Annotated in this window: 57 protein-coding genes and 1 tRNA gene (1 of these 58 only partly in view); 12 read left to right on the top strand and 46 right to left on the bottom strand. The window is 55.9% G+C overall.

All coding sequences use genetic code 11. The annotated features are described in order from the left end of the window. Positions 1-185: 185 nt before the first annotated feature. From H9646_RS17000 to cysS, 6 genes are all read right to left on the bottom strand, one after another. A tRNA-Ser gene (locus H9646_RS17000) sits at positions 186-278 on the bottom strand. A gap of 54 nt (positions 279-332) precedes the next feature. Further along, positions 333-1,598, bottom strand: a complete 1,266-nt coding sequence (locus tag H9646_RS17005; protein ID WP_191724588.1) for an aspartate kinase — start codon at positions 1,596-1,598, stop codon at positions 333-335. Between the two features lie 99 nt (positions 1,599-1,697). Then, on the bottom strand, positions 1,698-2,645 hold the full coding sequence (tilS, locus tag H9646_RS17010) for a tRNA lysidine(34) synthetase TilS (RefSeq protein ID WP_191724589.1): 948 nt from the start codon (positions 2,643-2,645) through the stop codon (positions 1,698-1,700). A 195-nt stretch (positions 2,646-2,840) separates the two neighbouring features. Further along, on the bottom strand, positions 2,841-3,812 hold the full coding sequence (locus H9646_RS17015) for an acetyl-CoA carboxylase carboxyltransferase subunit alpha (protein ID WP_191724590.1): 972 nt from the start codon (positions 3,810-3,812) through the stop codon (positions 2,841-2,843). A 49-nt stretch (positions 3,813-3,861) separates the two neighbouring features. Then, positions 3,862-4,515: a DNA-3-methyladenine glycosylase family protein gene (locus H9646_RS17020; protein WP_191724591.1), complete on the bottom strand. Its 654-nt coding sequence runs from the start codon at positions 4,513-4,515 to the stop codon at positions 3,862-3,864. 22 nt (positions 4,516-4,537) lie between these two features. Then, the gene (cysS, locus tag H9646_RS17025; RefSeq protein WP_191724592.1) at positions 4,538-5,917 is read right to left on the bottom strand and encodes a cysteine--tRNA ligase; all 1,380 of its coding nucleotides are present in this window, start codon (positions 5,915-5,917) and stop codon (positions 4,538-4,540) included. 193 nt (positions 5,918-6,110) lie between these two features. On the opposite strand from cysS, the gene H9646_RS17030 reads away from it, so the two are divergent. The 5 genes from H9646_RS17030 (at position 6,111) to H9646_RS17050 (ending at position 9,556) form a co-directional block, all read left to right on the top strand. Next, complete coding sequence (locus tag H9646_RS17030) at positions 6,111-6,638, top strand: tetratricopeptide repeat protein (RefSeq protein WP_191724593.1); 528 nt, start codon at positions 6,111-6,113, stop codon at positions 6,636-6,638. Positions 6,639-6,739: 101 nt separating this feature from the next. After that, positions 6,740-7,324, top strand: coding sequence for a peptidylprolyl isomerase (locus H9646_RS17035; RefSeq protein WP_191724594.1), 585 nt, complete (start codon positions 6,740-6,742; stop codon positions 7,322-7,324). Between the two features lie 43 nt (positions 7,325-7,367). Beyond that, positions 7,368-7,895 carry a peptidylprolyl isomerase gene (locus tag H9646_RS17040; protein ID WP_191724595.1) on the top strand — a complete coding sequence of 176 codons (528 nt, stop codon included), beginning with the start codon at positions 7,368-7,370 and terminating at the stop codon, positions 7,893-7,895. Positions 7,896-7,913: 18 nt separating this feature from the next. Further along, positions 7,914-8,711, top strand: a complete 798-nt coding sequence (locus H9646_RS17045; protein WP_191724596.1) for a UDP-2,3-diacylglucosamine diphosphatase — start codon at positions 7,914-7,916, stop codon at positions 8,709-8,711. A gap of 5 nt (positions 8,712-8,716) precedes the next feature. After that, complete coding sequence (locus H9646_RS17050; protein WP_225214292.1) at positions 8,717-9,556, top strand: M90 family metallopeptidase; 840 nt, start codon at positions 8,717-8,719, stop codon at positions 9,554-9,556. A 57-nt stretch (positions 9,557-9,613) separates the two neighbouring features. On the opposite strand, the gene H9646_RS17055 is transcribed toward H9646_RS17050, so the two are convergent. The 7 genes from H9646_RS17055 to H9646_RS17085 form a co-directional block, all read right to left on the bottom strand. Continuing rightward, on the bottom strand, positions 9,614-9,919 hold the full coding sequence (locus tag H9646_RS17055; protein WP_191724598.1) for a YdcH family protein: 306 nt from the start codon (positions 9,917-9,919) through the stop codon (positions 9,614-9,616). A gap of 147 nt (positions 9,920-10,066) precedes the next feature. Then, complete coding sequence (locus H9646_RS17060) at positions 10,067-10,726, bottom strand: alpha/beta hydrolase (protein WP_191724599.1); 660 nt, start codon at positions 10,724-10,726, stop codon at positions 10,067-10,069. Positions 10,727-10,825: 99 nt separating this feature from the next. Further along, on the bottom strand, positions 10,826-11,662 hold the full coding sequence (locus H9646_RS17065) for a dioxygenase family protein (RefSeq protein WP_191724600.1): 837 nt from the start codon (positions 11,660-11,662) through the stop codon (positions 10,826-10,828). 76 nt (positions 11,663-11,738) lie between these two features. After that, on the bottom strand, positions 11,739-12,137 hold the full coding sequence (gene arfB / locus H9646_RS17070) for an alternative ribosome rescue aminoacyl-tRNA hydrolase ArfB (protein ID WP_191724601.1): 399 nt from the start codon (positions 12,135-12,137) through the stop codon (positions 11,739-11,741). Between the two features lie 7 nt (positions 12,138-12,144). Continuing rightward, positions 12,145-13,077 (bottom strand): alpha/beta fold hydrolase, encoded by a 933-nt coding sequence (locus H9646_RS17075; RefSeq protein ID WP_318244941.1) that lies wholly within the window; start codon positions 13,075-13,077, stop codon positions 12,145-12,147. A gap of 16 nt (positions 13,078-13,093) precedes the next feature. Continuing rightward, positions 13,094-13,540 (bottom strand): type II 3-dehydroquinate dehydratase, encoded by a 447-nt coding sequence (gene aroQ / locus H9646_RS17080; protein ID WP_191724602.1) that lies wholly within the window; start codon positions 13,538-13,540, stop codon positions 13,094-13,096. Between the two features lie 69 nt (positions 13,541-13,609). Then, entirely contained in the window at positions 13,610-13,948 is a 339-nt protein-coding gene (locus H9646_RS17085) for a hypothetical protein (protein ID WP_225214293.1), read from the bottom strand. A gap of 155 nt (positions 13,949-14,103) precedes the next feature. Between H9646_RS17085 and H9646_RS17090 the strand changes: the two genes are divergently transcribed. Together H9646_RS17090 and H9646_RS17095 are read left to right on the top strand one after the other, a co-directional pair. Continuing rightward, positions 14,104-15,915 (top strand): glutamine--tRNA ligase/YqeY domain fusion protein, encoded by a 1,812-nt coding sequence (locus H9646_RS17090; protein WP_191724603.1) that lies wholly within the window; start codon positions 14,104-14,106, stop codon positions 15,913-15,915. Between the two features lie 410 nt (positions 15,916-16,325). Further along, positions 16,326-17,690, top strand: a complete 1,365-nt coding sequence (locus H9646_RS17095; protein WP_191724604.1) for a YdgA family protein — start codon at positions 16,326-16,328, stop codon at positions 17,688-17,690. A gap of 105 nt (positions 17,691-17,795) precedes the next feature. Here the strand turns inward: H9646_RS17095 and H9646_RS17100 are convergent, their stop codons facing one another. Further along, complete coding sequence (locus tag H9646_RS17100) at positions 17,796-18,173, bottom strand: oxidoreductase (RefSeq protein ID WP_191724605.1); 378 nt, start codon at positions 18,171-18,173, stop codon at positions 17,796-17,798. Between the two features lie 176 nt (positions 18,174-18,349). Here H9646_RS17100 and H9646_RS17105 point away from each other — a divergent pair, with 176 nt between their 5' ends. Next, a complete protein-coding gene (locus H9646_RS17105) occupies positions 18,350-19,216 on the top strand; it encodes a peptidoglycan DD-metalloendopeptidase family protein (RefSeq protein ID WP_191724606.1) in 867 nt (288 codons plus the stop codon). A gap of 52 nt (positions 19,217-19,268) precedes the next feature. Here the strand turns inward: H9646_RS17105 and H9646_RS17110 are convergent, their stop codons facing one another. Then, positions 19,269-19,868, bottom strand: coding sequence for a DUF2242 domain-containing protein (locus H9646_RS17110; protein WP_191724607.1), 600 nt, complete (start codon positions 19,866-19,868; stop codon positions 19,269-19,271). Between the two features lie 252 nt (positions 19,869-20,120). On the opposite strand from H9646_RS17110, the gene H9646_RS17115 reads away from it, so the two are divergent. Continuing rightward, positions 20,121-20,924 carry an META and DUF4377 domain-containing protein gene (locus H9646_RS17115; RefSeq protein WP_191724608.1) on the top strand — a complete coding sequence of 268 codons (804 nt, stop codon included), beginning with the start codon at positions 20,121-20,123 and terminating at the stop codon, positions 20,922-20,924. Between the two features lie 194 nt (positions 20,925-21,118). On the opposite strand, the gene H9646_RS17120 is transcribed toward H9646_RS17115, so the two are convergent. From H9646_RS17120 to surE, 30 genes are all read right to left on the bottom strand, one after another. Then, entirely contained in the window at positions 21,119-21,457 is a 339-nt protein-coding gene (locus H9646_RS17120; RefSeq protein WP_191724609.1) for a MoaF-related domain-containing protein, read from the bottom strand. 173 nt (positions 21,458-21,630) lie between these two features. Next, positions 21,631-22,494 carry a hypothetical protein gene (locus tag H9646_RS17125; protein WP_191724610.1) on the bottom strand — a complete coding sequence of 288 codons (864 nt, stop codon included), beginning with the start codon at positions 22,492-22,494 and terminating at the stop codon, positions 21,631-21,633. Positions 22,495-22,702: 208 nt separating this feature from the next. Further along, positions 22,703-24,250 carry a nitrogen regulation protein NR(I) gene (gene ntrC, locus H9646_RS17130; RefSeq protein WP_191724611.1) on the bottom strand — a complete coding sequence of 516 codons (1,548 nt, stop codon included), beginning with the start codon at positions 24,248-24,250 and terminating at the stop codon, positions 22,703-22,705. 44 nt (positions 24,251-24,294) lie between these two features. Continuing rightward, positions 24,295-25,368: a nitrogen regulation protein NR(II) gene (glnL, locus tag H9646_RS17135; RefSeq protein WP_191724612.1), complete on the bottom strand. Its 1,074-nt coding sequence runs from the start codon at positions 25,366-25,368 to the stop codon at positions 24,295-24,297. A 23-nt stretch (positions 25,369-25,391) separates the two neighbouring features. Next, positions 25,392-25,889, bottom strand: a complete 498-nt coding sequence (locus tag H9646_RS17140) for a hypothetical protein (RefSeq protein WP_191724613.1) — start codon at positions 25,887-25,889, stop codon at positions 25,392-25,394. Positions 25,890-26,086: 197 nt separating this feature from the next. Further along, positions 26,087-27,502 carry a type I glutamate--ammonia ligase gene (gene glnA, locus H9646_RS17145; protein ID WP_191724614.1) on the bottom strand — a complete coding sequence of 472 codons (1,416 nt, stop codon included), beginning with the start codon at positions 27,500-27,502 and terminating at the stop codon, positions 26,087-26,089. Between the two features lie 281 nt (positions 27,503-27,783). Continuing rightward, complete coding sequence (locus H9646_RS17150) at positions 27,784-28,623, bottom strand: EI24 domain-containing protein (protein WP_191724615.1); 840 nt, start codon at positions 28,621-28,623, stop codon at positions 27,784-27,786. A 221-nt stretch (positions 28,624-28,844) separates the two neighbouring features. Next, positions 28,845-29,369 (bottom strand): phosphoribosyltransferase, encoded by a 525-nt coding sequence (locus H9646_RS17155; RefSeq protein ID WP_191724616.1) that lies wholly within the window; start codon positions 29,367-29,369, stop codon positions 28,845-28,847. A gap of 53 nt (positions 29,370-29,422) precedes the next feature. Beyond that, positions 29,423-30,799 (bottom strand): adenylosuccinate synthase, encoded by a 1,377-nt coding sequence (locus H9646_RS17160; RefSeq protein ID WP_191724617.1) that lies wholly within the window; start codon positions 30,797-30,799, stop codon positions 29,423-29,425. Between the two features lie 30 nt (positions 30,800-30,829). Beyond that, on the bottom strand, positions 30,830-31,978 hold the full coding sequence (locus H9646_RS17165) for an ATP phosphoribosyltransferase regulatory subunit (protein WP_191724618.1): 1,149 nt from the start codon (positions 31,976-31,978) through the stop codon (positions 30,830-30,832). Positions 31,979-32,067: 89 nt separating this feature from the next. Next, positions 32,068-32,259, bottom strand: coding sequence for a DUF2065 domain-containing protein (locus H9646_RS17170; RefSeq protein WP_191724619.1), 192 nt, complete (start codon positions 32,257-32,259; stop codon positions 32,068-32,070). A gap of 54 nt (positions 32,260-32,313) precedes the next feature. Beyond that, positions 32,314-33,204, bottom strand: coding sequence for a protease modulator HflC (gene hflC, locus H9646_RS17175; RefSeq protein ID WP_191724620.1), 891 nt, complete (start codon positions 33,202-33,204; stop codon positions 32,314-32,316). An 11-nt stretch (positions 33,205-33,215) separates the two neighbouring features. Then, a complete protein-coding gene (gene hflK / locus H9646_RS17180; protein WP_191724621.1) occupies positions 33,216-34,583 on the bottom strand; it encodes an FtsH protease activity modulator HflK in 1,368 nt (455 codons plus the stop codon). A 70-nt stretch (positions 34,584-34,653) separates the two neighbouring features. After that, a complete protein-coding gene (gene hflX, locus H9646_RS17185; protein WP_191724622.1) occupies positions 34,654-35,862 on the bottom strand; it encodes a GTPase HflX in 1,209 nt (402 codons plus the stop codon). 52 nt (positions 35,863-35,914) lie between these two features. Then, positions 35,915-36,169, bottom strand: coding sequence for an RNA chaperone Hfq (hfq, locus tag H9646_RS17190; protein ID WP_191724623.1), 255 nt, complete (start codon positions 36,167-36,169; stop codon positions 35,915-35,917). A gap of 116 nt (positions 36,170-36,285) precedes the next feature. Next, positions 36,286-37,620, bottom strand: a complete 1,335-nt coding sequence (der, locus tag H9646_RS17195) for a ribosome biogenesis GTPase Der (RefSeq protein WP_191724624.1) — start codon at positions 37,618-37,620, stop codon at positions 36,286-36,288. 13 nt (positions 37,621-37,633) lie between these two features. Then, complete coding sequence (bamB, locus tag H9646_RS17200) at positions 37,634-38,761, bottom strand: outer membrane protein assembly factor BamB (RefSeq protein ID WP_191724625.1); 1,128 nt, start codon at positions 38,759-38,761, stop codon at positions 37,634-37,636. A 38-nt stretch (positions 38,762-38,799) separates the two neighbouring features. Next, positions 38,800-39,480, bottom strand: a complete 681-nt coding sequence (locus H9646_RS17205) for a YfgM family protein (protein WP_191724626.1) — start codon at positions 39,478-39,480, stop codon at positions 38,800-38,802. A gap of 18 nt (positions 39,481-39,498) precedes the next feature. Further along, a complete protein-coding gene (gene hisS, locus H9646_RS17210; protein ID WP_191724627.1) occupies positions 39,499-40,794 on the bottom strand; it encodes a histidine--tRNA ligase in 1,296 nt (431 codons plus the stop codon). Positions 40,795-40,919: 125 nt separating this feature from the next. Beyond that, positions 40,920-42,191, bottom strand: a complete 1,272-nt coding sequence (ispG, locus tag H9646_RS17215) for a flavodoxin-dependent (E)-4-hydroxy-3-methylbut-2-enyl-diphosphate synthase (protein WP_191724628.1) — start codon at positions 42,189-42,191, stop codon at positions 40,920-40,922. A 3-nt stretch (positions 42,192-42,194) separates the two neighbouring features. After that, positions 42,195-43,151, bottom strand: a complete 957-nt coding sequence (locus H9646_RS17220; RefSeq protein WP_191724629.1) for a helix-turn-helix domain-containing protein — start codon at positions 43,149-43,151, stop codon at positions 42,195-42,197. Continuing rightward, the gene (locus H9646_RS17225; protein ID WP_191724630.1) at positions 43,144-43,974 is read right to left on the bottom strand and encodes a tetratricopeptide repeat protein; all 831 of its coding nucleotides are present in this window, start codon (positions 43,972-43,974) and stop codon (positions 43,144-43,146) included. Before H9646_RS17225 ends, H9646_RS17220 begins: the two co-directional genes overlap by 8 nt. 24 nt (positions 43,975-43,998) lie before the next feature. Then, positions 43,999-45,120 (bottom strand): 23S rRNA (adenine(2503)-C(2))-methyltransferase RlmN, encoded by a 1,122-nt coding sequence (rlmN, locus tag H9646_RS17230; protein WP_191724631.1) that lies wholly within the window; start codon positions 45,118-45,120, stop codon positions 43,999-44,001. A 93-nt stretch (positions 45,121-45,213) separates the two neighbouring features. After that, positions 45,214-45,639, bottom strand: coding sequence for a nucleoside-diphosphate kinase (gene ndk / locus H9646_RS17235; protein ID WP_191724632.1), 426 nt, complete (start codon positions 45,637-45,639; stop codon positions 45,214-45,216). A gap of 109 nt (positions 45,640-45,748) precedes the next feature. Next, on the bottom strand, positions 45,749-47,014 hold the full coding sequence (gene rluB, locus H9646_RS17240) for a 23S rRNA pseudouridine(2605) synthase RluB (protein ID WP_191724633.1): 1,266 nt from the start codon (positions 47,012-47,014) through the stop codon (positions 45,749-45,751). 77 nt (positions 47,015-47,091) lie between these two features. Further along, entirely contained in the window at positions 47,092-47,835 is a 744-nt protein-coding gene (gene scpB / locus H9646_RS17245; RefSeq protein WP_191724634.1) for an SMC-Scp complex subunit ScpB, read from the bottom strand. Positions 47,836-47,941: 106 nt separating this feature from the next. Further along, positions 47,942-48,958 (bottom strand): RluA family pseudouridine synthase, encoded by a 1,017-nt coding sequence (locus tag H9646_RS17250; RefSeq protein ID WP_404813113.1) that lies wholly within the window; start codon positions 48,956-48,958, stop codon positions 47,942-47,944. Positions 48,959-49,048: 90 nt separating this feature from the next. Then, positions 49,049-49,894 (bottom strand): peptidoglycan DD-metalloendopeptidase family protein, encoded by an 846-nt coding sequence (locus H9646_RS17255; RefSeq protein WP_191724635.1) that lies wholly within the window; start codon positions 49,892-49,894, stop codon positions 49,049-49,051. Positions 49,895-49,907: 13 nt separating this feature from the next. After that, positions 49,908-50,678 carry a protein-L-isoaspartate(D-aspartate) O-methyltransferase gene (locus tag H9646_RS17260; RefSeq protein WP_191724636.1) on the bottom strand — a complete coding sequence of 257 codons (771 nt, stop codon included), beginning with the start codon at positions 50,676-50,678 and terminating at the stop codon, positions 49,908-49,910. Next, on the bottom strand, positions 50,675-51,463 hold the full coding sequence (gene surE, locus H9646_RS17265) for a 5'/3'-nucleotidase SurE (RefSeq protein WP_191724637.1): 789 nt from the start codon (positions 51,461-51,463) through the stop codon (positions 50,675-50,677). The genes H9646_RS17260 and surE overlap by 4 nt, the downstream gene beginning before the upstream one ends. Positions 51,464-51,686: 223 nt before the next feature. On the opposite strand from surE, the gene H9646_RS18685 reads away from it, so the two are divergent. From H9646_RS18685 to H9646_RS17280, 3 genes are all read left to right on the top strand, one after another. Next, positions 51,687-53,219, top strand: coding sequence for a GGDEF domain-containing protein (locus H9646_RS18685; RefSeq protein WP_191724638.1), 1,533 nt, complete (start codon positions 51,687-51,689; stop codon positions 53,217-53,219). Between the two features lie 480 nt (positions 53,220-53,699). Then, on the top strand, positions 53,700-54,938 hold the full coding sequence (gene gltS, locus H9646_RS17275) for a sodium/glutamate symporter (protein WP_191724639.1): 1,239 nt from the start codon (positions 53,700-53,702) through the stop codon (positions 54,936-54,938). 173 nt (positions 54,939-55,111) lie between these two features. Next, entirely contained in the window at positions 55,112-56,971 is a 1,860-nt protein-coding gene (locus H9646_RS17280) for a gamma-glutamyltransferase family protein (protein WP_191724640.1), read from the top strand. A 96-nt stretch (positions 56,972-57,067) separates the two neighbouring features. Here the strand turns inward: H9646_RS17280 and H9646_RS17285 are convergent, their stop codons facing one another. After that, on the bottom strand, positions 57,068-57,393 hold the 3' portion of the coding sequence (locus H9646_RS17285) for a TonB-dependent receptor (protein WP_225214295.1). The gene runs 1,825 nt beyond the window's last position; the window shows 326 of its 2,151 coding nt (coding positions 1,826-2,151); the start codon falls outside the window, past its right edge; its stop codon occupies positions 57,068-57,070.

Raw genomic sequence — 57,393 nt, forward strand, 5'->3', positions numbered from 1 at the left:
CCACGCTTATCGGCTGTATCTTTTTAAAGAAACATCCCAAAAATCTCTTCTTGGAACTTAACCTCGCTGCGATCAGCAAGGACATCAATGATACCACAATCTTTTACCCTTGAGATAAAAAGGAATTTTCCTCCTTCATCTCACCCAGAAAACGAAGAAGCTCTTGCGAGCTTCTTCGTTGCATCTGGCGGAAACGGAGGGATTCGAACCCTCGATGAGGCTCTACACCCCATACTCCCTTAGCAGGGGAGCACCTTCGGCCACTCGGTCACGTTTCCAGAATGACGCTATTGTAAGCAGCTTTTTTGACTACTTTTTGGAAAACGCGAAAATTATTCGCTTTTGTCCAAACCAAATGCCGTGTGCAGAGAGCGCACAGCCAGCTCCAGGTACTTCTCATCAATCACAACGGAAGTCTTGATCTCGGAGGTAGAGATCATTTGAATGTTCACGCCTTCCTGACTCAGCGTGCGGAACATCGTCGATGCAACACCGACATGACTGCGCATACCGATGCCAACAATGCTGACTTTGGCAATATTCTGGTTACCCACAACTTCAGAGGCACCCAACGCTGGAGCAACCTTGTCGCGCAGCAATTCCAGAGCACGCTGGTAGTCACCCTGATTGACTGTAAAAGAGAAATCAGTCTTTCCATCTTTAGAGATGTTCTGAATGATGACGTCAACTTCAATATTGGCATCAGCCACAGGGCCCAAGATGCCAGCAGCAATGCCAGGGGTGTCGGGCACGCCGAGCACGGAGATCTTGGCTTCGCCACGGTTGAATGCGATGCCAGAAACAACGGCTTTTTCCATTTTCTCGTCTTCCTCAAAAGTAATCAGCGTGCCGGACTTGGCTTCTTCGTCCAAATCGATATCCCAGGGCGTGAAGCTTGAGAGCACCCGCATAGGAACTTTGTACTTGCCAGCAAATTCCACGGAGCGGATCTGCAGCACCTTGGAGCCCAGGCTGGCCATCTCCAGCATTTCTTCAAAACTGACCGTCCCCAAGCGCTTGGCAGCAGGCACCACGCGGGGGTCTGTGGTGTAAACACCGTCTACGTCGGTATAGATCAGGCACTCATTGGCCTTCAAGGCTGCGGCAATTGCCACTGCAGAGGTGTCAGAGCCGCCACGCCCCAGCGTGGTGACATTGCCTTGCGGATCAATACCTTGAAAGCCGGTAATGATGACCACGCGGCCGGCATCCAGATCGCCACGCACACGGACGTCATCAATCGATTCAATGCGCGCCTTGGTGTAGCTGCTGTCGGTGCGCACAGGCACTTGCCAGCCTGCGTAGCTGATGGCGTCCATGCCCTCAGACTGCAGTGCAATCGCCAGCAGTGCCGACGATGCCTGCTCGCCCGTAGACGCCAACATGTCCAGCTCACGGTAGTACGAAGACTTGGCTTGGCTGGGTGCCAATTCACTGGCCAGACCCAGCAGACGATTGGTTTCGCCACTCATGGCGCTGGGTACAACCACCATTTGGTGGCCTGCCCGAGCCCACTTGGCCACACGCTTGGCAACATTGCGAATGCGCTCTGGAGAGCCCATTGAGGTGCCGCCGTATTTATGAACGATCAGTGCCATTGGATATGTAGGGTGACGAAACTGCTTGCCACGGCGCTGTTGGATGAAACGTGTTTTGGCGCGCCGCCGGTTTTCGTACTCAATGATTGGGACCAAAACTCAGGGATTGTACCAACCGAGCTTGCCCCCAACCCTTACGGCAAACCCGTAGCCCACCTTGATACGGATTTGGTGGCCTCGCGTATGACAGGCGCTGATTTGCCGCAGCAGCTCCTGCAACTGTGCGGCCGAGGGCGTGACTTGGTGGTACTGCAGCAACCAATGGCGCAACACATTGGCCTGGCGCTCTTCACTAAGCTGCTGCAGTGCTTTAATTACAGGCGGTACGCCCACAGACTGCAAATCCAGCTGTGCCAGGTCCTGCAGCAAGCGCTTGGCTTGCGCAGCGTGGGCACTGCTGCGGGAAAAAGTGTCACGAAACTGGGGGAAGACTTGCTCCAGCATGGGCAGCAATTGCAAGCGAATGCGGTTGCGCGTGTAACTCGGATCGGCATTGGTTGGGTCTTCCACCCAGGCAATGGCTTGCACTTTTAGCCAAGCACGAATATTCGCTGCATCCACCCCCAGCAATGGGCGATACCAATCCAGCCCCTCTCGCTGCCAATGTGATGGCATGGCGGCCAGACCAGCGACACCCGCCCCCCGCGACAAAGCCAGCAGCATGGTCTCCACCTGGTCATCAGCATGCTGGGCCAGCGCAATACTCGCCATGGGCTCGGCAAAAGCCTGGCGCGCATGCGCAATCAATGCGCTGTAGCGATGGCGGCGCGCAGCGTCTTCAGGGCTTTGCCCTGCTTGGTGGCGCGCATCTACATGCACGACCGACAAAGGCACGTGAAGCTGCGCGCACACCGCGCGGCAGTGCGCTTCAAAAGTATCTGCAGCAGCCTGCAGCCCGTGATGGACATGAATGGCGTACACCTGACCCGGCCAGCGCCGGGCACAGGCATGCAGTAAGGCGGTGGAATCTGCACCCCCGCTGTAAGCCACCACCAAAGGCAATACAGGCGCAAAGGCTTGAATGGAGTGATCAACCGAAACCGTCATCACCCCTTCCGCCTTTCAAACTTAGTAGCTATTAACGCTTGCACAGCAATACTTTCAATATGAAATATATTTAAAAGTCTTTGTACATAAGCGCAAGCAGCTATCAATATACAAAAAATCTCTCACATAACAGAAATGGTCCCGCAGGACCATTTCTGTGCTGATACTGCGGCTTGCCAAGCAAACCACAGAGCATTAGCTGACCTTCGTATCGTTGAAACGACCATAGCTTTGCAGACGCTCATAACGACGGTCTTGCAATTCTTTGGGCTTCAGGTCTGACAGCTGGCGCCATGCATCAGCCAGGGCACGCTTGAGCAGGCTGCCCATATGCTTGTGGTCACGCTGAGCCCCCCCCACTGGCTCGTTCACAATTTTGTCGACCAAGCCCAGCGCCTTCAGGCGGTGTGCAGTGATGCCCATGGCATCTGCGGCCAGCTCGGCTTTTTCGCCGGTTTTCCACAAAATGGAAGCACAGCCTTCAGGGCTGATTACGGAGTACACCGAGTATTGCAGCATCAGCACTTGGTCAGCCACCGAAATTGCCAGTGCACCGCCAGAGCCACCTTCACCGATCACGGTAGTGATGATGGGGGTTTGCAGCTGCGCCATCTCAAAGATGTTGCGACCAATGGCCTCGGACTGGCTGCGTTCTTCGGCATCAATTCCAGGGAAAGCGCCGGGCGTATCCACAAACGTGAACACAGGCAGCTTGAACTTCTCAGCCGTCTTCATCAGGCGCAGCGCCTTGCGGTAGCCCTCGGGCTTGGTCATGCCAAAGTTGCGCATTGCACGCTCTTTGGTGTCACGGCCCTTTTGGTGACCAATGATCATGCAAGGCTGGCCGTTAAAACGCGCCAAGCCACCCACAATGGATTTGTCATCGGCAAAGTGGCGGTCGCCGTGCATCTCGACAAAGTCGGTAAAGCACTCGCGCACATAGTCCAGCGTGTAAGGGCGCTCAGGATGGCGCGCAATCTTGGTGATCTGCCAGGGGGTCAGATCACTGTAGATGTCCTTGGTGAGCTGGCCGCTCTTTTTGCTCAGTTGGTCGATCTCTTCCGAGATGTCCACCGCATTTTCCGTCTGCACATAACGCAGCTCTTCGATTTTGGCTTCGAGCTCAGCAATAGGCTGTTCAAAGTCCAGAAAGGTTTTTTTCGCCAAGTTGTTTCTCCTTGTCCCGGCCTGCGCGATGGGGCCTAGAAATTCTTCATCAGGCCTCAAGCTGCGGATCGAGCGAGCGCCAAATATACCAAGTTGCCACGGTGCACCAAGGTTTCCAGGCCTCGGCCACTTCTCGGGCTTCACTGCGACTCACAGGATCATCCGAGAAATAGCTCTGGCTAATGCCCTTGAGCAAGCCCACGTCATCCAGAGGTAAAACGTTGGGCCGCAGCAGATAAAAGATCAGGAACATTTCGGCCGTCCAGCGACCGATGCCACGAATAGCAGTGAGCTCAGCAATGATGAGTTCATCATCCATCTGCTCCCACTCTTGCACATGCAAGCGGTTTTCCGTGAAGTGCAGTGCCAAGTCCACCAGATAGTCCACTTTGCGGGCAGACAAGCCTGCGCCGCGCATGTCGTCGACTTTCAGCAGTAACACATTGGCCGGAGTCATCGCTTGCAGCAAAGCACTGAAACGCTTCCAGATGGATGTTGCAGACTTCACTGAAACCTGCTGACCCACAATGGAGCGCGCCAGCGTGATGAACGGATCACCACGTGTTTGCAGCGCCTCCGCACTGAATTGCGGAATGAGGCGACGCATCACCCGGTCTTTTTTGACCAGATGTTTGCACGCCTCAGCCCAATACACCGGCGCATGCGCTGGTGGCAGGGGTAATTCTTTGAGAGTGGGTGACATCAAAAACACACGCACTCAGTGGTTACTGAGCGGCCTCCCACGTTGTTCCTGCAGACGAATCCTTGAGCACAATGCCCTGCTCCAGCAGCGCCTTGCGAATGCGATCCGCTTGCTCCCAGTTCTTTTCAGCTTTGGCTGTAGCGCGCGCAGCAATCTGCGCCTCGATAGCCGCAGCATCAACGCCTGCTGCGCCAGCTTGCAAGAATTTTTGCGGATCGTCTTGCAGCAAGCCCAAGCATGCACCCAGCGCTTTGAGCAAGCCAGCCACTGCGGGAGACTGCGTGCGATTGACTTCACCCGCCAGCTCGAACAGCACAGCCACCGCTTCAGGCGTGCCAAAGTCCTCATCCATGGCGGCCTTAAAGCGCGCAGCATGGGGCTCTGACCAATCGATTTGCACTGCCACCGGCGTGACCAAACTCAAGGCTGTATACAGGCGTTTTAACGCATTGCGGGCATCGTCCAGATGCACGTCCGAATAATTGAGCGGACTGCGGTAATGGCTGCGCACCACAAAGAAACGCACAGTTTCTGCGTCGTATTCCTTGAGAACATCACGGATAGTGAAGAAGTTACCCAAGGACTTGGACATCTTCTCGTTATCAACATTGATGAAGCCGTTGTGCATCCACGTTTGTGCAAAAGGTTTGCCCGTGGCGCCTTCGCTTTGTGCAATTTCGTTTTCATGGTGAGGAAACTGCAAGTCAGCGCCACCACCATGAATATCAAAGCTCTCACCTAGCATCTCGCACCCCATCGCTGAGCACTCGATGTGCCAGCCGGGACGGCCTTCGCCAAATGGGCTTTGCCACTTCACGTCTGAAGGCTCCTCGGGCTTGGAGGATTTCCACAGCACAAAGTCAAAGGGGTCGGTCTTGCCGTCTTGGACAGCAACGCGCTCACCAGCCTGCAACTCATCGAGCGACTTACCTGACAACTTGCCATAGCCAGGAAATTTGCGCACGGCAAAGTTCACATCGCCATTACCCGCCTGATAGGCCAGCCCCTTGTCTTGCAAGGTGCCAATCATTTTGAGCATTTGCGGCACATAGTCGGTGGCACGCGGCTCGTGCGTGGGGCGTTCAATACCCAGCGCATCGGCATCTTGGTGCAATGCATCGATCATGCGATCCGTCAGGCTACGAATGGTTTCGCCATTTTCAACGGCTCGCTTGATGATCTTGTCGTCAATATCCGTGATATTGCGCACATACGTCACCCGCATGCCGCTGGCGCGCAGCCAGCGCTGCACCACATCAAAAGCAACCATGGAACGTGCATGGCCCAGATGGCACAGGTCGTAGACCGTCATACCGCACACATACATACGTACATGTCCAGTTTCCAGCGGCGAAAAAGCCTCCAATGCACGCGACAGCGTGTTGTAGATACGCAAACTCATGGAGTGTCAAAAAACGGAAGATTGGGAGGGAGCGGCAGCACATTGCTTGTGCCACACTGTCTCCTTGCTGTAGCCGGGACAAGGTCTGTGACAGGGCTGCCAACGCCAAACGTCAACACCCCCTCAGCTACAATCTTGCGCAGTATAAGCCCGCCACGCTGGCAGGTTCCTGTTGCCTCTGGAAAGCACCTACATGTCCTCTTACCTCCATCCTCGATCCATGTTGCGCCTGCTGGCTCTGTCTGGTTTTTTGATCGCGGGTGTTGCGCAAGCGGATATGTACGACGATGTCGCCGCGTTGGCCAAATCGGGCAAGCCTGCAGAAGCTATTGCAAAGGCTGATCAGTATTTGAGCAACAACCCCAGAGATCCGCAAATGCGTTTTCTCAAAGGTGTCGCCCAATCTAAAGCAGGCGACTTAGAGGCTGCCACCACCACATTTCAGACCCTGGTTGAGGAATACCCAGAGCTGCCAGAGCCCTACAACAACTTGGCTGTGATTTACGCCAGCCAAGGCCAGCTTGACAAGGCACGCGGCGCGCTAGAGATGGCTGTGCGCAACAACCCCAACTACGCTGTCGCGCATGAGAATCTTGGCGACATCTACGCCCGCTTGGCACATGACTCGTACAACCAGTCTCTCAAGCTCAACGGCAACAACCGCGCACTCAAACTCAAGCTGTCCACACTGACAGACATGCTGCAACCAGCAGCACGTTGATTGAACCTATGGCCCCGTGGTGAATCCGACAGGGCATCGGCCTGTGCCAAAGGTCTCTTATTTTCAAAATTTTGTATTGCACCACCGCAAGGAGCACCGCTATGACGTTGTCCCGCAGAAATCTGACACTTACTTTGGCTGGCATTGTGCTGACCAGCACCTCTGGCCTAGTAATGGCACAAGATGCAGCCAAACCACGCGTGAAATTCACCACCAATATGGGTGAATTTGTCGTGGAACTTGACCCGGCAAAAGCCCCAAAAACTGTAGAGAATTTTTTGCAGTATGTGGCCGATAAACACTACGAAGGCACTGTTTTCCACCGCGTGATTGACGGCTTCATGATCCAGGGCGGCGGGTTCACTGCCGATATGCAGCAAAAAACCAACCGTGCACCCATTGCTCTGGAAGCCAAGAACGGCCTGAAAAATGACCGCTACACCATTGCCATGGCTCGCACAGGCAACCCCAATTCAGCAACGTCGCAGTTCTTCATCAATGTAGCCAACAACGACATGCTGAACGCTCCTCAGCCTGATGGCCACGGTTATGCCGTGTTTGGCAAAGTGGTTCAAGGCCAGGCAGTGATCGACAAAATACGCACAGTACCTACGGGCAACCGTGGCATGCACCAAAATGTGCCCACTTCTGCCATCACCATTACTTCAGCTGCACTGATCAAGTAATGGTCAAGGCGCTTGTTTTATTTCCTTTTCAGAAAGTTTTGCCATGAGCAACCCTCAAGTTGAGCTGCACATCACCATCAACGTTGCTGACACCGCCACCCAAGGCGTGATCACCCTTGAGCTGGACGCAAAGAACGCGCCCAAGTCGACCGAAAACTTCCTGAACTACGTCAACAGCGGCTTCTACAACGGCACTATCTTTCACCGCGTGATCAAGAACTTCATGATCCAAGGTGGCGGTTTCACGGCCGACATGAAGCAAAAGCCCGTGAACGACCCCATCGAAAACGAAGCCAAGAACGGTCTGAAGAACGCCAAGTACACCATCGCCATGGCACGTACCAGCGACCCTCACAGCGCTACTGGCCAGTTCTTTTTGAACACTGTTGATAACGACTTTCTCAATCACACATCACCCACAGCCCAAGGCTGGGGCTACGCTGTGTTCGGCAAGGTTGTCAAAGGCGAAGACATTGTGGACGCCATCAAAAAGGTGCGTACAACTCGCAAGGGCTTCCATGACGACGTGCCTTTTGATACCGTGATCATCGACAAGGCTGTGGCGATTTAAGCCCGCAGCCCTCAGGTCTTGACTGCCGACCATTTAACGGCCGTGCTGCCTGCGCAGGAGCTAGTGGCTCCTGCGAACTGGCGCACGGCCGAATTTATTTCTGACCTGCACCTAGACCCCGCAGAGCCAGGTACGCTAGATGCCTGGCGCAACTACCTGCGCACCACGCAAGCCGATGCGGTGTTCATGCTCGGTGATTTGTTTGAGGTCTGGGTGGGCGACGACACGCTGGATGAACCTGGCAGCTTTGAAGCCCAAGCGGCAGCCATTTTGAAAGAAGCCAGCCAGCACCGCGCTCTCTTTTTCATGGTGGGCAACCGTGATTTCTTGGTCGGCGATACATTCTTGCAGCGCTGCGGCATGACGGGCCTGAGCGACCCCACTGTCTTGGTGTTTGGTGAGCGTCGCATTCTCCTGAGCCACGGCGATGCGCTGTGTCTGGATGATGTGGACTACCAGAAATTTCGTGCCATCAGCCGCTCTGCGCAATGGATGCAGCAAACGCTGAGCCAGCCATTGGCTGCTCGCCGCGCGCTGGGCAAGGCCATGCGCGCACAAAGCCAACAGCATAAAGACAGCGGTGCTCAATATGCCGACGTTGACACCCTCGCCACCCTGCGATGGATGGATGCAACAGACACCGAATGGCTCATCCACGGCCATACACACCGCCCTGCAGACCATGTCCTAGCGCCCAGCAAGCTGGGTACTGCACGCACGCGCATTGTGCTCAGCGACTGGCACATTGATGGTCACACCCACCGTGCAGAAGTTCTGCGCCTTACGCCGCAAGGCTGGCAGCGCTTGCCGTTTTGATGCCCATGTGGAAAAAAATCTCTGACTGGCTGTGCCACAGCTTGCCTGGCAGACTAGGGGCACCACCAGAGATTCCAGTCACTCTGTGGCAATCCACGCTCCAGCAACACGCCTTCTTGCAGCAGCTTGCACCCCAAGAGCTGCTGCAACTGCGCGCACTGTGCGCGCATTTTTTACAGCGCAAACAATTTTCTGGTGCCAACGGCCTCGAAATTACCGATGCCATGGCGCTGGCAGTCGCTGCGCAAGCCTGCGTGCTGCTGATTCACTGGGGAACACCACAGCAGGCACTGCGCTGGTATGACGACTTTGTCGGCATCATCATTTACCCCAGCGACGTCATTGCGCGCCGCACAGCCATTGATGCTGCAGGCGTGGTCCACCATTACAGCGAGGCATTGATGGGAGAAGCCATGGAGCGCGGCCCCGTCACCCTGAGCTGGGCGGCAATTCAACTAGGTGGACACCCTCACTTGGGAGCTGGCAGCAATGTGGTCATCCACGAGTTTGCGCACAAGCTGGATATGGCCAATGGCGGAGCAGATGGCTGTCCTCCGCTACCTGCGGGCTTTATGGGCTGCACTTCATCAGCTCAAGCTCAACGGATGTGGTCAAGCACTTGGCTGGCGGCTTATGAGACTTTTTGTGAGGCCTTGACCAACCACCAGCGCTTTGGGCAGCCAGCTCCTTGGCTGGATGCCTATGGCGCAACAGATCCTGCAGAGTTTTTTGCAGTGGCATGCGAAGCCTACTGGGTCGCTCCTGCTCAATTTGCCCAAGCCCTTCCAACGCTCCCGCCTTTGCTGGATGCCTTGTTTCAGCGGCCTGGCGCGCACCAGATTTAAAGGCACGCCAATAAAAAAAGGCACCACGAGGTGCCTTTTTATCGGTCTGGAAAATTTCTACCCCACTGCAGAGGCTCTGTAAGCCGTGGGCGCCACTGTTTCACGCCATTCCTGATTCAGATAGTTTTTGTATTGCTTCAGCGCCAGCGTGGGCGCTGCATTTTGCAGCAAGGCATAAATCTGCTCTTTCACCGCCAATTTCTGTTTTTTCAACTGCTCAATGTCAGTTTGCAGATCATTGGTTTTACGGGCCACCAACTGCTGAACCTCTTGGTCCAGTGCACAGTGCTTGTCATACAGCCGACTGAAATTGCGATCACTGGCACGCAATGCTTCGATCTGGTCACGGTATTCAGGAAACATGTCCATCCTTTCGTTAACAACAGGCTGGGCAGCTTAAGCCACTGCCCTTCAGGCCAGCCCATTGTGTCCCGTTCAGCGACACACATCTGTAACAACCCTGCACGCAAGTCGTGCTGCGGCGCAGCATCGACCGGACAGTGATTTACCTCAAGTTCCAGCCTGCTCGGCCAGCCACTGCATGCTATCGCGCAGCTCCTGCGGGTGGATGGTGTGCTGGCAAGCGTACTCTTGGTAGCGCAGTTGCACCGGCAAGTCCTCTAGGTGAGCACGAATGGCATGGCCACTGGCCAATGGAATCACGTTATCCACCGTGCCATGGCTGATCCATGCATGTTTGCCTTGCAACTGCGTGGCTGATGCCTGTGCAGGCAGCACCTCTGGCAACAACCGGCTGTGCCAGACACACACGCCCGACAAGAGTTCAGGCTGAGTCAGCAGCAGACTCAAGCTCATGATGCCGCCTTGGCTGAAGCCACCGACAATGACACGGTCAGCAGGCACTCCTAGCTGAGCGCTGGCAGCTGTCACCGTTTGCGCAATCAAAGTACGACTTTGCTGCTCCTGTGAGGCATCGATATGGCGAGAGCCATCGGCATTCACGGAAAACATGAACCAGGCAAAGGCATTCGGCCCCATACGATTTGGGGCCTGCAGACTGAGAACATGAAAAGGCGGTGGCACGTAATCGGCCAAACCAAACAAATCATCGGCATTACTGCCCACACCATGCATCAACACCAGTAGCCAAGGTTTTTGCACACCCTCTTGCGCAGGCCGGTACAGGTAATCCAAAGGAAGATTCAACATTTCTTGTCTTTCGATTCAAACGATTCAAACTCAACATCAAAAATACCAGTCAAATAAGTCTCTAACGCTTGTACAAAGAGCGTTAGTAGCTATCAAATACTAATTTTGCAGGGCAAACGCATCCATTGCCAGAGTGCCGTACATCACTTCGCGGCTCAGGTAGTGCGCCTTGGCATTTTCTCCACCGGCGCCTAACGCAAAGTACAGAGGCAAAAAGTGCTCATCACTTGGGTGTGCCCGTAAGGCATGGGGTGCACGCAGTTGCCAGTCAAACAAGGTATCAATCTCACCTGCTTGCACCTGCTTTTCCACCCAGCGGCTGAACTGCACCACATAGTCCGCCGTCTCCTGCGCACCGCCAAAAAACTCGCGCAAATTGTGCGTCATGCTTCCACTGGCAACAATCAGCACGTCTTGCTCTCGCAAACGTTGCAAGGCACGGCCCAAGGCATAGACGCCTCTTGCATCCGCATGTGCGGGCAAAGCCACTTGCACCACAGGCACATCAGCTTCAGGCAGTACATGCATCAGCGGCACCCATGCACCGTGGTCCATAGGGCGCTGCGCATCGGCTGTTGCAGCAATGCCTGCCTGCTGCAACAAGTCGAGCACTTCGTGCGCCAAAGCAGGAAAGCCTGACGCTGGATACTGCAACTGGTACAGCGCGCGTGGAAAACCACCAAAGTCATGCCATGTGGCGGGCTGCGGGTTACTCATGACCTGCACACCCTGCGCCATCCAGTGCGGGGACATGATGACCATACCGCGCAGCTGCGGAAACTGAGCACGCAACTCCTTGCCCCATTGCGTCAAAACGGGGCCGGTGGCACCAGCCTCTAAAGCGAACATGGGGGAGCCATGCGAAACAAACAGCACGGGCAGGCGGCGGGCATCCGCCGTGTGCAAAGAGGTCGTTAAAGAGACAGTGTTTTCCATAGCAGCCATCTTAGATTGACTCAAAAAATAGACTAGCCATCAGCGTTAGCACGCACTGTCTCAAATACCAACCCAATCAATCGTCAACTTTACGACGCAAGGCCTTGGTTGCCCCATCGCGTTTTTTTCCATCGACCCGGCGTTGCTGTGATGCACGGGTGGGCTTGGTAGCTTTGCGCGCTTTGGGAACATGGGCTGCCTGGCCGATCAATGCCCGCAAACGCTGCATGGCATCTTGCAGGTTCTGCTCTTGATTGCGATAGCTTTGGGCTTTGATCACCACCACACCATCTTGCGTGATCCGCTGGTCTGACACTGACAACAACCGTGCTTTGATTTCGTCAGGCAGACAAGAGGCCTGCACGTCATAGCGCAGATGCACCGCGCTAGAGACCTTGTTAACATTCTGCCCACCCGCACCCTGTGCACGCACTGCCGTCCACGTGACTTCATCAGGCTCCAGCCGCCAACGCATCCGGGACTTAGCGCTTTGCCGCCAGCAGCGGCAGCAAAGCGGCATGGAACGCTTGCGGGTTTTCGTACTGCACCCAATGTCCGGCACCGGCAATGCGCTGCATGCCTTGCCACTGCCGTGTGTTGGCTGCCATCAGTGCCTCGACTTCATCCAGCGCTGCGGGGTACAGCGCATCACATGCGCCATAAATGGCAGCCACAGGGCATTGCACCCGTACCAGCGCACGCACAAGCACATCGGTACTGGAGATACGGCGGCGCGGTAAATTGTCGCGCTGCACATTGGCCACATGCAGCGCCACAGTGTCACGATCAATGCAACGCTGGTCGTTGAGCATCAAAGCACCCAGATTGAAAACATGTCGGATCAACTGTTCACGCGGATCATCCAGATGGCGCCAGCCTTTCAGCCTAAAGGGGTGCTTGTTCGTCAACCCGATTCCAGGAGCTCCCACCACGACCAATTGCTGCACCAGTTGGGGATAAGCCGCAGCCAGCATCCCTGCTGTCATGCCTCCAAATGAAAAGCCTAACAATCGAACGGTCTGCAAGGGAAATTGCACCGCCAGCACCTGCGCCAGCACATCCAGCATGCCATCGGCGTCAATCACGCCCGAAGGCACATCCGACGCACCGAAACCCGGCAAATCGACCGCCCAGATTTCGTGCCCTGCCTGCAGCAAAGGCCCAATGCTGCGTACCCAATGCGTCCAGCTACCACTGCCACCATGAAACAGCACCAACGGAGCCAGGCCGTTGGCCTGGGTAGGCTGCCAGTGGTGCAGCACCGTATGCCCACCTGAATGCGCATGCTCCACGCGTTCAGCCAAGTCCTGCCAATGTAAGACCTCTGAACTTTGCTGCTGGCCTGCGGCTATCGCTGCATATTCAGCAGCGCTGCCAACCCACGGCAATGCCGTAGGCAATACATCTTCTGTCACATCCACCTCTGCTCACCTACCACTGCGCTACGGCATTGATCGCCAAGGCATAGCCTGGCACCCCCAAACCACATACCACCGCACGCGCCACAGCCGACAGGTAGGAATGATGGCGAAACGCTTCGCGCGCATGGACATTGCTGATGTGCAGCTCCAGCATGGGCACCCCTGTGCCCTTGACGGCATCCATGAGTGCAACACTGGTGTGGGTGTAGGCACCCGCATTGAAAACCAAGCCGGCCAGCTCACCCTTGCCATGCAAGCGTCCTGCCTCATGAATCCAGTCAATCAACTGACCTTCATGGTTGCTTTGGTGAAAGCGCAGGTTCAGTCCGTTCTGCACGGACGTTTGCTCACACAGGCTTTGCACGTCAGCCAACGTTTGCGCTCCATACACCGCAGGTTCCCGGCTACCCAGTAAATTGAGGTTGGGGCCATTCAAGACAAATACGGTCTTCGTCATTGCAGCAACTCTTTGAAACATCAAGAGCCGCAATTATGCGGTGCGTGATGGCCCCTACGCAGTCACAGTTCAGCGATGGCCGTAGTGTGGGTGGTGGCGGTGGTGTTTAGACCCACGGTGCTTGAAATGCTTGCCATAGCCTCTTCGAGGCTCTGCGGGCGCCCAGTAACCATACGGCGCTGCAGGCGCGTAGTACACCACCGGCGGTGGGGCTGGCTGGTAATACCGCACCTGTGGTGGTGGCGGCGGAGGAGGCATGTAGTACATAGGGGCACCGGGCACATGGATGCCAACCGAAATCCCTACATTGCCGGCGTAAGCGTTACCAGCCGTCAAAACCGCCAAAAGGCCAACGGCAGCCAAGCCACGGTGCACGCCTGAGCGCATTTTGGTCATCGTGAAGTTCATGTGTCGGGTCCTTTTATGGGGTAGTTGTCGCTATACAACGTGCTAGCGCCCTTGATGGATGTCATACCAACGGTAAAAGCTTGTATCCAGAGGTGTTCAGCACAACGCCCGCAGAACCCACGCCCCCTTGCGAGGCGACCTACAATAAACAAGATATGAGCACACCCGCCAACACCAACAACGACACGTCGGAAGTGGTCAAACCCACCAACTTCCTGCGCCAAATCATTGAAGCCGACTTGAGCAAAGGCACCTATGCTGGCCGCCATTGGGGCGGAGCACCCGGTGACGCTGCGCACCACCAGAAGGGCCAAGTGGATGAGGCCAAGATTCGCACACGCTTTCCGCCCGAGCCCAACGGCTACCTGCACATTGGTCATGCCAAGTCGATTTGCCTGAACTTTGGTCTGGCACAGGCTTATGGTGGCGTGTGCCATCTGCGTTTTGACGATACCAACCCTGAAAAAGAAGACCAGGAATACGTCGACAGCATCAAAGACTCTGTGCAATGGCTCGGTTTTGACTGGAAAGACGCACAAGGCAATAGCAATCTGTACTTTGCCAGCAACTACTTTGACTTCATGTACCGCTGCGCGGTGTATCTGATTGAACAAGGCCTGGCGTATGTGGACGAGCAATCGGCCGAAGACATGCGCACTAACCGGGGCGACTTCACCCGCCCTGGCGTAAACAGCCCCTACCGCGATCGTTCCGTGGCTGAGAATTTGCAGCGTTTTGCGGACATGAAGGACGGCAAGCTGGCAGACGGTGCTGCGGTGCTGCGCGCCAAAATCGACATGGCAGCCCCCAACATCAATCTGCGCGACCCTGCCATTTACCGCGTGCGCCACGCAGAGCACCACAACACCGGCAACCAGTGGTGCATTTACCCGATGTACACGTTCGCGCACCCCATTGAGGATGCGTATGAGCACATCACCCACTCAATCTGTACGCTGGAGTTTGAAGACCAGCGCCCCTTCTATGACTGGCTGCTCAATCATCTGCGGGAAGGTGGCTTGATTGACGCCCCCCAGCCACGCCAGTATGAGTTCTCGCGCCTGAATCTGACCTATGTGGTCACGAGCAAGCGCAAGCTCAAGCACCTGGTAGACAGCGGAACGTTGACGGGCTGGGACGACCCCCGGATGCCGACCGTGGTGGGGCTGCGCCGCCGTGGCTATACCCCTGCGTCAATCCGCAACTTCTGCGAACGCATTGGTGTGACCAAAGACTACAGCTGGATCGATTACTCCACACTGGAAGGCTGCCTGCGTGAAGATCTGGAGAACAAGGCCCACCGCGCCATGGTGGTGCTCGATCCTGTGAGGCTGGAGCTGAGCAACTGGACTGAAGTCTTTGGCAGCGCTGACCACTTGGAGCCATGCACTCTGCCTGCACTGCCCCACGCGGCAGAAGGCGAAACCGTGGCCGAACGTCACTTCAGCATTGGGCGTGAAGTGTGGATTGAACGCGAAGACTTTGCCGAAGTGCCACCCAAGGGCTACAAGCGCCTTTTCCCTGGCAACAAAGTACGTCTGAAGGGCGGCTATGTGATCGAGTGCACAGGCTGCGAAAAAGACGCTGACGGCAACATCACCAAAGTGCTGGCTACCGTGGTGCCTGATACCAAAAGCGGCACACCCGGTGCCGATGCCGTGAAGGTCAAAGCGGCCATTACCTGGGTGGGTGTGAGTGATGGCTTGCAAGCCGAAGTACGCCTGTACGACCGTCTGTTCACAGATGCGCAGCCAGATGCCGGTGGCAAAGACTACCTGGCTCTGATGAACCCAGATAGTCTGAAAGTGGTAACAGCCTACGTAGAGCCCTCGCTCAAGACAGCGCAGCCCGATGACAAGTTTCAGTTCGAGCGATTTGGCTACTTTGTGGCCGATCGCAAAGACCACACGGCAGACAAGCCTGTGTTCAACAAAATCACGGGGCTGAAGGATTCGTGGGGCAAGTAAGCACCTGACACGCATCCCACCTCTTTTAAAAGGCTGCCACCATGCAGCCTTTTTTCTTTGCTGAAAATAGCAATGCGCTTGCCGCATTGGCGGCCTGCGCAGCATAAATCCCATGTTTGCCCGTTGACCAGTCTCCTCGATCAAGACCCGCTCCCCCGAGAAGCACTCTTTGCAGTACGGAAAGAGCGCTAACAGCTCGGTCGCCCTTGCAGCACCCAAGGTTGTAAATATCCAGTGTTGATGCTTATGTTCTAGCCAGCTAATGCTTGATATATCTACGCTGGATGCTACAAATTTAAAGAACAAAAAACAACAGTTCGCAAGCCCTTTCCCCAAGCGCAAAAGCCATCCCTAAAATCTTGCTGCGCAAGGCCTGACCTTGGGCAAATGCATGACAACAAGGGGCGATCATGAAAAAACTGACCATTGGCGTTCTCAGCGCAGGCGCACTGGCAGTCGCAGCACTGAGCACGAGCTATTTCGTAGGTGGAAAGATTCAGCAAGCACTGGAGCAAACAGCTGAGTCGTGGAGCACTGAGGATGGATTTACCGTACGCGTTCTGGAGTATCAGCGCGGCATCACAGGCTCTCACGCCAAGACCCTCTGGTCTTTTGCGAGTGAAGAAGACACCTACGACATCACGGTCACCCACGACATCGTGCATGGTCCATGGCCACTGGGTCATGCCGCCAAGGTGGTTTCGCTTTTTCAGCTGCCCGACGACAGCGAGCCCAGCCTGGTTGAGGCATTGCAAAATCGTGCACCACTGGAATGGACCACCACAGCCAGTTGGTCGGGCAAAACCAGCCACCAACTTTTTTCACCCAACTTCGCCACCAACTTTGAAGATGGCTCGTCGCTCACTTGGGGCGGATTGAAGGCTGAGTGGACCCTGTCAGCCGAACGCAATGCCGCCAAAGGCTTTGTGCGCATGCCTGTGCTGCGCGTGAAAGTCGAAGAAGGCAACCGCATGGACGTAGAGGATGCAGAGGTCACGTTCGATGCTCGGATTCCTGAAGGTTTCAATTTCTGGGAAGGCCCCAGCACATTCAAGATCGGGCTGGTGTCGGCGCTCGAATCCGAATCAGACACGCAATTCAAACTGCAGCAATTGCACATCAGCAGCACCACAACACTGCAGGACAAACTGGTGCAAATGGGGCTGGACACACGCATTGCCAAAGTAGAGATGCCTGAATACAGCGTTCAGAACCTTGCATTCGATATGCGCTTTAACAATATTGATGCACGCTGGCTGGATGGTCTGATGCTTTGGATGCAGCGCAGCCCCGAAGCTGAAAGCACAGAAAATATCCCGCTCCCGCTGCGCGACCTGCCTGAACTGTTAGCTGGCAAACCGGAAATAGCCATCACGCGTTTCGGCCTTGAAACCCCGGATGGCCCCGCTGAAATGTCCGCCCGAGTGGCTTACGCCGGCCAGCAGCCTGAGATGTTCAATCCTGTTTCTGATCTGCAAGCGCAGTTAAACGCCTCTTTGCCCAAATCAGTACTGATTCAACTCCTGGACGCCAGAGTACGTAGCGACTATCTTGCTTTGCTAGAGCAACTGGGCAAGGAGCTGGATGAACAAGAGCTGCAAGCCGCTGTGGATGATGGCGTGAGCAAGCGCCTCAAAAGCTTGCTCAGCTTCGGAGCGATACAGGATCGCGGCGAGAAATTCACCACCGAATTAGAGTTTGAGCAAGGTGAACTCAAACTCAATGGACAGCCTGCTGAATTGCAAAATTTGCTGCGCATGGGTGGTGCAATCTGAACCGGCGCATTTACCAATCAAAAAGGCCTGCGTTGCAGGCCTTTTTTTACAAGCGCACTAGCTCTTAATACCGAACTACCGGCCAGTCATCACACCATTGAATGATCAAGCGTAGGCTTGGGCTCCATGCTTGCTATCCACCAGCTTGCCTGCGGACAAAGACATCATCAACAACGCAATCTGTTCATGCATGATGACTGTGTGTGTATTGCGAGAATCCACCATGTACTGGCGCAATTGCTCACGCACCTTCGAGGCACCGGTGACATCAATGATGATGTCAACTTGAGCTCCCTGGCTGACCAGATCCATGAAATTGTCGGTGACGGTCACTTTGTGCTCACGCGCCAAAGCGATGCCTGGCAGCTCTAAATTCAGATCCGCCACACCGAGTACTTGCACAAATGGTGCATTCAACAATTGTTGAAGAAGCGGTGTACCTGTTTCACCCGCGCCGATAACCACAATGCGAAAAGCTTGCATGAGATAAATACCTTCAATAAATCTGCCGTGCACCCAACACGCACGGTCATGACCAGAGGTGTGAAGTGTCCTTGCCCTGCCTGCAACGCACTCTGCGCCACGTCAAAATCTTTGCACGCACTGCGCAGGTCGCGGTCTTACGTACACACCCTTCTTGTCACGCCACAATGCGGGGCATGCCAATTGGAACACCGGAACTTCTTATGCAACGTCGCCACTGTTTGTCAGCCATGCTCCAGCTCAGTGTCTGTTCAGCTCTGCCAGTCTGGGCAGCAGACAGCGAAGTTCTCCCAATGGATAGCCGTGTTCCTGGAGGGATAGCCCGCCTGTCGCTTGGTCCCTCATCCTCTCGCCCCAAAGTGGCCACGTCGGAGGGCATTCCTGTATTGGTCATTGGTGACATGATCGAATGGACTGCGCTGGTGGGTATTCCACTGTCAGCCAAACCAGGCATTCATGCAGTCACCGTGCATAACGACGACGGGACACAATCGCTGGACTACAAAGTCTCGGACAAGCAATACACAGAACAGCGTCTGAAAGTCTCTCCCAAGACCGTAGACCTAGCACCACAAGATTTGGCCCGCCATGAGCGTGAACGCGCGCACCAGCAAACGATCATGGCGCTTTACAGCACACCCACATCAGAAACGACGGTCTTGGGTATGCAACAACCCTGCCCTGGCCGCAGATCGAGCAGCTTTGGGTTGCGCCGCGTCTTTAATGGCCAATCACGCAACCCACACAGCGGCATGGATATCGCCGCCGCAACAGGCACTGTCATCAAAGCACCTTTGCATGGGAAGGTCGTTGATGTTGGGGATTATTTTTTTAATGGTGGCACTGTCTGGCTGGATCACGGAGGTGGGCTGCTGACGATGTATTGCCATCTTTCCAGCACACAGTGCAAAGTCGGCGACCTCCTGCAGGCAGGCCAAGCATTTTGCAAAGTTGGCGCCACAGGGCGAGTCACAGGACCTCACCTGCATTGGGGAGTCATGCTCAATCGAACCATGGTGGACCCCGCGTTATTTTTAGGCTGATGCAGCAAAAACCTATGCAAAGCCAGCGTCACCCGGTGTTTATTTCGAGTGACTAACGCTTGCGGCTGCCGGCAAGTTCCTGAGGTGCATCCACCAGCAAATAGCGGCGCATCAAATCAAAAAAACTGTCGTAAAACTGGTCGCTGGTTACGGTTTCGCTGCCAATTTTGATCATGGAATCATGCCCAGCAGCGACAGGAACAGAGACTGTACCCAGCATGCTGACCCCTAGACTGGCAGAGTTGCTGGCCATTTTCAAAGCAAAGCTGTCTTGCAAAGCGCTGACAAAACCCATGCTCAGCTGACCATCACCGCTCTCTGGCACACAGGTGACGCGAATGTTCATCAGTACATGGCGGTCAGACTGTGGCTGAAAACTTTTTTGCCCCTCGACAGATTCCTTGTCGGTCTTGTTAACGATATACCCCTGGCTCAGCAATGCCCGGCGTGCCGCCTCGCAAGTCTGCGCAGGCGTGGCATCAAACAACCGTGAGTAAGTTGCTGCAGAGCCAAACTTTTCCTCCACCTTCACCAGACTGTCCGTCTTGGAGCCACCCCAACTGCCGCATGCCGTCAAGATGGCTATGGAGCCTGCAGCGACACATGCACGCGACAGCGCACGCACTGAATTCAAAGTAAAAAAATTGGACATGCCTGTTCCACACGAAAGCTGTGATTGTGAGCCGCACTGCAAAGTGCTGCACATTGCAGTGCTTTGACCGCTCATTATTTTATAGCTGCCTGAAGTTTTACACAGCCTGCCTGCACGCGATCAACAACATGTAAAAAGTATCAAGACGTTGTCCCACAGACTTGATGGGAACATTGAGTCGCGAGCAAAAGTATTCTTCATGCATGCTTGTCGTTAAACGTGCAAGATGCGCGATTAGGAGGTTATAGCTCAATGTTAAATTTGAAATCACTCGGTGTGGCTTGCGCACTCAGCACCACGGCTTTGGTGGGCTGCAGCAGCTCTGCGGACTTGAAAACCCCAGCACACGCGAATGCGGCGACACTGCAGTCGCACCACTGGCAACTGCAGCAGGCATTGACTGCACAAGGCACTGCAGACAAGCAATGGCAAGTGCCAGCTTCTGCCTCAAATACCACACGCACAGTGGGCCTGCGCTTTTCTGCGGACCATATCGTCAGTGTTGACCGTCTGTGCAACCTCATCAGTGGTGGCTACCGCACGCAAGGCGAACAGATGCACATCGAGCGCTTGACATCAACCATGATGGCTTGCGGCAACACTGACTTGATGCAATTGGAAAAGAATGTTGCACAACAGCTGAGCAACGTCAGCACCTGGAAAATCACTGATGGCGCTCCACCCATCTTGGAATTGAATTTTAAAAGTGGGGCGAAATGGCAGCTTAAAGGTCAACCGACCCCTGAGACCCTTTATGGGCAAAGTGAACGCATCTTCTTAGAAGTTGCGCCACAAAAAGTAGCTTGCAATCATCCCTTGATTCCGAACGCTCAATGCTTGCAAGTGCGCGAGCTCAAATACAACGAGCAGGGCATCAAGCAAAGCACGGGCACTTGGGAAAACTTCTACGGCGCGATTGAAGGCTATACACACCAGGCGGGCGTGCGCAACGTATTGCGCATCAAACGCTTCACACGCCCTCAACCCATGCCCGCAGATGCATCCAAGTTCGTCTACGTCCTTGACATGACCGTTGAAAGTGAAATCGTGCGATAAGAGAATATCGACGATAGAAAAAAAGCCCTTGCACTGCTGCAAGGGCTTTTTTCTTGGGCATCTGAGTTGTACCCAACATCTGTGGGCCTAGCTGTGGACAACCTTAGGAATAAGTGCCAAAACTGAGCACCAGCCTAGCTTTGCGGGCCATGCTCAAATTTCAGGCAATGGCCATTTGAGCTTGCTCTGGCCAATTAAGTGAAGCGGAAAGAGCCATCCACAAACATTGATGCGCGATGCCCACGATCACTCATTTGATCTGCATAAGACCAAAATGCTTTGACCGTTCCGTTGTCTGTATCAATGATCTGGCTGACTGTGAAGCCTGTTTTCTCAATCCAGTTGAGAAAGTGCAAGGTGTCCGACAGTTGCAGATAGCTCAGCCTCTCATTGCCCTGTGTTACGTTCCCGTTCTTGTCAGTCACACGCCACTGCAGCTCCCCACGGACTGAGTAGCTCACTTGCGCGGTGCTCTCAGGAAACTGAATAACTGCCTCGCGCCCTAACAAGGCCCCTGTGTAATGCATCGTCATAGTGAATCCTTCTCCATTTCTCCTCCGATCAAAACCGGAGACCATGGGATTTATTGTTTGATGTGCACTATCAAAGCTCTGTGGGAATACTGCTCATGATCAAGCAAGCGCCTAGGCGGCATATGTAATAGGTGCCAAGGCCAGCACGCTGAAGTGCAATATGCACAGGCCTCTCACAGCACCGTGTTGTGTCTGACCCAGTGCAGTTTTTCGACATGGCTTTGCAGTTGCTTGGCATGCAATTGCAGCATTGCCTTGGCCTCTGGTGCCAGATGCTTTCGCAAGGCTCGCTGATAGGCAGACAATAAGTTTTTCTCTCTGAACTCACACATTTCGAACACTTGTGCAGGCACCCAGTCTGACAAGCTGGATTTGAGCTTCAGCCAATGAAAGCGCAGGCGTTTGTGCCACGGACTGACCGGAATCTGCACCACAGCAGGCGTCAAGGACTGCAAGCCATCGATCATGCTCTGAAGCATATGAATGTGGCGCTCAATCACCTGTCTGGAGAAATCACTCATTGGAATGCAGTGCATGCGTTGCAATTCACCGGCCAGGGTCAGACACGCGTGGTGCAGTGGGTCAATCACCCCCGCAATCTCATGCCCACGCATCAGGCTTGGGGCATGCTGCTGCACGTTACGCATTTGCAGGCCAGCATGACGCCAGCCATCTCTGACGGCCACATGCACCTCTCGCCAGGGAAGCAAACTGGTTGTGCGTTGATGCGGCCAGCGCACCTCAAGCTGCTTGACTAAATCGCCAAAATTGGCATCTGGGTGCTGCAGCGCACTTTTCCAACCTAATCTGTATGCAGGCCTGTATTGGTCATAGCTTCGCCCCGCCACGTAATATGGTTCTTGAAAGAAATGAGCATGCCAGTATTCATCCTCAAGGTCTGCCACCAGCAGCATCTGCGTATCTATGGCGGCGATGGCGTCATCTTCTTCAAGCGGTTGCAGGTGCGAAGCCTGAGCGTCAGTACCTCCACTCGCTATCGCGCGTGCCGACGAGGGAGAAAGGGATCTAGAAAGCATGGATCTAATGCAGATAAAACGGGCTAATTACTCAAAATAAATGCCGACATGCGGCCTCTTGATTGTTAACAACCATGTCATCTGCAATGGGTCGGCAGAGATTGCCGATATCTGTAGGACTGCTTCAAATAGTGAGCATCAACGTGTTGGCCTGCAATAAAAAAGGGCGTATGCACGCATACACCCTTTTCTTGAAGCCACCTGGTGCTTAATTTTCTGCCATGACACGCTCTGATCCATCCAGTCCCAGTTCCTGAATTTTTCGCGTAATCGTGTTGCGCCCAATACCAAGACGCAGCGCGGCCTCCATGCGCTTGCCGTGCGTCAGGCCCAGCGCTGTCGTGATCAAGCTGGATTCAAAGCGTTGACTCAGGACATCCCAAACATCTTTGCAGTCACTTTGCAAAAGTTTGCGCGCCTCCACTTCTAGCAGCGCCTCCCAGCCCTGCAGCAGCGAAGCTTCACTGTGCTGTATGGCAGTCTGCCCAAGTCCTGTAGCTGATGGTGAGTGCGCTACAGGTTCTGGCACTGCCGTCATCGCCATATTCACCACGGAGGCCGCTGCCGCTAAATCATCTGCACCGCCCAATACTTCAGGCGGAAGATCCTGGGTAGAAATCTGCTGCGCAGGGGCCATCACCGTCAGCCAATGGCAGATGTTCTCCAGCTGCCGGACATTGCCAGGAAAGCTGAACTGCGACATGCGCTGCAGCGCTGCTTCGGAAATGCGTTTGGGCTCTACCCCCAGTTGCTTGGCACTGCGTTGCAGAAAATATTTGACCAGCATAGGAACATCTTCTGCACGCTCACGCAACGATGGCAAACGCAGGCGAATCACATTCAAGCGGTGAAACAAGTCCTCACGAAAAACGCCATCTTTCACGCGTTGTTCCAAGTTCTGGTGGGTCGCTGCAATCACGCGCACATTGCTCTTGACGGCAGTATGTCCACCTACGCGATAAAACTGCCCGTCAGACAGCACGCGCAGCAAACGCGTTTGCAGGTCAAAGGGCATGTCTCCGATTTCATCCAAGAACAGCGTTCCACCCTCTGCCTGCTCAAACCGGCCACGGCGTTGTGTCTGAGCGCCCGTAAAGGCTCCTCGCTCATGGCCAAACAATTCTGACTCCAGCAAGTCCTTGGGAATTGCGGCAGTGTTGATCGCTACAAAGGGGCCGCCTGAAACGGGTGAATGTTTGTGCAAGGCACGCGCCACCAGCTCTTTACCCGAGCCCGATTCACCCGTGATCAAGACGGTGACAGCGCTTTGACTCAAACGGCCAATGGCTCTAAACACATCCTGCATGGCCGGTGCTTGTCCGAGCATCTCGGGCATGACTGCCTGACGCTCTTCTGCAACCTGTTCGCGCTCACTTTCTTCGAGAGCCCGGCGAATCAGCTCCACCGCTTTTGGCAAGTCAAAGGGCTTTGGCAAATACTCAAAAGCCCCGCGCTGAAAGGCTGATACCGCACTGTCCAAGTCTGAGTAGGCCGTCATGATGATGACCGGCAGATCTGGCAGCCGGGCATGCACCTCTTCCAGCAGCTGAAGGCCAGAGCCACCCGGCATGCGGATATCACTCACCAGTACACGGGGGCCCTGCTGACCTGGGTCGCCCTCAGGCAAGTCAGCCAACGCTGCCAGCACTTCGCGGGGGTTGCTAAAGCTGCGTGTATGAAGGTTTTCGCGAGCTAGCGCCTTCTCTAAGACGAAGCGGATCGAGGGGTCGTCATCTACTATCCAGATCGGCTTCATATGCAGTGTTTACCTTCCGTTGCGTGTTCTAAAAGGCCCAGGTCTTAAGGCAGCGGGATAAGGATACGGAAATCCGTACGCCCGGGCATGCTTTCGCATTCAATAAGACCATGATGACGCTGCACAAATGTTTGCGCCAAGGGCAGCCCTAAGCCCGAACCTCCATCCCGGCCAGTCACCAGCGGATAAAAAATCCGCTCCTTGATGTGATCTGGCACGCCGGGGCCGTTGTCAATCACATGCAATTCCAATGCCAGTCTGTGTCGCTGGCGACCAATCGTTACCTGACGGACAACCCGTGTCCGCAATGTGATCTCGGCATCGCCGTTGTCCAGCTTCTCCGAGAGCACCTGCGCTGCGTTTTGAACAATGTTGAGCAGCGCCTGAATCAGCTGTGCGCGATCGCCCTTGAACTCCGGGATAGAAATATCGTAGTCACGCCGAATCTTTAATCCTTGCGGATATTCCAGCAAGACCAGCGAGCGTACGCGCTCACAAACCTCATGAATATTCAGATCCACCAGTTGATGGGGGTGACGGTGCGGCGCCAGCAAGCGATCCACCAGGCTTTGCAAGCGGTCGGCCTCATGAATGATGACCTGCGTGTACTCCCTGAGCTCTTTGGTCTCCAAATCCATTTCCAGCAGTTGGGCCGCCCCGCGAATACCACCCAGCGGATTTTTGATTTCGTGGGCCAAGTTACGCACCAGCTCTTTGTTGGCCTGCGCTTGCTCTACCAAACGCTCTTCTCTGTCTTGTCTCGCCTGCTGCTCCAGCACCCACAGCTCAATCAATTTCAGCTCAGAGTGCTCGATGGCTGTCACCGTCACATGGACAAACAAGGACTCTTGCACAGCGCGCTGCAGGCCCGTATCAAAACTCATGGCGGCGTAGCCTTGACCGTGGGCCGCACCCAGCCCTGAACGCAACAAGGATGGATCGGAAAGGTGCTGAGCAAACTCTCCGCCTTCCAGCATCCGGCGGGACATGCCCATGGCACTCTCAAGTGCAGCATTGGCAAAGACAACAGCCCCCTTGTCATCCACAACCACCACTAAAGTGGACAGAAGATCCAGCGCTGCAAAACGCGGTATGGCGTCATAGGAATCAACCGGCATGGGCTGCTCAAGCTTTCTAAAAATCAACCACCTGAATGGCGCGAGAGTTCACGCTGAATACCTGCCACATCCGCCTCTTGCCGTGCAATGTTTGCCTTCAGTGCTTCCAGCCGTTCATTGAAAACCTGGGGATTGCGCAGCTCCAATGCTGACTTCGTCGGATTGCCATCATTGAATTCGGCCTTCAGCGCATTGAGCTTGTCCTGGGCTTTCTTCAACTCTGCCTGCAAGATGGCACGGGCATCGTTATCACGGGCTTTCTGCTGATTCGGGTCGACCTGCACAGCCCGATTACTGGCTGCAGGCTTGGGTTCACTGCTCGCTGCTTTTGCAGAAGAGGTGCCAGCGCCGCCGCCATCCGTGTGCACCACCGTGACGTGGCCACCCTCCATTACTTGACAGTTGCGCTGCTTGGCCACAGCGGCACTGTTGGTGTATTCATTGCCGCACCGGTAAATACGCTCTTGAGCCATGGCATTGCCAGCCATGGTGCACACCAAGAGAACTATCCATTTATTCATTCTTATGCCTCCATGCAAGGTTGGGCCGTGCGTCCACCAAGGTTGACGGCATCACTGCATTGTGCAGTGCAAGCCGCGCACTGTCCTTGATTTTCCGACTAGGCATAAGCACCTTTGTCCTATAAAAAAAGCAGCCCGAAGGCTGCTTTTGCGCATCTGCAGACAGCAGCCTGTGTACACAGGCCCCTTCATGCAGATTACAGCGAGTAGTACATGTCGTATTCGACAGGATGTACGGCCTGGCGAAAGCGTGTCACTTCACCCATCTTCAGCTCAATGTAGGCATCAATCATGCTGTCGCTGAACACACCACCCTTGGTCAGGAAAGCGCGGTCGGCATCCAGTGCTTCCAAAGCCTGGTCCAGGCTGTGGCAGACAGTGGGCACCAGCTTGTCTTCTTCTGGAGGCAGGTGGTACAGATCCTTGGTGGCAGCTTCGCCGGGATGGATCTTGTTTTCCACACCATCCAAGCCAGCCATCAACAAGGCTGCAAAGCCCAGGTAGGGGTTCATCAGTGGGTCTGGGAAGCGTGCTTCCACGCGGCGGCCCTTGGGGTTGCTCACGTAAGGAATACGGATCGAAGCCGAGCGGTTCTTGGCCGAGTAAGCCAGTTTCACTGGGGCTTCAAAGCCAGGGACCAGACGCTTGTATGAGTTAGTACCGGGGTTGGTGATGGCATTCAGTGCACGGGCGTGCTTGATGATGCCGCCAATGTAGTACAGCGCAAAGTCAGACAGACCGGCATAGCCGTCGCCAGCAAACAGGTTCTTGCCGTCTTTCCACACGGACTGGTGCACGTGCATGCCAGAGCCGTTGTCACCCGAATAGGGCTTGGGCATGAAAGTGGCAGTTTTGCCGTAGGTATTGGCCACGTTCCAGATCACGTACTTTTGCAGCTGTGTCCAGTCAGCACGCTCAACCAATGTCGAGAAGCGTGTGCCGATTTCGTTTTGACCTGCGCCCGCCACTTCGTGGTGGAACACTTCAACTGGAATGCCCAGAGACTCCAGGATCAGGGACATTTCAGCGCGCATGTCTTGCGTACTGTCAACCGGAGGCACGGGGAAGTAGCCACCCTTGACGCGTGGACGGTGACCGCGGTTGCCGCCTTCAAACTTGGTGCCCGTGTTCCAAGGCGCTTCGTATTCTTCGATTTCAAAGAAGGGGTTGTGCGGCTCTGTACCCCAGCGCACGCCGTCGAAAATGAAAAATTCAGGTTCTGGACCAAAGTAAGCGGTATCGCCCAGGCCAGAAGCCTTCAGGTAGGCTTCGGCGCGCTTGGCTACCGAGCGGGGGTCGCGGTCATAGGCCTTGCCATCACCGGGTTCGATCACGTCACACTGCAAAATCAGTGTGGTTTCTTCAAAGAAGGGGTCGATATTCGCGGTATTGGGATCGGGCATCAACAGCATGTCCGAAGCTTCAATCCCCTTCCAACCGGCAACCGACGAACCGTCAAAGGCGTGGCCCGAAGAGAACTTGTCATCATCGAAGTGCGACACAGGCACGGTCACGTGCTGTTCTTTGCCACGGGTATCGGTGAAGCGGAAGTCAATAAATTTGACCTCGTTGTCCTTCACTAGGTTCATCACATCTGCAACGGTCTTAGCCATCAGGTTCTCCTGGAAAAGCGCTTCATAGAAAGTACGCGTTTAGCAAAGCAGTTTGTGTGCCAGCTTGAAACTGGCCCTGCTCCATACTTTCACAAGCATAAGGCCATGAAGTATGTGGGCTTCACGGCCTTTGAGTCATTCACCATTTTGGTGCAAATCTAGCAAACTCCTCCGAGCCTGCTTCATGGGCACCATTTTAGTTCGTAAGAACGCACCATATTGATGCACTTAGTCATCTACCCTACGGAATGCACCAATTGATTCAAAACACAACGGCCGGTTTAAAGAACTGGCGCCGAAGATGGTGCATCAGGTGCTGCATCGGGTGCCGTTGCTGCACGCAAGCTGTACAGCGCCGCCAATCCATAGTGGGCAAACCACAATGAGGAAAAAGCGAGCACGAGTGCATAAATCCAGATGGCAATAGGAATCAAAATCCAGAATGCCGCCACGAACACCATGCCAGACGCCCAGACAATGGCAGGCGCTGCGCCAGCGTAGCCGCAAATCACCCCCATCAACATCAACGGATAACGGTGCTGCTTAAAAATGATTTGTCGCTCAGCCTGGCTGGCATGCTCAGCCAGTGCATCAAAGGCCATGACCCGGTAAGTCAGCCAGCCCCAGATCAGCGGTGGCAACACCAGCACCAGGGGCGGCACCAGCCACAGCGGGATTGACAGCAGCAACGCCAGCAATGCCAATGCCGTAGAGCCCATGGCCCATAAAGCACTACTGGCCCAGCCACCGCCGCGTTTTCGCTCCAGATGCGCAAAGCGGCGCTGCGCTACAAGCTCCACCATTTGCGGCGTCATCACCATCGCCACTACTGCCAGCGCAACGATGACGATCACAGGGCCCATCAGCAGCACCACAGTCACTGCCGCCGCTATAGCGCTTGCATAGGCGTAGCTACTGCCCATCCATGCCCACAGCCATTGCAACCAGCTGGCTCGCTCCAGCCATGTCTGCACGGCAGCCACAGCGCCATCCCACCAAAAAATGCCCACAAGCGCGACCATGGCGGCCACGACAAGCAAGGGGAACAAGGACCACGCAATCACTCGCCCCCGCAGGCAGTCAGCCAAAGCGCGCCACAGTGCATCAAACATCATTTGCATGGCATGAGCATAACGTCAGCATGTCGACACGTGCAGGCCTGGATTTATGCCTGCACTGTAGAAATTTAAAATAATAGCTATCAACGCTTTATACATATATATTTCAGATACTTTTATATTTGAAATGATTGGTACATAAGCGATAACAGCTCCTATTTATTTATCAGCTGAGAATAAAAAAGGAGCCACAAGGGCTCCTCTTTCAGGGAATGCAAACTCAATTACAGCTTCCACTTTTCCATCAACTTCTCTGGCGAGAGGTTGTCATAGCCTTCAAAGGGCTGGTGAATCCATGGATTGGTCGGCAGGTCTTCTACCGAGTAGTCCGACTTGAACGTCGAGACACCCTTGGTCCAGATCACGGCCGTACGCATCTCTGTGATGGGCTGGTAGTTTTCCTTGAGCATCTTCACCACGGCATTCAGTGTCACGCCTGTGTCAGCCAGGTCATCCACCAGCAGCACGCGGCCAGCGATTTCACCCTTGGGAGTGGCAATGAAGCGACCAATATCCAGGTGCCCCTGCACCTTGCCTGCTTCAGCACGGTAAGAGCTGGTGGACATGATGGCCAGAGGCTTGTTAAAGATGCGGCTCAAGATATCACCTGGGCGCAAGCCACCACGGGCCAGGCACAAGATGGTGTCAAATTCCCAGCCGGACTGGTGAATTTTCAAAGCCAGCTTCTCGATCAGACCATGGTATTCGTCGTAGCTAACGTACAAGTGCTTGCCGTCTTCAGTCAACATGTTCGTGTTCCTGTGTAAATTCGCGAGGAGCGTGTTTATAGAGGCAATGCCACTTACGCAGCAACGTAGGGGTTTTGCATCAGGATGGTGTGATCGCGATCAGGGCTGGTCGAAACCATGGCGATCGGCACGCCAGTCACTTGTGCAATACGGTCCAGGTAGTTGCGCGCTGCCACAGGCAACTTGGCATAGTCAGTCACGCCAACGGTCGTATCAGTCCAGCCGGGAATCGACTCGTAGATAGGCTTGCAACGCTCGATATCGTCAGCACCCAGAGGCAGGATGTCGATCTTTTCGCCATCCAGCTCGTAGCCCACGCACAGTTGCAGCTCTTCAATACCGTCCAGTACGTCCAGCTTGGTAATGCACAGGCCTGACAAACCGTTGATTTGTGCCGAACGCTTGAGCAACGCAGCATCAAACCAACCACAGCGGCGCGAACGGCCTGTGGTCACACCCTTTTCAGCACCCACGGTCGACATGATGTAGCCGGGCGTGCCTTCTTTTTCCCACTCCAGCTCGGTCGGGAAGGGGCCACCACCCACGCGGGTGCAGTACGCCTTGGTAATACCCAGAACGTAATGCAGCATGCCCGGGCCTACACCAGCGCCAGCGGCGGCATTGCCTGCCACGCAGTTGGACGATGTCACGTAGGGGTAGGTGCCGTGGTCCACGTCCAGCAGCGTGCCTTGTGCGCCTTCAAACAGCAGGTTTGCACCTGCGGCATGTGCGTCGTTCAGTTCACGCGAAACGTCGGCAATCATGGGCTTGAGCAGCTCTGCGTGGCGCATGGCTTCTTCGTAGACCACATCAAACTGCACTTCGCCGTCCTTGATGTAAGGCTTGAGCGCGTCGGCAAATTCAAACTTCTTGGAGCCCAGCACTTCCACCAAGATGTGGTTGTGCAGCTTGAGCAGCTCGCGCAGCTTGGTTGCAAAGCGCTCAGGGTGCTTGAGGTCTTGCACACGCAAAGCACGGCGGGCAATCTTGTCTTCGTAGGCGGGGCCAATGCCCTTGCCAGTGGTACCAATCTTTTGCACGCCGCCTTGTTCGCGGGCCGCTTCACGGGCTACATCCAGGGCTTGGTGGAAAGGCAAGATCAGGGGACAGGCTTCAGACACGCGCAGACGATCGCGCACGCTCACACCCGCCTTTTCCAGGCCTTCGATTTCCTCGAACAGCTTGCCGGCCGAGAGCACCACACCGTTGCCGATGTAGCACTTAACGCCAGGGCGCATGATGCCGCTAGGAATCAAGTGCAGCGCAGTCTTGACGCCATTGATCACCAGAGTGTGACCTGCGTTATGACCGCCTTGGAAACGCACAACGCCTTGAGCGCTTTCGGTCAGCCAATCGACCAATTTACCCTTGCCTTCGTCGCCCCACTGGGTACCGACGACGACCACGTTGCGACCTTTGGTTGCTTTCATAATCTCAAATCCGATGAATTGAAAAATGCCTTAAACGGCTTGCACGACCCATTGCCCGGCGCTTTGCACCAGTGCACGGTCGCAGTGGAATTCGTCCACCTCGCTCTCATGCCCGGGAAGCACACAGACTACGGTCTCACCTTGGCTGCGCAACTGCGCAATAGCAAGACTGAGCTGTGCACCATTGCCCCAGGGAGCGCGGATGGCTGCACGCAGCGGACGCGATGGAACCACCGACACCAACTGCTTGATGTCCAGCGAAAAACCCGCCGCTGGACGGTTGCGTCCAAACACGGCACCCACTTCGTCGTAACGACCTCCACGCACCAGCGCATCGCTGGCTCCGGGGGCGTAGACGGCAAAGCGTGTACCGCTGTAATAAGAATAACCACGCAAATCTGCCAAGTCGAACGTCACGTTCGCTTCAGGGAACTGCGCCGCAAACCACTTCAAATGCTGCAGTACATGCTGAGCACCCGGTGTGCGCTCCAAAGCTTTTTCAGCTTCATCGAGCACTTTGACATCACCGTACAACTGCAGCAATGCCAGCAAACCGTCACGTGAGGCCTGCGGAAAATTTTTGGTCAGCGCGACCAGCGCCGTCGCATCCTTGGAGGCCAGTGCAGCATGCACCTTTTGCAGCACATCGCTGTCCACCATCACGCCAGCCAGCAGACTGCGTACCAGGCGCACATCAGCCAGATCTACCGTAAACCCGCTCACGCCAGCACCTTCTACACAGGCCAGCGCCAGGCTCAAGGCTTCAATATCAGCCTCAGGTCCTGCGTGCCCATAGATTTCGGCACCAAACTGCAATGGCTCACGCGTGGCACGGGGGCGGTCTGGCGCAGCATGCAGCACAGGGCCGCAGTAGCACAAGCGCGTGACGCCTTCACGATTGAGCAAGTGCGCATCAATACGCGCCACTTGCTGCGTCATGTCTGCACGCAAACCCAGTGTGTGACCTGAAATTTGATCTACCAGCTTGAAGGTTTGCAGATTCAGTGCTTCACCGGTGCCGGTAAGCAAAGACTCCAGATACTCCAAGAGTGGGGGCATGACCAATTCATACCCATAGCTGCGCGCCGTATCGAGTAATCCTCGACGCAACTCTTCGATGTGCCGAGCCTCAGAGGGCAAAACATCGGCGATGTGATCCGGCAAGGCCCAAGCGGACATGGAAAAAAGGGGAGGCTGTTAAAAACGTGATTCTATCGGCTATCGCTGCCCCGCCCTAAAAAAGGCTTAAGGCCTAGCCACTATCCACGTTATTTGAGCAGCCACAGCAGGCTCAGACCGACTGCTATACAGAGCAGTCCAACGAAACGTATTTGGCCGTCTCGCAGGGCTAAAAGCTGGGCAAATGCACCGCGCCAGCGGCGCGGAGAAATGAAAGGAAACAATCCCTCAATCACCAAAAACAAAGCCAAGGCGGCCCACCAAGAAACATCAGATTCCATGGATGGAGCTTAGCGCCTTGGCCTTAAAGAGGCAGACGGAAGACCGTATGCAACTTAGTTCGTACCCGTCCCACTGCTGCGGTAAGACTTGAAGAAATCAGAGCTTGCAGGATCAACCAAGATGACGTCATTCTTGTTCGCAAAGCTGGCCTTATAGGCATCCAGGCTGCGATAGAACTTGGCAAACTGAGGGTCTTGACCAAATGCTTGCGCATAGATCTTGGCAGCCTCAGCATCGCCTTCACCCTTGATTTTCTGTGCGTCACGATAGGCATTGGCCACAGTGATTTCACGCTGACGATCAGCTTCAGCACGAATTTTTTCACCTTCAGCAGCACCCGTTGAACGCAGCTCATTGGCTACGCGCTTGCGCTCTGCCTCCATACGGCGGTAGACCGATTCGGTAATGGTTTCGGCGTAATCCACACGGGTAATACGCACGTCCACCACATCCACCCCCCAGGGTTTACCGCCGGTAACGGCCTTCAGCACCTCGGCCTTGACATCCGCCATCAGCGTATCGCGCTTGGAAGAAAGCAACTCACGCACAGTGCGCTTGTTCACTTCTTCCTGAAAAGCGTTGCGCACAACGCGGTTCAGCTGCATGGCCCCGGCGCTTTCGTCCAGGCCAACATTGCGGATGTACTCCGATGGATCAGAAATGCGCCAGCGCACATACCAGTCGATCACCACCCGCTGCTTTTCAGCCGTCAGCATGGGCTCGGTATCGGTGCTGTCCAACGTCAGCAAACGCTTGTCGATATAACGAACGTTTTGGAACGGCGGCGGCAGCTTGAAGTTCAAGCCTGGCTCAGTAATCACGCTCTTGATTTGACCCAAGGCGTACACGACACCAAACTGGCGCTGGTCAACGACAAAGAGCATCGAGCTCAACAGCGCCAACACCACCAGCAGGCTCGAGGCAATAAATCCAACTCTGTTCACAACAGATCTCCTCAGCGTGGTTCGCGATCACGCGAACGGTTCAGGTCGCGGGCACGTGTATCAACAGGGGGCGCAGCGGGCACGGCAGTCGTGGCATTTTGCGATTGCGCACGTGCGGCGGCATCTTGCGTTGCATGAGGTGCCACACCTGCGCCTTGCATGATCTTGTCCAGCGGCAGATACAGCAAATTAGAACCCTGACGGGAATCCACCAAAATCTTGGTTACGTTGCTGTAGACCTCTTGCATCGCATCGGTATACAGACGATCGCGCGTCACTTGCGGGGCTTTCTTGTACTCGGCCAGCAAAGAGCTAAAGCGTTCGGAATCACCTTCGGCTTGCGCTGCAATACGTGCACGATAGCCATCTGCCTCTTCCTTCAGACGTGCTGCCGTACCTGTGGCACGAGGGATCACATCATTGGCATAGGCTTGTGCCTCATTTTTGGCGCGCTCACGCTCTTGACCAGCCTTGAGCACATCGTCAAACGCTGCTTGCACCTGCTCTGGCGGACGTACACCACCTTGCTGCATATTGATGCCCACGACTTCCACGCCCACTTTGTAGCGGTCAAGAATGGTCTGCATCAAATCGCGTACACGGGGGGCAATCTGGTCTCGCTCTTCGGCCAAAGCGGTATCCATCTTCATCTTGCCGACCACTTCGCGAACCGCACTTTCGGCAGCCTGCACCACAGCCAAATCCGGGCTCTTGCTCTCAAAGAGCCAGGCACGCGCATCATTGAGGCGGTACTGCACAGCAAACTTGATTTCAACGATGTTCTCGTCTTCCGTCAGCATTGCCGATTCACGCAGGCCCGTGCTTTTGATAACGGTGTCGCGCCCCACATCCACAGAGCGAATCTGCGACACATATACCAACTCATGGTTTTGGATGGGATAAGGCAGGCGCCAGTTAAAACCGGCACCAACCGTGGAGTTGTATTTACCGAACTGCGTAATGACGGCCTGCTGGCCTTCTTGCACAATGAAAAAACCAGTGCCCAGCCAAATCAGCACAGCAATGCCGGCGATCAGTCCAACGCCAATACCTGCGCCCTTCATTTCAGGAGGCTGCGCGCTATTGCCGCCCTGCGGCCCACGTGGAGGCTTGCCCCCAAACAGACCAGAAAGCTTGCGATTCAAATCGCGCCACAGCTCATCCAGATCGGGGGGTTGACCTGCCTGATTATTTTGCCCGCGTGGTGGCGGTGTATTGGAGGAAGGCGGCGGTACGGGACGATCAGAATCTGGGCGCTGATCGCCCTCCCCTGCGTTGTTGTCCTCTCCACGGCCCCAGCGGGGGTCATTCAGATTGAACATTCCCCGCAAGCGTTCTGGCAGCACTGCCCAACGAGGGGCGCGATTCAGGAAATTCATGCGAAAAGTCTCAATTGATATTGCTATGAAACATATTGCATTGTGCCCAAATGTTTAAAGGGCACTTTGCTCAATCGTCGCTGTCTTCAGGGGACATTGACTCAGACGGTAGATCATCATCGCCGTCTTGTACCGCCCCTTCGTCGGGTGCATTGCTTGCAGCCAAAGCTGCATTGGCCAGAACCTGGCGCAATTGCGGCAAACCTTCACCCGTGCGCGCACTCACAAACACGCGGGGCACTTCCACCCCGTCGACCTCATAAGTATCTTGCAAAGATGCAGGCGAGCGCCCATCAGGCAAGGCATCCAATTTATTGAACACCAGCACTTGTGGGATGCCCAAGGCGTCGATTTCACCCAACACCCTGCGCACTTGATCCATTTGTTCGGGGAAAGTTTCGTTCGAAGCATCCACCACATGCAAAAGCAAATCAGCATCGACCGCTTCTTGCAAGGTGGCTTGAAAAGCTGCCACCAAACCGTGCGGCAGGTCACGAATAAACCCCACCGTATCTGACAGCGACACGGACATCTGCGCCTCCGTCAAATAAAGCTGGCGCGTTGTCGTGTCGAGCGTTGCAAACAACTGATCGGCGGCATATGCGCGGGCTTTCACCAAGGCGTTAAACAGCGTCGATTTACCCGCATTGGTGTAGCCCACCAGCGAAATGTTGAACACATCTCTGCGCTCACGCTGGCGACGCTGGGTCTGGCGCTGTTTCTTGACTTTTTGCAGCTTGTCCTTGGTGCGCTTGATGGACTCGGCAATCATGCGACGATCGAGCTCAATTTGCTTTTCACCAGGGCCACCACGACCGCCAATGCCACCCATCTGACGCTCCAAGTGGGTCCAGCGTCGAACCAGGCGGGTGCTGACGTACTGCAAGCGAGCGAGCTCCACCTGCAGCTTGCCTTCGTGACTGCGTGCGCGTTGCGCAAAGATTTCCAAAATCAACAACGTGCGGTCGTTGACTGGCATCTCCATGTGGCGCTCTAAATTACGCTGCTGAGCAGGGCTCAAAGCCTGGTCAAACAAAACTTCTTTGGCGCCATGCATTTGCGCAAGCATGCGAATCTCATCAGCCTTGCCACTGCCAATAAACAGTGCGGCATCAGGTGCTTTGCGCTTACAGGTGATGCGTGCCACAGGGTTCAAGCCAGCGGTTTTTGCCAGCAAGCCCAACTCTTCAAGCTCGTTGTCGAAGTGTGGAAGTCCGAAATCAACGCCAACCAAAACAACGGCAGTGGCGTCAGGGGAGGATTTGGCGTTCACGCTCATGCCACCTCCCCCACCCCACGCTGCTGCGCAGGGAAGGGATAAGTCAACAGCTTCAAGCGGCAGGTGCCTCGCTGTCGTTGTTATCAGCCATGCTGAAATTGACGGCACGGCCGGGAACGATGGTGGAAATAGCGTGCTTGTAAACCATCTGTGTCACTGTATTGCGCAGCAACACCACATACTGGTCAAAAGACTCAATCTGGCCTTGGAGCTTGATACCGTTGACCAAATAAATGGAAACAGGCACATGTTCGCGGCGCAGCGCATTCAGAAATGGATCTTGCAGGAGTTGGCCTTTATTGCTCACGATATTCTCCGTGTTCGGAAATGTTGTTGTAAACCGACACCTTACCACAGCAGCTTTTATGCCCTCCTCCCCGCAGGAATTCGTTCACATCAGCGCTGTGATGATGGCTTCCCGCCTCAGTCGGCGTAGGGGTTGTGGGAAGTTTTAAGCTCAATTCGAAGAGGTGTTCCCACCAAATCGAATTCCTTGCGAAAACGGCCTTCCAGAAAACGCTTGTAGGCATCTGTAATGTGCTCCACAGAATTTCCATGGACCACGATGACCGGAGGATTCATACCGCCCTGGTGCGCATAGCGCGGCTTCGGACGGTAGGCTCCCACCTTCTTCGGCGTTTGATACTGCACGGCTTCCATAAGGACTCGCGTGAGCACAGGGGTTGGCATCTTGCAGGTCGCAGCCTTGTGCGCTTGCACGATGGAAGCCCACAGTGGCCCCAAACCTTGGCGCTTGACAGCAGAGATATAGTGCAATGCTGCAAATTTCAAGAACCCAAGGCGAGTTTCAATGGCACGCTCGACCAACTGGCGCTGGTAATCATCAACAGCATCCCACTTGTTGATGGCCACCACCACGGCGCGGCCACTTTCCAAGACATAGCCGGCAATGTGCGCATCCTGATCAGTGACACCTTCGGTGGCATCGATCAAGATCACTACGACGTTGGCGTCTTCAATGGCTTGCAGTGTTTTGACCACGGAGAACTTCTCAATGGATTCAAACACCCGGCCTTTGCGACGCAAACCGGCGGTATCGATCAACTCGAACTGCTGACCGTTGCGCTCAAAAGGCACGGAGATCGCATCGCGCGTTGTCCCTGGCATGTCAAACGCCACCAAGCGCTCTTCACCCAGCCACGTATTGATCAAGGTGGATTTGCCCGCATTCGGGCGCCCTGCCAAAGCCAAACGCACAGGCTTGGCCTCCACATCCTCAATGGTCTGAGCCTCGGGATCCTGCACATTGAGTGGCCCCAACGCCAACTCAATCAATTCGCGCACACCCTGACCATGTGCGGCAGAGACGGGATACACCTCACCCAGGCCAAGTTCATAGAACTCTGCCAGCTGTGCACCTGCCTTCATGCCTTCGGCCTTATTTGCAACCAGCACACAAGGCTTACCCAGACGACGCAGGTAGTTTCCAATGTCGTGATCTTGCGCAGACAAGCCATCACGCGCATCCACCACAAACAGCACAACATCGGCCTCAGCTACGGCCTGACGGGTTTGCTTGGCCATCTCCTTGAAGATGCCCTTGGATGCATCAGGCTCAAAGCCACCGGTATCGATCACGATGTACTCGTGCTTACCCTGTCGGCCTTGTCCGTAATGGCGATCCCGCGTCAACCCTGCAAAGTCGGCAACGATAGCGTCACGCGTCTTTGTCAGGCGGTTGAACAAGGTTGATTTGCCCACATTGGGCCGCCCCACAAGGGCAATAACTGGCTTCATTCGAAAAATTCTGTCAATCCGGGCGGAAGCCGTAAATGCCACCACCGCGTGTCACAACCACCAAAGTGTCGGCGGCCACCACTGGCGCCACAGCTACGCCAGTTCCATCTGTATTCAATCGATTCAAGTGCGCGCCATCCTTTCTAGACAGCATGTGCACCAAACCCGACTCATCAGCCATTACCACCGCACGCCCCAGCACCAACGGTGCAGTCAGCTTGCGGTGCTGAAAACGGTCTACCGACCAGCGCTTCTCGCCATCGGCCAAGCTCCACGCTTGCACAATGCCGTTGCTTTCGGTACCAAACACGTACTCTGCATCAGTTGCAATTCCCACTGCTCCCTTGGCAGTTTGTGTCCATGCTGTGCGCCCGACATTAGCGTCAACACAACCCACCGTTGCCTGGAAGGCGCGCGCGCACACGGCATTGCCTACGCGGCTGGCAGGTCCGACCAGATCAACCAGACGCTCTACGTCATTCGTTCCACGCGGTGACGCCAGAGGCGCTTCCCACTGGACATTGCCGTTATCAGGGTTAAACGCTACCAGCCGGCCGGACAAGCCCGCCAGCAAGGTGTTGCCATATGGCATGAGGACGCCCTGCTGACGCAGCACCAACGGCTCACCTTCGCGCTTTTGGGTCCACAAATGTGCACCGTTTTGCGCATCAAATGCCGACACTGAACGGTCTGCAGCCAGCACAAACACGCGGCCACCAGCCATCAACGGGGCAGTAAAAGCCGATGCTGTCAGCGTTTTGCTCCACAGCTTTTTACCGGCTTCAAACACCACCAGATCGTTACTGGTTGTCACTACAGCGGCCAATTGGCCGTCTGCACCTACGCCAGCCTGCAAAGTCTTGCCAGCCTGACCACGCCAGTTTTCACGCCCTGTGGCCGCATTGACGCTGACGACCGTGCCATCAGCAGCGGCAACCACCACGTTGTCACCCTGCACTTGAGCACGGATGCTGGCATTTTTGATCGCAGGCATGCTCAGCTGCCATGCCTGACGCACAGGCAAATTCACCACATTCGGCCCCAGATCTGCAGGCTTTACTGCACTGCCTGAGCCAAACCACGCACAACCGCCCAGGGCCGTCACCATGGCTGCAGCCAGCACCGTACGTTGAGCAGTCATCCAAAAACGAGAACCTTGTTGGTTTTGTGCGCTGTGATTCACTTATTTGTCTCCGTCGAAATCGCTGTGCCAGATTCAGGGGTTGCCTCGCCCAGTGCATTGAGCTTAAAGCCCACCAGCGTGCGGTAATCTACTTGAGGATCAAGCAGTTTCCATGCCTCTTTGTAAGCTGCAACGGCCTCACTGGACTTGTCTTGCAACTGCAAAACATCACCCAGACGGTCGGCCACCAAACCCTTGAATTCTGCGGGGAAGCTGCCACGCAGCAAGGCGGCAGCGGCATCCAGATCTTTTTCCTGCATCAACACCGCAGCCAGACGCAGCTTGGCTGCCGCTTGATAGCCCTCATCCTTGGTGCTGTCGGCAGCCCACTGCAAAGCCGCCTTGGCTTCTGGCAGCTTGTCTGCATTCACTGCAGACTGTGCCACCAGCAAGGCTGCATAGCCCGCTTGCAGCGTGCCTTTGTAATCGGCCTTGATGGCGTCGAAAGCCTGGGCCACACGGGTTTGATCTCCGCTTTCTACGGCAACGGCCACCACATCTGCCAAAGCAGACGCTTGCAGCGCCTGGCGCTGTTGCCAAAACTGGTAGCCATTCCATGCTGCAAATGAGCCCATCACCACGATGGCGATGCCCGTAATGGGGGTCCCCCACTTGCTCCAGAAGTGCTTGATCTGATCAAGTTGCTCTTGTTCTTCGAGGTCGAGATGCGTTGCCATATCTGGTGTCGTTACAAATTAAGCGTTCGATTGTAGGGTGTGCGCCCAAGAGGTCGCTTCGGTCAGCAGTTGCTGCACTTGTTCGCCCTGCCCGTCACGCAGAGATTTCACGGTGACTTTGCCTTGCGCCAACTCGTCTGCGCCGAAGATCAGGCCAAAGCGTGCACCCGAAGCGTCAGCCTTTTTGAACTGCGATTTCATCGAGCCCATGCCTTGCGCACCTGCGGTGTGCATCTGCACGCGGACACCGGCTTCACGCAGCTGCGCGAGCGTGCGCAATACCTGCGGCATGGCGGCCACATCCGGCACGATGGCGTAAGCGTCCAGCTGCTGCTCTGGGATATCGGTGCCCAGCTCTTTGACCAGCTCCAGCACACGTTCTACGCCCAGCGCCCAGCCAACAGCGGGAGCAGGCTTGCCGCCTACTTGCTCGATCAGGTAGTCGTAGCGGCCACCGGCGCAGATGGTGCCTTGCGAGCCCAGCAGATCGGTCACAAACTCAAACACGCTGAGGTTGTAGTAATCCAAACCACGCACCAGACGGGGGTTCACCGTCCACGGCACGTCGTTGGCATCCAAAATGGCCTTCAAGCCGTTGAAGTGCGCCAGCGAAGCCTCACCCAGATAGTCCAGCAACTGGGGCGCAGCGTTCACCATGTCCTGCATGGCAGGGTTTTTGGTGTCCAGCACGCGCAGCGGGTTGCTGTACATGCGGCGCTTGGCCTCTTCGTCCATCACATCGGTGTGCTGCTCCAGGTAGGCAATCAGTGCTTGGCGGTGCGCCTTGCGCTCCTCAGGCTGGCCCAGGCTGTTGATTTCAAGGCGCCACTGGGTCAGGCCCAGGCGCTTCCACAGTGCTACGGCCAGCAAGATCAGCTCGGCATCGACATCCGGACCGGCAAAGCCCATGGCTTCGGCACCAATCTGGTGAAACTGGCGGTAGCGACCGCGCTGCGGGCGCTCGTGGCGGAACATGGGGCCGATGTACCACATGCGCTTGCCGCCGTCGTACAGCAAGTTGTTTTCGATGGTGGCACGCACCAGGCTGGCCGTGCCTTCGGGGCGCAGCGTCAGGCGCTCTCCGTTGAGCTTGTCTTCAAAGGAGTACATCTCCTTTTCCACAATATCGGTCACCTCGCCAATACCGCGCACAAACAGCTGGGTGTGCTCGACGATGGGGGTACGCACATTGCTGTAGGCAAAGCGGCCCATCAGCTCGCGCACCTGCGCCTCCAGCCATTCCCAGCGTGCAGATTCGCCGGGAAGGATGTCATTCATGCCTTTGACGGCGGAAAGTTTGTCGGTCTTAGCCACTTGGAAGTTCTCACCAAAAGTGCAGCACTTTAAAAAAAGAGCTACTTGCGCTGTGTTGATACGGTTTTCAGATACTTTTATATTCGAAAGTATTTATACACGCACGCTAACAGCTATTGTTTTAATCAAGCACCTGAGCCATAACGGCGTTGCACATAGGATTCCACCAGCGCCTGAAACTCCGTGGCGATGCCTTCGCCACGCAGCGTCATGGCTTTTTCGCCATCGATGAACACTGGCGCTGCAGGCGCTTCGCCATTGCCCGGCAGGCTGATGCCGATGTCGGCATGCTTGCTCTCACCGGGACCGTTCACGATACAGCCCATCACGGCCACTTTCATGGCCTCCACGCCCGGGTACTGCACGCGCCACACGGGCATCTGCCCGCGCAGATAGTCGTCAATTTGCTTGGCCAGCTCCTGGAACGTAGTGCTGGTGGTGCGGCCACAGCCAGGGCAGGCGGTGACGCTGGGCACAAACACGCGCAGCCCCAGGCTTTGCAAAATCTCGGACGCCACCACCACTTCTTGCGTACGCGCCTCACCCGGCAAGGGTGTGAGCGAGACGCGAATGGTGTCGCCAATACCTTCTTGCAGCAGCACTGACAGCGCAGCGGTGGAAGCCACCGTGCCCTTGGTGGCCATGCCGGCTTCCGTCAGCCCCAGATGCAGTGCGTAATCGCAGCGCTGGGCCAAGGCCCGGTACACAGAGATCAAATCCTGCACACCGCTGACCTTGCACGACAAGATAATGTTGTCGGGGTTCAAACCTATCGATTCAGCCAGCTTGGCAGAGCTGACGGCCGAGGTAATCAGCGCCTCGTACATGACTTGGCGGGTTTCCCACGGCTGGGCACGCAGCGAGTTCTGGTCCATCAGCTGGGCCATGATTTCCTGGTCCAGCGAGCCCCAGTTCACACCAATGCGCACTGCCTTGTCGTACTTGGCCGCAATCTCAATCATCTGACCGAACTGCTTGTCCTTTTTGTCGCCCTTGCCCACGTTGCCGGGGTTGATGCGGTACTTGGACAGTGCTTGCGCGCAGTCAGGGTAATCGGTGAGCAGGCGGTGGCCGTTGTAGTGAAAATCACCCACCAGCGGCACATACTCGCCCATGCGGTCGAGCTGCTCACGGATATAGGGCACTGCAGCGGCAGCCTCAGGCGTGTTCACCGTGATGCGCACCATCTCCGAGCCTGCCTGCGCCAGCTGGCGCACCTGGATGGCGGTTTCCACCGCCTCCACAGTGTCGGTATTGGTCATGGACTGCACGCGCACAGGCGCATTGCCACCCACCGTAACCACGTTGTTGCGCCACACCACGCGGGCCTGACGGCTCTTGCGGGGCAGTGCAGAGGCAATCGCAATGGGCGATGCCTGGAATGTGTTGTCAGACACTTTTTACTTCACCTCGAATCGGGCCACATTGTTTTTCGCAGACCCTGCGAAATCGAATGCACTGCCATCCACCTCCACACGCGTTGCTTCGGCATTACCGATCACCACGTGCAAAGGCCGTCCCACGGCAACTTCTTCAAAAACGTCGCCAGACTTCAAAATCTTTTCCATCACCACTTGCTGCTGCGCATCTCGCACTTGCACCCAGGATTGAGCCGTGGCCGTAAAACGCAACACACGCTCTCCCGCCACGGCACCAGTTGGTGCTGGCAAAGCAGCGATGGCTGGTGGTGTGACAGCGGCTACCTCAGCAGGTGCGGGCTGTGCCGGCGCAGTGGCAGGCTCGGCCATCACCGCAGCGGCTGCATCCTGAGCCGTTGCTGCCGCACCTTCTGTATTCGATGCCTCAGGCTCCGCCTGCAACTGAGGCATGAACAAAGGCTCACTTGTAGCACCTTGCGCCACAGCATCTATGGCATCACCTTGTGCAGACTGCCACTGGGGCCAGAAGTAAAAGCCGGCGCCACCCGCCACAGCAATCAGCAAAACTGCTGCCAGCTTGACCGCACTGCCAGTGCCAGGCTCCTGCGCCGGCGACATCAATGAACGCAGTGTTTTTTCCTTGAATGGAGCATTGATGCCTTCGGGGTTAGAGGCCAGCTTGGCAGCTTCATGCTTGGGCAAGCCAGCAAGTACAGGCTCTGACGGAATACGCAGCAACCGGCAAATACTCAGCGCCAGAGAGCGTGTAAAAACCGAATCGGTCAATACATCCCAGCGGTCTTCTTCCAATGCCTGCAGCTTGTACACAGGAACCTTGAGCGCAGAGGCCAGCGTCTGAACTGACATGTGCTGCTGCTCGCGCGCTTGCCGCAAAAGCATGCCCGCGCTGCCCGATTGCTGTGCAGCGGCATTGCTGTCGCTTTGTTGCTCTGCGTTACCCAATACCACCTCAGTCATCAAAAGCTCCCCGCTCAAACCGTTGCCATTCCTTGGAATCAGGGAATCGCTTATGTAATTGATCAGCCAACTGTCGCATCGCTACGTTGTCACCCAGGCTTCGCTCAACTTTGATCCCTAACCAAAGCGATTGCGCAGAAGCCCATTGGCCATTATTGATGCGACGCACATAAAAACGCGCACGCTCAGTATGACCCTGAGCGTGCAGCGCATCTGCAAAATTGTAGGCAACTGCAGGGTTGCCTGGCTCTATTTCGTGGGCTTTTTCGAGGGCTTGCATCGCTGCGTCAAGCTGCCCCGCTTGCCGCAAGCACACGCCCTTGGCCAGCCAAAGGCGTGAAACCGACTGCCCTGAGGTGCGCGGCGCGGCCAATGCTGCATCCAGATTACGCTCAGCCAAGGCAAATTGCTTTTGCTGGCACTGCAACCACCCCAGGTTGTAAAGGGCATCCGCATCACCCGGGCGCAAGGCCAAGGCTTGCACAAAGCTGTCATTGGCACCTTTGTAGTCCTGCAGGCTCATGTGAATCCAACCTTTGAGGTTGTACGCATCCACATAACGCGGGTATGCCTGCAGTGCTTCCGCAATTTCACCCAAAGCGACCTCAGCGCGCCCTTCTTCAAAATGCAACGCAGCCAGCTGCAAGCGAGTTTTGGCCAGACGGTGCACTTCTGTTTCTGCTGCCGAGCCAGGTATTTCTTCTGGAGACAGCGTACCCACACCAGTCATGCAGCCGGCCAGCAGACATGCCGCAAGCCCCCCTCCCATGCCCTTGCGGACCTTGCTAAACAGCTGCTTCATGGAAACCAATGGGGCGGGCATGCACATCCTTGTTATCAAAAACCGTTAGGAAATGGGTATCAGCGGTATGGTACGTTGCTTGGCCATACGCTCAGCGGCTCGCGTCCTGTCCTTCACATCACCGGCAAGCTGCCCGCACGCAGCATCAATATCATCACCACGGGTTTTGCGCACGGTGGTGACGATGCCAGCATCGCTCAGCTTCTTCGCAAAAGCACTCACGGCAGCATTGGACGAGCGCAACAGGCCCGAGGCAGGAAATGGATTAAACGGGATCAAATTGAGTTTGCACCATGGCTTGCCACTGCCGTGCTTGCGAAGCAGATCGATCAGTTGCTGTGCGTGCTCTGGCTGGTCATTCACACCATCCAGCATGCAGTACTCAAACGTAATGAAATCGCGGGGTGCAAACTCCAGATAGCGTACACACGCCTGCATCAACTCATCCAGCGGATACTTCTTGTTGAGTGGCACCAGGTTTTCACGCAAGGGATCATTGGGCGCATGCAGCGAAACCGCCAAAGCCACGGCACAGTCCTGCGCTAGGCGATCCATCATGGGCACTACACCCGATGTAGACACAGTCACCCGGCGACGTGACAGACCATAGGCATGGTCATCCAGCATGGTGCGCAGTGCAGGCACCAAAGCCGAGTAGTTCTGCATGGGTTCACCCATACCCATCATCACCACATTGGTGATCACGCGATCTTCTTTGTTCAGGTGCTTGCGCAGAAAGTGCTCCGCAAACCACAACTGAGCCAGAATCTCGCCCGTTGTCAGATTGCGACTAAAGCCCTGGTGCCCGGTCGAGCAAAAACGGCAGCCCACCGCGCAACCGGCTTGAGATGACACGCACAAGGTGCCACGGTCATCTTCAGGAATAAATACGGACTCCACCGCATTGCCATCACCCACATCAAACAGCCACTTGATAGTGCCGTCTTGCGACTCGTGCTGGGAGATGACAGACAAGCCTTCAATACAGGCATTGCCCTTGAGCTTTTCACGCAGGGACTTGGCCAGATCGGTCATCTGGTCAAAATCGCTGGCACCGCGCTGGTGAATCCAGCGGTACAGCTGCGTAGCTCGAAAACGTTTTTCCCCCAGCGACTCGCAATAAGCGGTCAGGCCCTGAAGGTCAAAATTCAATAAGTTCGTGGTCATATGCAATACCCCGGACCACTTACAACAGGGCAGCACTCCCATGCGTGGAGTGCCGCCGTCACAGCAAGCACGGCCAGCATGGGATTCATGGAATTAACGTGCGTAGACGTTCATGCCAGGGAAGAAGAAAGCGATTTCAACAGCTGCAGTTTCAGCAGCGTCGGAACCGTGCACAGCGTTGGCATCAATGCTGTCAGCGAAGTCAGCGCGGATGGTGCCGGCTTCAGCCTTCTTAGGATCGGTAGCGCCCATCAGTTCGCGGTTCTTCAAGATAGCGTTTTCGCCTTCCAGAGCTGTGATCATCACAGGGCCGGAGATCATGAATTCAACCAGGTCCTTGAAGAAAGGACGTGCAGCGTGAACAGCGTAGAACTGCTCAGCATCAGCGCGCGACAGGTGCACCAGCTTGGCTGCAGCAATCTTCAGGCCTGCAGTTTCAAAACGGCTGTAGATCTGACCGATCACGTTCTTTGCAACTGCGTCAGGCTTGATGATGGAGAGAGTGCGTTCGATTGCCATTGGGTATTCCTAGTGAAATGGGATAAATTTTTTGCCGACTCGGCAAAACCCTTAATTCTAACGGGGCGCCGCCAACCCTAAAAAACTGATTGAAAAGCGCCGCGACAGGTTATCGACCTGAGCGACGGCCACCTGGCTTGCGCTTTTGCTCAGCACGAGCGCGCGACAGACTGTCGTGGCCGATATAGCCCACCGATGTTTTCATCGGATCTGGCTGAGCGCTAGGCAACTGGTAGTTGTTGTTGCTGGTGCGCTTGGGTGCCGACTTGGCCCCACGGCGAGCGCGCAACTCACGCGCCTCGGCAGATGCAGTCACACGCGCCTTGGCACGTGAGCCCGCGCGATCAGACTCACGACGCACATTGGGCTGCGCGGCTGGTTTGCGGGTTTGCGGCATGGCCACGCCCGAGGCCTGAATCAGGCTTTGCACATCACGCTCATCCAGCTCCATCCATGCGCCGCGGCGCAAACCACGGGGCAGCTGCATGGCGCCATAACGAATGCGGATCAACCGGCTGACTGCACGCCCGACCGACTCGAACATGCGACGCACTTCGCGGTTACGGCCTTCAGAGATCGTCACGCGATACCAGACGTTGGCGCCTTCGCCACCACCGTCTTCGATCGAGCCAAATGATGCTTCGCCATCCTCGAGCTGCACGCCCGTTGTCAGCAGTTGTTTTTCTTCCTTGGTCAAAGCACCCAGCACGCGTACCGCGTACTCACGCTCCAGACCAAAGCGGGGATGCATCAGGTTATTAGCCAAAGTGCCCGAGCTGGTAAACAGCAGCAAACCTTCGGTATTCAAGTCCAAGCGCCCCACCGACTGCCACTTGCCGTTATGCAGCTTAGGCAACCGGCGAAACACCGTTGGACGATTCTGCGGATCGTCCAAGGTCACCACTTCACCGGCAGGCTTGTGGTACGCCAGCACGCGCACAGCGGGCGGATCAATTCGCACCTTGACCGGCTTTCCATCCACCTTGATGTTGTCACCCAGCTGAATGCGCTGGCCCACGTGTGCAGGCTCTCCATTGACTGTAATACGACCGCTCGTAATCAAGCGCTCCATCTCCAGCCGCGAACCCAGACCCGCCTGCGCCAGCACCTTGTGCAGCTTGGGAGACTCCATTTCAGGCTTGAGAACACGCTTTTCACTTGCAGCCTCTGGCAACTCTTGTGCGGCATCCAGCTCGCCCGAGATCACCGAGTCAAAGTCATAGCCTTGCTCTGCACTGATGAGCAAATCCAGCATGTCTTGAGCTTGTGCGGGCTGCTCGAGAGGTTTTGCAGCCGTCGCTGGTGCGCGGCTAGCCTGCGGCTTGCGATCGGCACTGCGTGGTGCACGATGAGCGGGCTTGTGTTCTTTAGTCATGATTTCCGTTTCTGCGCCAGCCCATTCAACTATCGGCAAGACGCTTGTATTCAAATTAGGCGATGTACGCCAAGCACTTAAGCTTTATGGAGTTCTTCAGCTTCAGTGGCATCCAGCGCCACATCGGCTAGCGAAGTCTCTGGCAAGGCTTCAACAGGCATGAAAACCTCGTCCATCGGCAGGACAGGCTCTGCAAACAGGTCACCTTCGACCACGACAGAGGCATCTCCATCAGCAGAATGCGCAGAAGGGGGCATGTCAGAGCCACCTTCCGCCTCATCAAGCGCCTTAAACAGAGAGGCCTGGGACTCAGGCTCGTCCAGCATCGGAAGCTCGTCCAGCGACTTCAGCCCCAAGTCATCCAGAAACTGCCTTGTGGTGGCCAGCAAAGCTGGGCGCCCAACCGTTTCTCGGTGACCGATCTCTTCCACCCATCCCCGGTCTTCCAGCTGTTTGATGATCAAACTATTGACAGTCACCCCGCGGATGTCCTCAATATCACCACGCGTCACGGGTTGACGGTAGGCAATGATGGCCAACGTCTCCAAGACAGCACGGCTGTATCGCGGAGGTTTTTCCGGGTGCAATTTATCAAGGTAGCCACGCATTTCAGGGCGACTTTGAAAACGCCAGCCCGATGCAACCTGTACCAGTTCCACCCCTTTGCCGGCCCACTCGTGCTGCAAAGACAAAAGCAGATCTTTGAGCGTATCGGCCCCCAGATTTCCATCGAACAAGGCGCGCAGCTCCCTCAGCGGCAGTGGCTGCTGTGCGCAGATCAAAGCGGTTTCCAGGACCCGTTTGGCATCAACCGAATTCATGGTTTAGACGCAAGCCTCGCGTGAGGAAAGGGTAAAGACAGATGAACTGGACCCTCACGGGCAAGTACACCAACGATATAGGCAAGCACAAGGCCTGCCTTTAAATTCAGCGGGGATTGTAGCGCAGGCCCAATTGCTCGACTGCCGCAAGGAAATCTGCAGGTGGCTCTGCTGCCAGCTCCAGACTCTCACCCGTGACTGGATGGACAAAGGCCAGACGGAATGCGTGCAATGCCTGGCGCTGCATCCCCCCGGCTTGCGCGCCTGCGTACAGTACATCAGCAACCAGCGGATGACCCAGCAAAAGCATGTGCACCCGAATTTGATGGGTTCGCCCTGTGTGCAGCTTGCAATGCACCAGACAATGCTCGGTCGTGGTGTCCCAGCAAGTAATGTCGGTTCTGGCTTCTTTGCCTGCATGCTGCGCCAGATCTACCACCGCCATGCGCAAACGATTGCGCGGATCGCGACCAATAGGTGCATCGACTTTTTGCAGCTCAGCGCCTTTCCAGGGCTTGTGCGCCAAAGCCAGATAGCGGCGACTGACATCGCGGCGCGCAATCAATGCCACCAAGGCATCCATGGTTGACCTGTCTTTGGCCACCATCATCAAGCCACTGGTGTCCTTGTCCAGCCGATGAACGATCCCTGCACGAGGCACCATGGCAGCACCTGCGTGATGAGCCAGCAAACCATTGAGCAAAGTGCCGCTCCAGTTGCCTGGCGCCGGGTGCACCACCAGGCCCGCTGGCTTATTGACCACCAGCAGGTGTGCATCTTCGTAGACCACATCCAGCTCCATCGCCTCAGGCTTGAACGACTGGCTTTGCGCTGTCGGCCGCATTTCAATGCCAATGACATCACCCAGCTTGACCTTGACGGATGCTTTGGTCGCAGTTTTTTGATTCAACTGCACTGCACCTTGCTCCAGCAGTTGCTGCAAATAGCTGCGCGAAAACTCTGACACCAAGTCAGACAGCGCCTTATCCAGGCGCACGCCATGCTGGGACATCTCCACGGTGAACGAACGCAGCTCTACTTCAGCCAAAGAGATGCCAAGCTCTACGGCATCATCTGACTCAAGTGCTCCGTCTTGCGCTAGTGGCAATGATCTTTCGCTCACACAAATTCCTAATTCCAAACAACATTCCAATAAAAATGCCCGGTGGATCGCACCGGGCATTTCACCAGCAGACACCTGCCTGTCAGCGCATTAACGCGCTGGCAAGTAGCGCGATGGATCTACGGGCTTTCCTTGGCGACGCACTTCAAAATGAAGTTTCACCCGGTCAGCATCCGTGCTTCCCATCTCAGCAATCTTCTGCCCCTTCTTCACATTCTGATCTTCTTTGACCAGCAACTTCTGGTTATGGGCATACGCAGTCAAATAGGTGTTGTTGTGCTTCAAGATGACAAGGTGGCCGTACCCGCGCAAACCTGCGCCGGCATACACCACACGGCCATCGGCCACTGCCAAGATAGGGTCACCGGCCTTGCCAGCAATGTCCACACCTTTATTCGTCGCCTCGTTAAAGCCAGCAATCACTGCTCCCGATGCAGGCCAGATAAAAGCCAGCCCGCTGGCATCACCGCCAGCGGTTGCCTTGGTCGTATCGACAGGAGCAACCGCAGCCGGTGCTGTCGCAGCAGGCGCCGTGCTAGTGCTGCCAGCCGGCGGCAAAGCAACTGGCTGCACTGAAGTTGAAGCCACAGGACGCGCGCCCTCGGCTTCGGCACCCGGCGGCACCACGCGCACGACCTGACCGACCTCGATCAGATCTGGATTGGTAAGACCGCTCCAGCGCGCAATATCTTTCCAGCTTTGACCATGCTCCAAACCGATGCGAATCAGAGTGTCTCCAGGCTGAACGGTGTAATAACCCGGCTTGCCCGCATTTTCAGCGCCTGGCAACTTAGCAGGGTCTACCTGTGTACTGGACTTGGAGCCCCAGCCACCTCGATCCTCCACCGGAGCCTTGTTCACCTGTGCACAACCAGCCAGCAAACCACCAACCACCAGTACTGTGCCCAACGTTCCAAGGCCTCGCGATAACAACATATTTATTTCCCTTTCAGGCAATCCCAGATTTTAGGGGAACAAAGTGCACAGCTTCGAGCACAGATTCTGTAAATCCGTGAGGGGTTTTATCCACCACCAACAAAGCTTGCTGTCCCGTACTTCTTACCGTGGGGGCCACCAGACGGCCCCCCACAACCAATTGATCTAGCCACGCTTTAGGAATTACTTCCCCCCCGGCTGCCGAAATGATGCCTGCATAAGGCCCGCCTTGCGCGTAACCTAACATTCCGTCACCAAACAAAAGCTGCACATTAGTGAGCCTTAAAGCGCGCAAATTGTTCCGTGCTTTTTCATGCAAACCACGCAAGCGCTCAATCGAATACACCTGTTTTGCCACACAGGAAAGCACCGCTGCTTGATAGCCACAGCCTGTACCTATTTCCAAAATCCGCCCCAAACTGCCCGAACTCCGCACGCATTCGGCACCTTCCAGCAACTCAATCATGCGGGCAACCACGCTGGGCTTGGAGATGGTCTGCTGCAGGCCAATGGGCAGGCTGGTGTCTTCGTAGGCCTGATTGACCAGCGCACTATCTACAAACAAATGGCGCTCTACACGCCCTAGCGCACCCAACACGTTCGGAGATTGAATACCAGAGGCGGCCAGACGCTGCACCATTCGCATTCGCACGGCTGCCGAGTCCAGCCCCAGCCCTACAGGGGCCATGGCAGGTGCTGTTGCCACCGCCCGTGCATTCACCGTTTTCGGTGCGGCAGAAGTGGCGATCCATGCAGGAAACCCGGGACGCTTGGGCTGATTCATGCCGCCTCCTGCGCACTGACGGCCATGTCCAGCCGTGATGCTGTCTGCGCCCAGTAAACCAGATGATCGTGGTCCGTCAGATCAACCTTCAAAGGTGTGATGGCCACATGGCCATGGGCTGTTGCATGAAAGTCTGTGCCTTCCGACTCATCCTTGGCGGCACCAGCACTGCCAATCCAGTACATGGTCTCCCCCCGCGGGCTAATTTGCGTGATCACAGGTTCTGCGGAATGGCGACGTCCCAAGCGACAAAGCTTGACTGAGCCCATCTGCTGCAGCGGCAAATTGGGAATATTCACATTGAGCAGCCAGGGCGCGTTGCCAACCAATTGCTGCTGACGCATCTGCTGCACCAGCTGTTTGGCTTTTTGCGCTGCTGAGGCCAGCTCGCCCCAGTCACGCTCCACCTGCGAGAACGCAATGGCAGGCACCCCAAAGAGATAGCCCTCCATGGCAGCGCCGACGGTGCCCGAATAAATGGTGTCGTCCCCCATGTTCGCACCATTGTTGATCCCGGAAACCAGCAAGTCAGGGCGATACCCGAGCAGACCGGTCATGGCAATGTGCACGCAATCTGCAGGCGTACCATTTACATAGCGGAAACCATTGGCTGCGCGCTGTACATACAAAGGTGAGTGCAAAGTCAAGGCGTTGGACTTTGCACTGTTGTTGTGCTCAGGGGCAACCACCTCGACTTCCACACCATCAATGGAAGCCAAGGCATCGTGCAGCGCGACGATTCCGGGCGCCTGATAACCGTCGTCGTTGGAAATGAGAATCTTCATGGGCTCTAAACAGGTTATGCCGATTGTAGGTGGCACAAAGCCAATCGCCATCAGAGTATCTGCAGACGCACGCACAAAGCAGCCGCAGAACACCTCATTAACGCGCAATGCCCGCATTCATCGACACGCTTGCGCAATTTAATGGTCACGCTCTTGCACCACCCAACAAACACACGGCGCCTCTGCGACACTCGCAGAATCTTCAAAATTCGAAAGCAAGCCTGTGGCTGAACGCTCTCCTGCTGATTTCGCTCGCGACACATTAAAGCTGCTCGCAGCACGCCGCCTGCAGCCAACCCCCGAAAACTATCAGGCCATTTACGAAGAAGTGGCAGGGCTGCTGCCGCACATCCCATTCCCCAAAGCACCGCTGCGTCGCATTGCCACCGTTTTACCCAGCCAGACACCGGCGCAGAAACGTATCACCAGAAATTTCTCACAGGCCATCGAAGACGAAGACTGGACCGCACTGCAAAGTGCCATTGCAGATTTTGCCAAACTGGATGTCAACACCAGCGCCCCCCCGCTAGCGCCGCCCGACCTCTTGCCGCAAACGATTGATATATTGCCTCCAAATCTGGCCCATCAATTGGCGCGCCTGATTGAAACCATCATCTCTGCGTTTGGCGAAGAAGATGAACGCATGTACGAGCTGTCTCAGCAACTGGTGAGCTTTTTGCAAAAAGATGCGCCACCAGTTGCCGCGCTGGAGCAGTTGCTCAGCAACTACAGCTACCGCCTGTCTTTCACCGCGGAAGACCAGGCGCAGCGCCGCCTCAGCATTCATGCGCTGCTGCGCATGGTGGGCGAACACATCGTCTCTATTGCCTCGCACGACGAGCCCCTGCAAAAACAGGCCCAGGCCTTATCGAGCGCCATGGAAAAACCCTGGACATTGCGCCAGCTGGACGCCATGCAGGCGCACCTGAAAAGCCTGCTGTTTCGCCACCTTGAAATTGACGGCCACCGCAACGAGGCTCACCAGCAGCTCAAAGACCTGCTGGCGGAACACACCCACCAAATGGCCAGCCTGGGCAAACTCAGCGAGCACCACGCCCACGAACTGCACGACTGCGCAGAGCGCATTCAGCAGGCGCAAGATTTGGGCGATCTGGCGATGGTTCTTCAATCGGTCGTTCAGTCCGGCAGCGCCCTTGCAACCGAAAACCGCCTGGTGCAAGCGCAGCTTGCTGACCTGCGTGAGCAAACTGAAGCACAGGAGCACACCATTGAAGAGCTGGCCATCAGCCTGTCGCATATCGAAGACAGCACCCGCCATGATCCCGAAACCGGGACCTTGAACCTGCTGGGCTTTCACGATGCCTTGATGAGCGAGGCCGCGCGCAGTCACCGCCAAACGCAGCCGATCAGCCTGTCCACACTGCAGGTGGACCACCTGGCTGCCATCGAAGCAGAGGCAGGCCCTACCGCCGTTTCGGCCGCACTCATTCACATGGCGCGGCTGATTCGCAGCACGCTGCGCCCACAAGATGCGGCAGGCCGCACCAGCCCAACCCAGTTTTCCGTGCTATTTCCGGGCACCAAGCCTGCGCAGGCGGCACAGGCCCTGGCGCGCCTGCAAGCGGCCATCAGCGAACGCCCTTTGCTGCATGCCGACCGGCGCTGGACATTGAGCTTCAGTGCCGGGGTGATTGCCTTGAATGACCTCGACACCCCCGCTCAAGCCCTGGCCCGCGCAGCACACGCTTGCGAGCAGGCACAGCACATGGGCATGGGCCGCGTGGCTTTGTCCTGAAGGTTTGGCCATCCAGCGCCGTGGTGCTGCCAACAGGGCACCACGGCTGCGCACCGACCTGCGCATCTGCCTGCGCGCACGCCCCAATTTGGAGCAAGAGGTCTTGCACAAGACCCCTATCACATTTTGCAAATGCAATTCAAGTAAACCGATAGCACCCAAAAGGGAAAATCGCGACAGCAAGCGCTAACGCACACATTGATGCATAGTTTGCGCGCATGAACCTGTGCCGTTTTAGTGCACAGGTATCACATTCCGAAAACTCATAAATAGATTTTTCAAAAAATAAAGATTTATGCCAGATAGCGCTTTATTCACAAGCGCTTATAGCTATTTTAAATATAGCAATAGAGATTAATTTTTCTCATATCTGGCACCTACGAGTCTTTGACCCTCAACCGTCAGCGCTTTTCTCCATGCGCCAGCTGTGGCCCGCGGATGGATCGTTGCTTTGCTGCTTTTCAATGAAAGATCTCTTTCATGCATATCACTTTCAGTGCGTACTACACGCTCATCATGGCTGTCCTGGTTTTGCTGCTGGGCAAGCTACTGGTTTCTCGCGTGCGCTTTCTGCGCGAATTCAATATTCCAGAGCCTGTAGCTGGGGGCTTGGTGGTTGCGGCCGGCATTCTGACCATGAATCAGATCGCAGGCTGGACGTTTGCTTTTGACAGCAGCCTGCAGACCGCCTTCATGCTGGTGTTTTTCTCGTCCATCGGCTTGAGCGCCAACTTCGCCAAACTGCGTGAAGGTGGACTGGGCCTGGTGGTGTTCTTGCTGGTCATCTCCGGCTTCATCGTGGTGCAAAACGGTGTGGGCATGGGCTTGGCCGCTGCACTGGGACTGGACCCATTGATTGGTGTGGTAGCTGGCTCCATCACCCTGGTTGGTGGACACGGCACTGCCGGTGCCTGGGGCACCGTGCTGGAGCAACAATATGGCTTGACCGGCGCCACCACGCTGGGCATTGCCTGCGCTACCTGTGGCCTGGTGATTGGCAGCATCATGGGCGGCCCTCTGGCCAAGCGCCTGGTGAGCCGTTACAAGCTGGCAAAACCCCGCAGCCTGAGCGAGCAAACCCGCAGCGATTTGCCTCCGGTGGCCGAGAACCTGGATGCCTTTGCATTTGAAGCCCCGTCCAAAGCCCCCCGCCTGATCACCTCCGACGCCGCCATCGAAACCATGGCACTGTTTGCAGGTTGCTTGGCATTTGGCGAGTTGATGTCCAACCTGACCAAGGATTCCTCGTTTCAGCTGCCCACCTTTGTGTGGTGCCTGGGCGCTGGCGTTCTGATCCGCAATATCCTGGATTACATCTTTGGCTTCAAGGTGTTTGACCGTGCCATCGACGTATTTGGCAATGCGGCCCTGTCTATCTACCTGGCCATCGCCCTGCTGTCGATGCGCCTGTGGGAACTGGCAGATCTGGCTGGCCCACTGATGATCATCATGCTCGCACAAACCGTGACCATGGCGCTGTTCGCCTACTGGATCACATTCCGTGCCATGGGCAAAGATTACGACGCTGCACTGCTGGCCGCAGGTCAAGTCGGCTTTGGCATGGGCTCCACCCCCACCGCCATTGCCAACATGCAGGCCATTACCAACCAGTACGGTCCTTCGCACAAGGCGTTCCTGATCGTGCCGCTGGTGGGCGCCTTCTTCATTGATATCGTCAACGCCTTCTTGATTCAGGCATCCATCAACTTGGTGCGCTAAAGGCTGTCTACCCACCTTCAGAGAATCCAAAAGTTTACGCTGAACACAAAGCAGCGCAACCAGGCATTTGAAGGGGGTGAAGGGTACTAAATAGGCAGCTGCGGGGCAGACCTACAAACAACCCGGCAGTTTTAACGCACACTGGGGCATTCACTCGACAAGGAGACTGCCCCATGCGTGACGCCAACGCCCAACTGCTTTGCCGCCCAGCCACTGTGCTGGGCGTTGTTGTTTCTGCAGCCTTGCTGGCTGCGTGCAGCTCTGCACCTGAGACGGCTGAAAAACGTTTGGCCTACCAGGTTCCAGACCAGCCTGAAGGCAGCTCGGGCTACACCGAAAAACCAGGCTGGGCCACTGAAAAATTTGCTGTGGCTGCCGCCAATCCGCTGGCCACCGATGCAGGCTATCAAGTCCTCAAGGCAGGAGGCAGCGCCATGGATGCCGCCATTGCCGTGCAAATGGTGCTGGGCTTGGTAGAGCCTCAATCGAGCGGTATCGGTGGAGGCGCTTTTTTGCTGCACGCTGCGGGCAGCAAGGTGGAAGCTTATGACGGACGCGAAACCGCACCGGCAGCCACCACCGAAAACCTTTTCCTGAAGGCCGATGGCAAACCCATGGCCTTTCATGACGCTGTCGTAGGTGGCCGCTCCGTCGGCACCCCAGGGGCGGTGCGCATGCTGGAGCTGGCACACAAGGAGCACGGCAAACTGCCATGGGCCACCTTGTTTGAGCCCGCTATCAGGCTGGCCGATCAAGGCTTCAAAGTGAGCCCGCGCCTCAACAGCTTGCTGTCCAATGAAAAGTTTCTGGCCAGCGATCCCGTTGCCCGCGCTTATTTCTTTGGTGCTGATGGCAAACCTTTGCCTGTAGGCGCAGTGCTGAAAAACCCCGAATACGCCCAGGTGCTGCGCGCCATTGCCAAGCAAGGCAGCAAGGCCCTGCACGAAGGGGAAGTGGCGCAGGCCATTGTGCAAAAAGTACGCAGCCACCCCACCAACCCGGGGGTTCTGTCGACCCAGGATCTGGCCAATTACCAACCCAAGAAACGGGCAGCGCTGTGCTACGACTGGAACCTGCCAGCCACACAAGGCATGCCCGTGCGCAGTTACCAGGTGTGCGGCTTCCCGCCCCCCAGCTCAGGCGCGATTGCGATTGGCCAAATTCTGGGCATCTTGGGCCACACCCCAGCTGCACAAATGCCGCTGGGACAAGACGGTCTGCCCACGGCAGACTGGCTGCACTTTTACACCGAGGCATCCCGCCTGGCATTTGCCGATCGCGCACTCTACGTGGCTGACCCCGATTTTGTTCAGGCCCCCGGCAACAGCTGGATGAACCTGCTGGACAACCGCTATCTGAAAGAACGCTCCAGCCTGATTGGCCAGCAAAGCATGAAGGTGGCACAGGCGGGCAACCCCGCCAAGTTCAAGGTCAGCCAAGCCCCGATGCCCGAGCAGATCGAATACGGCACCAGCCACATCAGCATCGTGGATGCCTTTGGCAACGCACTGGCCATGACCACCACCATTGAAGACCAGTTTGGCAGCCGCCAGATGGTCAAGGGCTTTTTGCTCAACAATGAGTTGACGGACTTCAGCATGGCCCCGAAAGCCGCTGACGGACAGCCCATTGCCAATCGGGTCGAGCCCGGCAAACGCCCTCGCTCATCCATGGCCCCCACACTGGTGTTTGACAAGGCAACGGGCAACGTCATCATGAGTGCCGGCAGCCCTGGCGGCGCACAGATCATTCACTACACAGCCAAAACTTTGCAAGGGGTGCTGGACTGGGGTTTGACGCCGCAGCAAGCCATCAATCTGCCCAATTTCAGCAGCTTGAACGGCCCCACGCTGCTGGAGGCCAAACGCTTCCCGGCATCCACCGTTGAGGCCTTGAAGGCCCGTGGCGCCGAGGTCAAAGAGCAAGATCTGACCAGTGGCCTGCAAGCCATTACACGCGGTGAAGCACACGGCAAAGTATTTTGGTTTGGCGGTGCTGATCCACGCCGTGAAGGCGTGGTGATGGGAGATTGAGCGCACAGCACACCAAAGCCCCATAAAAAAAGCCTGACAGCTTCACGCTGTCAGGCTTTTTTGCGCTCAGGCTTGCCGGCCTGAGGCCGCGTTGCGTCAGAACTGGTAGTTGGCACTTACCAGGAATGAGCGCGGTGCGCCTGGCATGGCGTTGGAGCGCCAGTACTCCTTGTCCAGCAGATTGGAGACCGCCATCGTCACCGTCCACGGTTCTGCGCGCCAGCCTACCAGCGCATCCCAGCGGGTGTAGCCCGGCAAGCGTGCTGTGTTGGCCGCATTGCTCCAGCGCGCGCTGGTATGGGTCACGCCCACCTCTGCATACCACGGACCGGCAGGTGCATAGCGCACAAACAGATTGCCGTTGCGCTTGGCCGTGTTTTGCAAATCCAGACCGACATTGGCTGGGGCCTGCTGGTCTTCAA

The sequence above is a fragment of the Comamonas avium genome, from assembly GCF_014836675.1.
GTDB lineage: Bacteria > Pseudomonadota > Gammaproteobacteria > Burkholderiales > Burkholderiaceae_C > Comamonas > Comamonas avium.

What these genes read in the sequence shown, in the direction of transcription:
- H9646_RS17005 (WP_191724588.1), bottom strand. Translation starts at nt 1,598, where the DNA reads ATGGCACTGATCGTTCATAAATACGGCGGCACCTCAATGGGCTCTCCA.
- tilS (WP_191724589.1), bottom strand. Translation starts at nt 2,645, where the DNA reads ATGACGGTTTCGGTTGATCACTCCATTCAAGCCTTTGCGCCTGTATTG.
- H9646_RS17020 (WP_191724591.1), bottom strand. Translation starts at nt 4,515, where the DNA reads ATGTCACCCACTCTCAAAGAATTACCCCTGCCACCAGCGCATGCGCCG.
- cysS (WP_191724592.1), bottom strand. Translation starts at nt 5,917, where the DNA reads ATGAGTTTGCGTATCTACAACACGCTGTCGCGTGCATTGGAGGCTTTT.
- H9646_RS17030 (WP_191724593.1), top strand. Translation starts at nt 6,111, where the DNA reads ATGTCCTCTTACCTCCATCCTCGATCCATGTTGCGCCTGCTGGCTCTG.
- H9646_RS17035 (WP_191724594.1), top strand. Translation starts at nt 6,740, where the DNA reads ATGACGTTGTCCCGCAGAAATCTGACACTTACTTTGGCTGGCATTGTG.
- H9646_RS17040 (WP_191724595.1), top strand. Translation starts at nt 7,368, where the DNA reads ATGAGCAACCCTCAAGTTGAGCTGCACATCACCATCAACGTTGCTGAC.
- H9646_RS17050 (WP_225214292.1), top strand. Translation starts at nt 8,717, where the DNA reads ATGTGGAAAAAAATCTCTGACTGGCTGTGCCACAGCTTGCCTGGCAGA.
- H9646_RS17055 (WP_191724598.1), bottom strand. Translation starts at nt 9,919, where the DNA reads ATGTTTCCTGAATACCGTGACCAGATCGAAGCATTGCGTGCCAGTGAT.
- H9646_RS17060 (WP_191724599.1), bottom strand. Translation starts at nt 10,726, where the DNA reads ATGTTGAATCTTCCTTTGGATTACCTGTACCGGCCTGCGCAAGAGGGT.
- H9646_RS17065 (WP_191724600.1), bottom strand. Translation starts at nt 11,662, where the DNA reads ATGGAAAACACTGTCTCTTTAACGACCTCTTTGCACACGGCGGATGCC.
- arfB (WP_191724601.1), bottom strand. Translation starts at nt 12,137, where the DNA reads ATGCGTTGGCGGCTGGAGCCTGATGAAGTCACGTGGACGGCAGTGCGT.
- aroQ (WP_191724602.1), bottom strand. Translation starts at nt 13,540, where the DNA reads ATGACGAAGACCGTATTTGTCTTGAATGGCCCCAACCTCAATTTACTG.
- H9646_RS17085 (WP_225214293.1), bottom strand. Translation starts at nt 13,948, where the DNA reads ATGAACTTCACGATGACCAAAATGCGCTCAGGCGTGCACCGTGGCTTG.
- H9646_RS17090 (WP_191724603.1), top strand. Translation starts at nt 14,104, where the DNA reads ATGAGCACACCCGCCAACACCAACAACGACACGTCGGAAGTGGTCAAA.
- H9646_RS17095 (WP_191724604.1), top strand. Translation starts at nt 16,326, where the DNA reads ATGAAAAAACTGACCATTGGCGTTCTCAGCGCAGGCGCACTGGCAGTC.
- H9646_RS17100 (WP_191724605.1), bottom strand. Translation starts at nt 18,173, where the DNA reads ATGCAAGCTTTTCGCATTGTGGTTATCGGCGCGGGTGAAACAGGTACA.
- H9646_RS17105 (WP_191724606.1), top strand. Translation starts at nt 18,350, where the DNA reads ATGCCAATTGGAACACCGGAACTTCTTATGCAACGTCGCCACTGTTTG.
- H9646_RS17110 (WP_191724607.1), bottom strand. Translation starts at nt 19,868, where the DNA reads ATGTCCAATTTTTTTACTTTGAATTCAGTGCGTGCGCTGTCGCGTGCA.
- H9646_RS17115 (WP_191724608.1), top strand. Translation starts at nt 20,121, where the DNA reads ATGTTAAATTTGAAATCACTCGGTGTGGCTTGCGCACTCAGCACCACG.
- H9646_RS17120 (WP_191724609.1), bottom strand. Translation starts at nt 21,457, where the DNA reads ATGACGATGCATTACACAGGGGCCTTGTTAGGGCGCGAGGCAGTTATT.
- H9646_RS17125 (WP_191724610.1), bottom strand. Translation starts at nt 22,494, where the DNA reads ATGCTTTCTAGATCCCTTTCTCCCTCGTCGGCACGCGCGATAGCGAGT.
- ntrC (WP_191724611.1), bottom strand. Translation starts at nt 24,250, where the DNA reads ATGAAGCCGATCTGGATAGTAGATGACGACCCCTCGATCCGCTTCGTC.
- glnL (WP_191724612.1), bottom strand. Translation starts at nt 25,368, where the DNA reads ATGCCGGTTGATTCCTATGACGCCATACCGCGTTTTGCAGCGCTGGAT.
- H9646_RS17140 (WP_191724613.1), bottom strand. Translation starts at nt 25,889, where the DNA reads ATGAATAAATGGATAGTTCTCTTGGTGTGCACCATGGCTGGCAATGCC.
- glnA (WP_191724614.1), bottom strand. Translation starts at nt 27,502, where the DNA reads ATGGCTAAGACCGTTGCAGATGTGATGAACCTAGTGAAGGACAACGAG.
- H9646_RS17150 (WP_191724615.1), bottom strand. Translation starts at nt 28,623, where the DNA reads ATGCAAATGATGTTTGATGCACTGTGGCGCGCTTTGGCTGACTGCCTG.
- H9646_RS17155 (WP_191724616.1), bottom strand. Translation starts at nt 29,369, where the DNA reads ATGTTGACTGAAGACGGCAAGCACTTGTACGTTAGCTACGACGAATAC.
- H9646_RS17160 (WP_191724617.1), bottom strand. Translation starts at nt 30,799, where the DNA reads ATGAAAGCAACCAAAGGTCGCAACGTGGTCGTCGTCGGTACCCAGTGG.
- H9646_RS17165 (WP_191724618.1), bottom strand. Translation starts at nt 31,978, where the DNA reads ATGTCCGCTTGGGCCTTGCCGGATCACATCGCCGATGTTTTGCCCTCT.
- H9646_RS17170 (WP_191724619.1), bottom strand. Translation starts at nt 32,259, where the DNA reads ATGGAATCTGATGTTTCTTGGTGGGCCGCCTTGGCTTTGTTTTTGGTG.
- hflK (WP_191724621.1), bottom strand. Translation starts at nt 34,583, where the DNA reads ATGAATTTCCTGAATCGCGCCCCTCGTTGGGCAGTGCTGCCAGAACGC.
- hflX (WP_191724622.1), bottom strand. Translation starts at nt 35,862, where the DNA reads ATGAGCGTGAACGCCAAATCCTCCCCTGACGCCACTGCCGTTGTTTTG.
- der (WP_191724624.1), bottom strand. Translation starts at nt 37,620, where the DNA reads ATGAAGCCAGTTATTGCCCTTGTGGGGCGGCCCAATGTGGGCAAATCA.
- bamB (WP_191724625.1), bottom strand. Translation starts at nt 38,761, where the DNA reads ATGACTGCTCAACGTACGGTGCTGGCTGCAGCCATGGTGACGGCCCTG.
- H9646_RS17205 (WP_191724626.1), bottom strand. Translation starts at nt 39,480, where the DNA reads ATGGCAACGCATCTCGACCTCGAAGAACAAGAGCAACTTGATCAGATC.
- H9646_RS17220 (WP_191724629.1), bottom strand. Translation starts at nt 43,151, where the DNA reads ATGACTGAGGTGGTATTGGGTAACGCAGAGCAACAAAGCGACAGCAAT.
- H9646_RS17225 (WP_191724630.1), bottom strand. Translation starts at nt 43,974, where the DNA reads ATGCCCGCCCCATTGGTTTCCATGAAGCAGCTGTTTAGCAAGGTCCGC.
- rlmN (WP_191724631.1), bottom strand. Translation starts at nt 45,120, where the DNA reads ATGACCACGAACTTATTGAATTTTGACCTTCAGGGCCTGACCGCTTAT.
- ndk (WP_191724632.1), bottom strand. Translation starts at nt 45,639, where the DNA reads ATGGCAATCGAACGCACTCTCTCCATCATCAAGCCTGACGCAGTTGCA.
- rluB (WP_191724633.1), bottom strand. Translation starts at nt 47,014, where the DNA reads ATGACTAAAGAACACAAGCCCGCTCATCGTGCACCACGCAGTGCCGAT.
- scpB (WP_191724634.1), bottom strand. Translation starts at nt 47,835, where the DNA reads ATGAATTCGGTTGATGCCAAACGGGTCCTGGAAACCGCTTTGATCTGC.
- H9646_RS17255 (WP_191724635.1), bottom strand. Translation starts at nt 49,894, where the DNA reads ATGTTGTTATCGCGAGGCCTTGGAACGTTGGGCACAGTACTGGTGGTT.
- H9646_RS17260 (WP_191724636.1), bottom strand. Translation starts at nt 50,678, where the DNA reads ATGAATCAGCCCAAGCGTCCCGGGTTTCCTGCATGGATCGCCACTTCT.
- surE (WP_191724637.1), bottom strand. Translation starts at nt 51,463, where the DNA reads ATGAAGATTCTCATTTCCAACGACGACGGTTATCAGGCGCCCGGAATC.
- gltS (WP_191724639.1), top strand. Translation starts at nt 53,700, where the DNA reads ATGCATATCACTTTCAGTGCGTACTACACGCTCATCATGGCTGTCCTG.
- H9646_RS17280 (WP_191724640.1), top strand. Translation starts at nt 55,112, where the DNA reads ATGCGTGACGCCAACGCCCAACTGCTTTGCCGCCCAGCCACTGTGCTG.